The sequence below is a fragment of the Acetobacter zythi genome (assembly GCF_963921165.1).
In the GTDB taxonomy this organism is placed as follows: domain Bacteria; phylum Pseudomonadota; class Alphaproteobacteria; order Acetobacterales; family Acetobacteraceae; genus Acetobacter.
Genome location: NZ_CAWUEO010000048.1, coordinates 1 through 57,671, shown reverse-complemented (window position 1 = coordinate 57,671; position 57,671 = coordinate 1). Strand labels below are relative to the sequence as shown.

The following is a 57,671-nucleotide window of genomic DNA, read 5'->3' as shown; positions in this document are numbered from 1 at the left end:
ACTGCGTCGTCGGCAAGGCATAAAGTAATCCCACCATGCAGACAGGGATCGACGTGTCTTCGATACACTCGATCATGCCTGAAGCAACGCTGCCTTTTTCGCTGTCGAAGCCCACAATGAAACCAGCATTTACGAAAATTCCAGCAGCATGGATGGTCTCGATGCTTTGTTGCAGACTCCGGCGGGTATTCTGCTTTTTCTGCGTCATGACCAGCGTGTCGGTATCCGGGCTTTCAATCCCCACAAACACGGCGAAGAAATTGCTATCGGCAAGATCCTTCAGCAACTCGGCGTCATCGGCAAGGTTGATCGATGCTTCGGTCGAAAACTCGAACGGAAAGCGTTTCTCATCTTGCCACCGCTTAAGGTCAGGCAGGAATTTCCTGAGCGCTTTTTTGTTGCCGATTAGGTTATCATCAACAAAATCGACATGCCCGCGATAACCAAGGGCATAAAGCGCATCCAGTTCCGCCATGACCTGTTCGGTCGTCTTGGTGCGCGGCACACGGCCATACAGCTCAATGATGTCACAGAATTCGCAACTGAACGGACATCCGCGTGAAAACTGAATCCCGACATGCAGATACTGGTCCAGCTTCAGCAGATCAAAACGCGGCAGAGGGCTTTTTGTGACGTCCGTCTTGCCCATGGGCGCTTCAAACACGCCCTCTCTGGCTCCGTTTCGCCATGCCGAGATAAAGTTGACCATGATCTCTTCAGCTTCCCCGAGGACCTGAAAATTTGCGGCCTTATAGGCAGGCGGGCTGGAGGTGACGTCCGGTCCACCAACCACCACGGGTTTACCCTTGGCCCGGCATATGTCGATGATATGCAGGGCATCATTCCTCTGTGGAAGCATTCCCCCGGTCATCACCATATCGGCCCACTCGAAATCTTCTTCCGTCAGAAGTTCCGTGTTGCGATTGATCAGCCTGACGTCCCAGTTCTCCGGAAGCATTGCTGCCACGGTGATCAGGCCAAGAGGTGCAGCCGGATAACGTGCCCCCGTCAGTTCACAGGCTTCCTTGTAGTTCCAGAACGAACCTGAGTTAAAAAGCGGAAAGATCATAAGGACCTTGCAGCTGTCGGTCATCAAGGATGGAGTCCTCAGATAAAACAGCTGATGTCGATCAAAGCAGGGAAGTGCCTGCTTTCTCGAAAGCGCGCCGGACCACGTACTGGCCTAATTCAGTTTTAGGGGAGCTTTGCACAAGAGATATCTTACTCTTGCTGGCATCGGGCGAGGGGGATCCAAATGGCAATATCCCGACGAAGGTTGTCACATACCCTAGGTAAAAGGGAATAACCATTTATAACCCTAATATCCAAGGATAGCGATAGCACAGCGTCTATTCGCATCATGATGCTGAATTTCTACAGTGGGTTCCGAATCTCACGACAGAGAGAACAAATTTCCTTGGCGAGGACGACCTTTCGCAGACAAATAGGATGGTGCGGCCACAGTAAGAACACGCTGAGTGCCCGGCCCGATGGGGACAGCGATCATGTCCTGTTCCAAGCGTCCTTCATAACGGATGCCTGCCTCCGCACCAGAGGCGAGAATATCGATAAAACTGTCTTCGACCGTTACCTCCACGCGGATTTGTGGATAAGCAGTCAGGAACCTTCGTCGAGAAGCGTTTAGTGTGTGGTATTTGCATTTCGCCGCATAGCCTGAGGTGGCTGCTGAAACTCTCGCAGGAAGGCACGCCGCATCCGCTCGGGATCGTGGAAGCCGGTCATGCTAGCGATAGCTTCGATGGGGAGCGTTGATCCTTCAACACGCTCCCGTGCGGCCTCAAGGCGCAGCCGTTCCAGCGCTCTGGCGGGGCTCATTCCGACGGAGGCCCGGAAACTGCGTGAAAAGTTTCGGGGGCTCATACCGACTTGGCTGGCGAGGACATCCACGGTCAGATGCTGTGTCAGATTGGACCGGATCCATCCCAGAAGATCGGCAAAGCGCTCCTGAGTGCTCCCCATCTCAAGAAGTGCCGAAAACTGGGACTGTCCTCCGGGGCGGTGATAGAAAACCACCATCTGCTGCGCCGTGCGGCGTCCGATATCGGCCCCGAGATCTTCAGTCACCAACGCCAGAGCCATGTCAATTCCTGCGCTAATGCCGGCAGACGTCCAGACCGGGCCGTCATGGATATGAATGGCTTCTGCCGAGACCCTGACTTCTGGAAACTGTGCCGCCATGGCGTCGGCCTGTTGCCAGTGCGTCGTCACACGACGTCCATCGAGCACACCAGAAGCTGCCAGCAGAAAAGCCCCGGTACACACACTGCATATCCGCCGTGCCATGCCCGCCTGATATCGTATGAAAGCCTGCAATTCCGGGCAGGCCATGGCCTGTTTGTGACCATGGCCTCCGACAATGACAAGCGTATCAAAGGACCCGGCCGCTGCGAGAGGGACGGTGTCGACCGCCATTCCCGAAGAAGAGCGAACCAGACCGCCATGCTGAGACAGAGGCGTAATCTCATACGGAGCGCCCCCAAACTCACCGGCGATCTCGAAGGTTGTCGTCACTCCGGCCGCGTCAAGTAACTGGAAATCAGGATAGAGAAGAATACCGATCTGTCTGGGCATGTCCTAAAATGAGGGATCATTGTCCTTTCGTCAAATAGTCTTTCGGAAAATACTGACAGATATCGGATCAGTCTGTGATCCATCGCCGCACCAGAGACGGAGTCCTTAATGTCCCGCCCCCCATTTCCTCCCTTTAATGCCAACACCGCAATTCAGAAGGTCCGTCTCGCGGAAGACGCCTGGAATGGTCAGGATCCTGAAAAAGTGGCGCAGGCCTACACACCCGATAGCCAGTGGCGCAATCGCTCAGAATTCATTCGCGGGCGAGAAGAGATTGTGACTTTCCTGACGCGAAAATGGGAGCGCGAGCAGGAGTATCGGCTCATCAAGGAGCTCTGGGCTTTTCAGGATAACCGGATCGCGGTCCGCTTCGCCTATGAGTGGCGGGATCAGTCTGGCCAGTGGTTTAGGTCCCACGGGAACGAAAACTGGGCATTCGATGAAGAAGGGTTGATGCGTTACCGTGCCGCGTCAATCAACGATCAACCCATTTCAGCCACCGACCGTTTATTCCACTGGGCGGCAGGGCGACGTCCGGACAGTCATCCCGGCCTTTCGGCGCTCGGACTGTGACTGTCCGGAAGTGCTTCCCTACGGCGTTGACCCTCTTTGCAGGACCGCAAGCTCCGGCGTTTAGGCCGGAGATAGGGCCGTTCCGGCGTTTCAATCTGGCGTTCTCTGCTGCTCGATATACTGCCAGATGATGGACAGGTGCGCACCGCCACATGAGGCTGCTAAATAGCTGGGCGACCAGAGCACGCCGCGCCAGTAACGCTGTTGGCAGCCTGTGCACGCCATGCACATCTTTGATTTTTTCATATATAGAACGCCTGTGTTTGACAGACATTCTTTGTCCAAGCGTAATGGATTTTATATAATTTATTAGAATATCATGTACGTATATATCATGCTGTCGGCTATCCTCCCCAATGTTTTTGCAAGCCGTGAGGCGCTTCGTAATGCGCACTTCATCTTCGTAACTCCAACAGTTATCCTTATGTATAAAATTCAGAAATTGGGATAAGTTCTCCAGACTTGTAATAATTTTCTGATCTAATTGGTCTTTTCTGACGATATTCCATATTGATTTTATTATAGAAAAACGGATGATCGCCATCAAATCTAATTATGGCACCAGAATAGCTATCTGAATAATGCGACCACATTAAATGAGAATTATATCTTTTAGAAAGGCATAAAATCCCGATTATTTTATTTAGATTTTTAACTATATCCCTATTAAATCCATCATTTATTTCACAATCTTCAGGAAATTCGCTTAGCATATCGGAATGATTGGACCGACGCTTTGCGTTTAAATCTATCCTTAATTCAATTTCGCCACGCTTTACTCCTTTATATTTTTTTGGGACAGTTATAGCCGGAAGCAATTCGAAAGGATCATTAAATGCACTTGGTTGCGTGAAGCGTATAGTACCGTCCACTACATGACATAGGGTTTCGTACGTTACATACTTATACAAAGCGTTTAATGGATCAATTTTTTCTATACTATTCATTTTAGATATCCTAAATAAATATTCTTATTAAAATTTAAGTACACTTGGTATAAAATAGCCAATTCTAAAAACGTATGACTGCTTTTCACGGTCTCAACATAGACCGAACGTCCGACAAGAGGAAACTACCGCCTGTCTGCTTTGTTTCTGTTGAGCTGATAGGCGGTTTTGGGGGGAGAGCAGAAGGCCTAGTTTGGATAAGATTTTCTGTAAAAGCGGACAAAACAATGTGATTAATATATTTATGAAGTATTTCGAATATACAAAGGTGAATCAAATTCTCGGCAGAAATATCCATGCGTTTTTGTCCTGTTTTGGAAATATATTCCGTACAAACAGAATTAATATTTTTATCTCTAATTTTTAAGAAACATAAAGATGTTTTCTAGTAATTTTTCCGGATGTGTTTGTGGGTAACTGCCGAACAAAACGAATTTCTTTTATCCCCACCCATCGGCCGAGTGTCTGATGAACCTTCCTGAGAATGTCTTCAGCAGAAGGTGGGGCGAGATCACAGGCAGCCACGACGTAAGCCAACGGCCGCTGTCCCCTTAATGTGTCGGGGATTGCCACCACAGCGCAAGCATGAACCCCAGGATGAGTGGCGATGATTTTTTCTATTTGTACGCCCGAAATCCGTCGACCTGCGACTTTTATGACATCGTCGGACCGTCCGAGCATGTGAACGGCACCTGACTCTTCAATCATGCCTTCGTCGAATGTGCGGTAAAATCTGCCTGTACCATCAAGATAAATTGTAGGCACATGGATTTCTCTGTCTTTCCATACACCGGCCAGACAGCCAGGTGGCAACGGCAAGGAGAGGACAATCTCGCCGCACGATTCACCCGGTATGGCAGGGACGATGGTCGGGCGGAACCCCGGTGCGGGTCGCCCTATGTCGTTCAGGAGCGTTATGGGCTCGCGTTCCGGCAGGCCGAAAAAATGGGCTGTGATGCTCCACCCGGTTTCAGTCTGCCACCAGTGGTTGACCACGGGTTTTTGAAAATATGCGCGTGCCCAGTCCAGCAATGTTGGGTCGGCATATTCCCCCGCCACAAAAACACGGGCCAGTGCTGTCGGGGGGTGTGCGGGCAGGTTACGGTTTTCCTGCCGCAGGAGCCGCATCTGTGTCGGGGTCGTGAACAGGCATGTCACGGCGTGTTCGTGGCAAAGCGTGCGCAGTGCAGCAGAGGTTGTAGCACCTTCCACAATTACACTGGTGCAACCGTTGATCAATGGCGCGTAAACACCGTAAGAATGGCCAACCACCCACCCCAGATCAGACGTTGTAAAAAACGTATCTTCGCTCCTGCAACCATAGATCAGCTCCATGGACAGGGCGAGGGCTACGGCATGCCCGCCATTGTCCCGCACAATGCCCTTCGATGTTCCCGTTGTGCCTGATGTATGCAGGATATAGAGCGGGTCTTCAGAACGCAGTATGACGGGTGCCACAGGTGGCGAGTGTTCCAGGGTGTGGAAGTCATGGTCCCGCGCGGGCATAAGTGGTGCGGGGCAGGCGTTGCGCTGCACGATAATACATGCCTGCGGCTCGTGCGTGGCCTGCGTGAGTGCAACGTTAAGGGCCGGGGCGGACGGAATGGCGGTTTGCCCCTGAAAGCTGCAACTGGCGATAATCACGACCTTGGGGGCTACATCGTCAATCCGGCGGGCCAGTTCGGGGCCTGCGTAACCGGCAAATACCACAACATGCACGGCGCCTATGCGTGCACAGGCCAGCATGGCTATGGCTGTTTCAATCATGGTTGGCATGGCGATCAGGACACGGTCGCCTTTTTCCACCCCTAATGAGCGCAGGCCGCCAGAAAACCCGGCTACCCTGCCGAGCAATTCCTTATATGTAATGGTTTGCCGTTCTTTTGTGGCGCAGGAGTACCAGACCAAGGCTGCCTGCGCGCCGTGGCCCTGCTCCACGTGCCTGTCCACGGCATTGTAACAGGTATTGAGCGTGGCGCCGGGGAACCAGTCATGCCAGCCATCCGCCCGTGCCCGGCAAGCCATGCCGGGCTGTTGCTGCCATGTAATGCGTTGAGCTGCTTCCAGCCAGAATGCTTCTGGCTGGTTCTGGGCCGCATCATACATTGCCTCATAAGTGGTCCATGGCAGCATGGGGCTTTTCCTTTCCTCAGGCTACAGGCACGTCTTTGCCGGTAATCTGGCTGGCCAGCCACGCCGCATCGCGCGAGATACCGGAAAACCGGCCGGAGCCCCATGTATGCAGCCACGGCAGCCCAAGGAAGTAGAAGCCGGGCGCATCTGTTACCCCCCGATGCCAGAGCGGCTTGTTGGCACCATTAAACACGGGCACGTCGATCCAGCGATAGTTCGGGCGAAAACCAATGCACCAGATGATTGAGGTAATGCCCGCGGCCTTCAGGTCCAGTGGCGTATTGCTGTCATCGGGTTCCCAGACTGGCACGTAAGGTGCTTCGGTTGGGGCGGTAATACCTTCACGGGCAATGTAGGCATCAATGGATTTTTTGATGTCGGCATTGGTCTTGTCTGCATCATCCAGATTGTCCCGCAGGTCCGGTGCAAAATGGGCCACCTCGTCCCGAATGGTTTCCAGCGTGCCGTGCAGGCCCACACCGTCTTTGGCAAAAAGCCGCAGGTCAAGGTCATGGCCACCATTCCGGCCGGTGACATAATGGTTGGTTTTGTCACGCGCACCATCACGCAGCGGATGGTTGTCTACTGTCAGGTCGTAAAACTGCATGTCTGCAAGCCAGTCCACAACATCCCGCCCACGATAAAAGCGTGAGACACGCGGGGCAGAACCGACACACAGATGAATTTTGCGGTTTTCAATAAACAGGTCTTCTACAATCTGTGCGCCGGACTGGCCACTCCCCACCACCAGCACGGCACCATCAGGCAGTTGGGCCGCGTTGCGATAATCCTGAGAGTGAACCTGATAAATGGAAGGATCAATGGCGCTGGCGTAACCGGGAATAACGGCGTCATGGTACGCGCCCGAGGCTATGACCACGTGCCGGGCGTGCCAGGTCTCGCCCCCCGTTACAACCCGATAGCCACCGGCTTCATGGCGCGTAATGGAGGTTACTGGTGTCTGCTCGCGCAGGGGGGGGCTGAATGAGTCCACAAAACCTTTGACGTAATCGATAATTTCCTGCTTCACCATAAAGCCGTGCGGGTCGGGCCCCTTATAGGGGTGTCCCGGGAGTTCGCACTGCCAGTTGGGTGTCACCAGACAGAAGTTGTCCCAGCGCTCATCATCCCACGAATGGCAGGCGGTTTTGGCCTCGAATACCACGTGGTCCACGTTCTCACGGCAGAGATACCAGCTCATGGACAGGCCAGCCTGACCACCACCCACGATAATGACGGGGATGCTTTTTTCATTCTGTGTCATGGTCGTTCTTTCGTTTCAGAGGCTGAAAGACAGGATACGCACCTGCGCATCAGGTTGATTGAGGAAGGGCGTGCAGGTCTGTCGGATCGCCTGGAGCTGGCCAAGGGCACGGCTACAGGCAAAGCCGTAGCGTGCACGCACCCGCTCGCTGGCCTGTGTCAGGGCTGTGTCGGCCTGTTCCAGAAAAGTGCGAACCGGGTAATCCTCACCCGGTGTAAAGTGGTCCTTGATGACCAGCGATGGAGAGTAGCAATCGCTCTCTTGCCCATCGGGCCAACGCACACGAAAAATCATTTCGGGCATGATGACAAAGCTCCAGAAGCCGGAGTGCCAGCGTGCGACAGGGCCGCCAGCCGCCGGTATGCGGGGAGGTGCCGACTGGCAACGCCGTGCCAATCGAAACGACGGGCCGTTGCGGGGCCGCTGAGCCGGAAGTGCTCGCGGTTTTTGGCGCTAAGGGCGTCACGCAAGGCTAAAAACAGGGTGTCGGGGTGCTCGGGGTTGCACCAGAGCACGTCTGACGCCTGAAGGTGCTCGGTAAAAGGGGCTACCTTCGGCACAATGGCTGGCGTGCCGCAGGAGAGGGATTCCAGCGGGCACAGACCAAACCCCTCGGTTACGGACGGGTAGGCCAGCGCGGCTGCCTGCCGGTAAAATGCAGGCATATCTTCATCCGCTACCGCTCCGGTGAGGGTGACATGCTCGGCTGCACCGCTCTGGCGCAACCGCATATCAAACAGCGCGCGGTAGGCCGAATGATCCAGCAATGAAGCCCCGCCCACCACAACCAGATGCACATCGGACTGGTCACGGCGCAGCGCCAGAAAAGCTTCCAGCAGGTGCAGCGTATTCTTGCGGCGCTCGACCCCGCCGACCGCCAGAATCAGGCGGCGGCCAACCGGCAGGTGGTAACGCGCCCGCAGTGAGCTGTCCTGCGGGCCCGGTGCGGGTGAAAAATGTTCAGGATCAACGCCGTTGCCAACAACAGGTGCTTCACAGCCATGCTCGCCGCGCAGGATGCCCTCCCACATGGTGCTGACAGTGAACAGCTCGGCTGCGGCCATGAACCCGCGTTCCTGCCGCATTGCAAGGCCGGGGTGAGCAAAGCGGTCGAGGTGGTGAACCGTGCGGGCAAAGCCCGGTATCCGGCCTTGCGCCACCAGTTCAGCCAGCGCGTTAGCACTTATGGGGTCTTGCGCATGAAGAACGTCAAATGGTGCCTCATCCCTGAGCGCGTCCGTGATCTCGCATATACGGCGTTCCACCAGAGCAGGCAGGTTCTGCTCCGCTCGGGCTGCAATGTAACGCGTAGCGCAGCGGGGTTGGCGGAAAAAGCCTGCACCTGTCACATCCGGGGCGATCAGGGTTGCTTTATGCCCTGCGTCACACAACGCCTCTGCCAGCGCCATGCCATGCACCACGCCACCGCGTGGAAGGGTCGAGTGCGTTAGAATGCCAATGGACAGGCTCATGGCACAAACCCCATGAGCGGCGTTTGTGCAAGATCCCAGAAAGTGTCTGTCTCGCCTCCCCAGGTAACATCCAGCCTGCGGGTATTGTTGCACTGGCCGATAACGGCCGCAGCAATGTCCCGCCCATGAAAGCGCGCCATAACGGCTTGTGCATCCTCTGGCCGGGCGCTCAGCAAATAGCCATAGCTGGGGAAAGCTGCCAGCCAGCGGGCCATGGGGGCGTGTTCTGGGCGTGGAATATCATCCAGCGTGATGTGCATGCCCACGCCAGAACACTCGGCCAGCATAAGGGCTGTACCCAGCACGCCAGCCATGCTGATGTCCTTGGCTGCACGGCTCAGCCCGTCCTCGGCTATTTGTGGCAGAAGGTCCATGTCGGCCTGTAACCGGGTAATCGCATCGGTGCCGCACAGCGCGGAACTACTGTCCCAGAACGGGTGTGGGTCATGCCAGCGGCCGCGCAGATCAATGGCGGCAATCAGCACCTCGCCGGGGCGGGCGTCAAAACTGGTGAGCAGATGGCGTGCCCGCCCCAGAATTGCGACCGAAAGCGAGTTGTGAGTGCTGCGCATGTTGGTATGCCCGCCAGCAACGGGCACGCCATAGGTCAGTGCTCCATCCTGCAAACCTTGCAGGACAGATGCTGCGGATTCAGAGGTATCGCTCCATAAGGCATTGACCACCGCAACGGGGCGGCCACCCATTGCCGCAATATCGCTGATATTGACCATGACGCCGCAGTAACCGGCAAACCACGGCATGGCGCGTACAAAACTGTCCTGAAAACCCTCACTGGCCAGCAGGAGGTAACCATCTCCATCCCGTATGGCGGCACAGTCATCACCAAGGCGGATGGCGCTGGGGTCGGTGGGTTTAAGGATTGCCGCTGCTTCGGCAATATCCTGCTTGCATGCGAGGGCGTGGCTGTGGCGCAGCGTGGCAAGCAGTGTGGCGAGGTCGTGCGCCATTACGCCACCTGCCGGGTGCGGGGCTGCGGGCGCAGCAGCCATGTCTGGTCCTGCCCATGTGCCGGATAGCGCGCGAGATCGGCCTGCATGTCATGATGCGGCAGCCCATGCAGGGTGATGGCGCCAAGGCTTTTCCAGTGCAGGCGGCGGAAGAACAGTACATTCTGCTCCTGCACTTGAGCCAGAAAGCGCTTGGCCCCAAGCCCGTGCGCTGTGCTGACAGCCATGCGGATCAGTTCCGCCCCGATCCGCCCCAGCTTGCGATGGTCTTCATGCACAGCCAGACGGGAACCACGCCAGACATGGGGTTCGGCTTCATGGATGCGTACGGCCCCTACAATCCGGTCCGGCATGCCTGCCATACAGCAGGCTGCAATAATGGGGATGGCTACGTCATCAATGCCGTCCCGATCATCCTCGGCGAAGACCTGCTGTTCGGTGCAGAACACGTTGCGGCGGAGCGCATGATAACCAGCGCGTTCCCATGGTGTACGGGCAAGGCGCACGACATATTCCGTCGGGATGAACGGGCGGTGTTCCACGCCTTCGAGTAGAGCACTCATTGTTCATAGGCCGAGAGGGAGGAGCACGCACCACACCGGCCACATCCGGCCCGGATGTCGGTGGATTTCATGTTGGCATCGCGTAGCATCTGCCCAAGTGGTGCCAGAACCGACTTCATGAAATCAGCGGTAGGCGGTGCATGGTTTTCCAATGGTGTGCCAGAAATAGGTACGAACGGCACTACGAAGGGATAAACACCCAATGCAACAAGACGCTCGGCCAAACCAAGAATATCTTCGGCACTATCGCCAAGACCTGCCAGAATGTAGGTGTTGACCTGCCCGCGCCCGAAAATGGGCACGGCGCTGGCAAAAGCATCCATGTAACGATCGACGCTGACAGTAGCCTTGCCCGGCATGATCTTTTCACGTACGGCCTGTGTCGCGGCTTCGAGATGCATACCCAGACTGTCGGCCCCTGCATCGCGCAGGCGCTGGAACCAGCCATGATCGTGCGGCGGCTCACACTGGACCTGAAGCGGCAGGTTTACGGCTGCCTTGATGGCGCGGGCGGACGCAGCCAGAACTGCCGCCCCCCGGTCGATGACGTTGGGCGTGCCGGTTGTCAGGACCATATCCCGCACGCCATCCAGTTCCACGGCGGCTTTGGCGACCTCGGCCAGTTGCGCGGGCGTTTTGTAGGCAATGGTACGCTCGGCCTCCAGCGACTGGCCAATAGCGCAGAACTGGCAGGACGTACGCCGGTCGGCATAGCGGATGCAGGTCTGGTGCACCGTGGTTGCCAAGGTGTCGCGCCCGTGGAGCAGGGCGATCTTCCAGTAGGGAATACCGTTTGCCGTGCTTAGCCCATAAAAGCGTGGAGCCGCGGGAAAGTGGATTGTACCCAGGGTCCGCCCGTCACGCAGCAGCGTGCTGGCGCCACTCTGGTCGGGCGGGCTGGCCTGAAACGGAGAGCGTTGTGCTCCAGACGTATAGACCGGGACCATGACGGTCTGCCCCGCGATGGTGATGGTCTTGTGGTCTGAAGGGCCGGCCCCGCCCTTGCGGGCGATGCCGCCATGATCGCCGCCGATCTGAAGCCCGAAGGATTGCAGGTCGGTGACAAGCTTGCGCCCCGAAAGCGTGCCAAGTGTTGGTACGGTCATGGCGCGACCTCATCCGTATGCAACAAAGACGGATCGGCTTCACCCGCGTAATGCACTGGGCACGCGGGCCGTCGGTCATGCAGCAGGCTCAGCAGTTCGGGGCGGGCGTAGTGACCTACGGAATCCATCATCCGCTTGCGTTTGGTAATCAGCCCGAAATCGAGATCGGCAATGACCATGCCTTCGCCCTCGACCAGCGGCGTGCCCAGCAGCCTGCCTTCGGGCGAGACGATGGCGGTAAAGCATCCGCCCCGCAGCGGTCCTTCCAGTGCGGGGTCGCGTGCTATCTCCTTGATCTGATCTTCCGTGAGCCAGCCTGTGGCGTTCACGACAAAGCAGCCTGATTCCAGCGCATGATGGCGGATGGTGACTTCCATCTGGTCGGCAAAGATCTGGCCCACCAGTGAGCCGGGAAACTGCGCGCAGTGGATTTCCTCGTGCTGGGTCATCAACGCGTAGCGGGCCAAGGGATTGTAATGCTCCCAGCAGGCAAGTGCGCCGATGCGGCCGGCCGCGCTTTCAACAACTTTCAGACCGGAGCCATCGCCCTGTCCCCAGACCATGCGTTCATGATAGGTGGGCGTAATCTTGCGGCGTTTGAGCAGGATATCTCCTGTCGCGTCGAAGATGATCTGCGTGTTGTAAAGCGTGCCGAAATCGCGCTCATTCACGCCCAGAACCACGACCATGCCGGTGTCACGCGTGGCTTCGGCCACCATGTCGGTCACCGGACCGGGGATGACGACGGCGCGCTCATAAAGCTCAAGATGCTCGCCGCCGAAGCGGAAAGCCGGCTGGATGAATGAGAAATACGGATAATACGGCACAAAGGTTTCAGGAAAGACCGCCAGCTTCACACCTTTTTCGGCGGCATCGCGGATGGCCTGACAGACTTTCCGGGCTGTACCCAGACCATCGTCTCCAAGGACTGGGCTGATCTGGATGGCAGCAGCGCGAACGATACGGGACATGGCGGCGGTCCTCCCTTCGGCCTTCAGAGAGTCCAGGTGTTGAGGATGAAAGCGTTGTCGCGACGGGCCAGCAGGATGATGTCGAGCACGTCCTGCGGATTGATCGGCGTAATGCCGGGGATCAGGTTGTGCTCGCCGTATCCGTAAAGGGCTTGAAGGGCGAAACGGCAGGCGTAGACTTTGCCGCCTTCTTCAAGGATTTTGGCGATCTGCTTGTTGCAGTTCATGTGCCCCGGAAAGGCTTCATCACCCAGGCGGGGAAAACCGCGCTGCACGCCAAGGGTAACACCCGGGCCGTACAGCAGCACCGACGTCTCGAACCCCTTGCGGATCAGGCGTGTGGCCTGAAGCAGGTTTACAAAACCGACCGATCCTTCATTGGCCACGGTATGAAAGGTGATAAGGGCTTTTTCTCCGGGCTGGGCTTTGACGTCCTCGAAAACCTTGTTTTCATAATTGACGAAGCAGTCACCGTCTTTATGAGGAGCGTGTTCGACTTGCGGCATGGTATCTCTCCCGTGTGCTGCGATCTCCGGCGAAAGGCCGGTGCTGACCGCTGTTGTCGGGACAGACATGGCACGGGATGGCCCCGAGGCAAAATATTGTATGTCTCAGTATTGGGGTACAAAAAAAACAATGCAGCTTATATATTTCTCTCGTGCGAGGGCATTGTCATGCAAATTGAACCGGAATGCCATACAATGGAGGGATTGCCCGTTAACGCTTTGTTTTGTTGTTCTTTTTGAATCACGCATTCGTGAATATGGCGTCGTCTTGTTTCTTTCCCGCGCAGGCGAAAACCCCGCAAGGAGGTGATACGCGCGAGTCCTGCCCCCGCGATCGGATCACACAATATCTGCAAAACCGGGGGAACGCTTGTGTTGCAAGACCGAGAGAACACCATGCAGGGATTCCTCAAGGCTTGCCGCATCCGGTGCGCTGCCCAATGCGATACGCGCGCGCTGCGGCGGCTCACCACTGATCGTGAAAACGGTGCTTGGCACCAGCGCCAGACCACGCCTGCGGGCATATGCCACAAAATCCGCGCTGCCCCACCAGTCCGGCAGTTTCAGCCAGACATGCGGTCCATCGGGCTTCATGCAATGGCCCTCTCCCAGAACCTTGCGGGCGATCGATTGCCGCAGACGAAGTTCCCTTCGGATGGCGTCCATGATTGTCTGTGCCTGCCCGTTCAACATCCACCGGGCTGTCAGCGTGCTGAGAAGGCCCGCATTGGTCAGCGCGATTGCGCGGATTGCGGCTGTCACCCGTCTGGTCATGTCCGCGCTGGGGAGTGCGACATAGGCCGTACGCAGTCCTGGACTCAGTGTTTTAGCGAGTGTCGCAATGTAGCTGACACGACTATGGTCAAGGGTGACAAGTGCAGGAGGTGGTGCATCCATCAGCAGGCTGTAGGGATCATCTTCGACAATATGCAGGTGGTGGCGTTGCGCGACGTTCAGGATATCCTTGCGTCGCTGGAGTGACATCGTGGCCGTTGTAGGGTTGTGAATGGTCGGAATGCAGTAGAGTAGGCGAGGGTGATGTTCGGCGCAGACCCTGTCAAGCTGATCCGGCATCATGCCTTCGACATCACTGTCGACGCCCACCAGGATAAGGTCGAACTGTGCGGCGATTGTCCGGATTCCCGGGTAGGCAATGCGGTCGGTGACAATGACGTCGCCTGGCTGGGTGTATGTACTGACAATGGCGGCCAGCGCGCTCTGGGCACCCGGTGACACAAGGATTTCCTCCGTGCGGCGCTGGCCTATGACCGGGGCAATCCATTTTGCGCCAAGCTGACGTTCCTCAAGCGTGCCGCCCGTAACACGGTAGGACATCAGGCTGTTCAGATCCTGCTGTTTGAGAATGGCCGTAATATCGTTCTGGATGATACGTTGCAGCGGCGGGTCCTGCGGAATGGGCGGCAGGTTCATGGTCAGGTCAACCACCGCCGGTCCTGTATGGCGCCAGTGGCTTTCCCCCGCACCCACACGCACAAAGGTGCCGCGCCCGACTGTCGCGTCAATCAGCCCACGCCGTCTGGCCTCGGTCAATGCGCGGGTCACGGTCGTGAGATTGGCGCCAAGGTAGTCCGCAATCATCCGCTGGGGAGGCAGCCTGTCCCCTTCCCGCAGGTCGCCCTTGCGGATGGAAAGCGCCAGCGCGTCCGCCAGTGTCAGGTAGATGGCGTTCGGGCTTCGGCCGATTTCCTCTTTCCACTGAGCGAGATAGGGGGGCACGGACATGGAGCAACACTTCCATACAATTAAGAGGTTTTTACTTCAACATATATGGTACAATAAATGCAATCACCTATCATCCTAAATGATGATAGCCAGTTTTATGATGAACTGTCTGTATAATAAAAGATTCGATTAAGCGAGGAAATAGATCTAACATAAAGTGTAAAACAGAAAATAATTGCAATATAATTGATTATATAACTTAAACCAAAAAATAATAAGACTGTATTTTTCTCCACATGAATAATATTTATTTAATGGAATAGTGATCCATTTTTTTGTATCCCGAAAGGAATGAGATGTGTTCATGCGCTATCAGGAGTGGTTCAAACGGGTCACGATGATGCAGAGATAAAGACATCAGGATATGCAGGTGTTCGGGTTGTGTCTGTAGGAGAGAAAAACCTTCCGCAGGAATGACTGCCAGAATATCGTTCATATTTGCATCCAGTTTTCCGATACGGATTTCAATCGCAGTCTCACATAATGAGCCGTTATTCATTAATCTGCGCTCGCGCAGCGGCCTGGACATATTGGCGATACACATACCCGCTTCGCGTCACCGGCTTGAGATAGGCCAACCAATTCACATCGCCACGCGAATCTCGCGAAATGCTTCACTATACCACGAAAAAGCAGGTTCTACCGTATGCTACCACTATCATTCCATGCATCGGCTGGAAAATGATTCTGAACAACCCGTTTTTGTTGGCATAAGATATATTACGCGATCAGTTTGTGTAAGCATAGGATAGAAGTGTCCGCCTCCTGCAAAGCAGAGATGTTTACTCAAGCGTTTTCCCCTGATGCAATGAACTGCTGGAGCTAAGCCATGGAAGGAATTATGATGGACAAGAACGATTTTCGTCAGATGCATGTGCTTTCGGTCGTGTTGGCGGGTTCGGAACAATCTATCAGATCGCCGATCACTTCGTGGTCTATGGGCAGCTAGTGTTGCTACGGCTAGATGTGTGAAAGCCCGCCCCGAAACTTATTCTCAACGAGCGATGTGAACTGCACCAGTATCGGATGAGAATGACCGACGAAGCGCGAGATGATCGTTGGCATCGACAATACGGTCTGAGACAACTACGGTGCTCGTAGCATGTAGCGGTCGATCGTGACTGCCGCCTCGTCGGCCGTTACCTCAAGCACCTGATTCACAAGATTGTCGCCAAGCGCAGCAATCTCGTCAAGTGCCAGATCGAACAACTCCACTTGCAATGCAAGGTTCATCCCGGGTGGCCCATTCAGGCAAACAAACCCAGCATGGATTGCCTGCGTTGCGTGGAGGCCCGGCGTTCTAGGCGCATGCCTGGCTATCCGTATCCCTCCAAGCCGCCTGCGTTCTTCTGGACCGGTCTTTGGACCGTGGACTGGTCATCGATCTCACGCACCGGCGCCGCGTCTCTTTGCCCTGAAGGAGCGTCTCAGCCGGTGCCGCGTTGGAAGCCTGACTACACGGCGTTAGAAACGGCGATGGCGTTTGCCGATCATGTTATTTGTAGCGCAAAATGAGGAGAAAAGTTAGGATAGGGCGAAGATAGTTAATGCATGAACCAGTGGATGTACCGGTCGTCTGTTAGGCAGGCACGATGGATAAGGAGCTGGAATTTTTGCCGGAGTATCGGCGTAGCTACGAAGACGGAAAGGCAGAGCCCAGATACAATGAGCTCTGTTCCTTGCCGAAGAAAGAGCGCATAGCTGACCACCAATCGCCGTTCATTCAATCCTGTTGAAAGAGGAAATTTATAAGTGGATACACAACACATCATCCAACTTCGTAACGACGCATGTCAAAAGATAAAAAATTACGTTGTTGGGTGTTTCGGTGAAAACGATTGCGAGCTAAGGCTGCTGCCACAAAGCGGTCCGCACGAGATGAAGCGAATAGCTGACGCAAATGGTATCAATGAAGCGGAAATGGAAACGCTCATTACGAAACGGCTTTCAGAATACCTAACTAATGAATTTAAGGCGGTCGGTTCGGAGATAGTAGGCTGGATGCCCGCTAATGAACGTTGGCTGCAGGTAAACGAAATGACCACATCGTTGATGCAAGCGATTTATGGCGATCGTCGTTGAATTGCGAATTTGGCTACATTACATCGCTGGGGAAATGGTTGGACCTCAGCGGCCACGATCTTTTCGATGTTTAATAGTATCATGCCTGTCTAGGTCAAATGAAAACCGACGGCTACGGGAACCTGGATATACGCTTCGCTTGGGGTAGAAGACCTTTGAAGCGTGTAAGCAGAAGCCGCATAAATGCATCACTGAACTGTCCGAGGAGTGGACTTCCGTGCAAGTAGTATGAAGTAGCTATCGGGTCGAGATTGTACTCATCAAGTAAGATCCACTGCTGTCGGCTCTGATCAAGGCCGGCCCGCCGTTTCTCCGTTGCTGGAACCTCAACCGCTGTACGGTCAGGAATTGGTAAGCGAGTTGTCACGGGAAGAAGGAGCAGGTAGTGCCGATTGTCTCGTGCGACAAAAGCGGCAGCGACAGTCGTGGGGCGATCCTTACGCCCTTCGCTTTCCCCACGCGCGTCCTGCCAGTGCCACAGATAGGGGTATCGTAAGACCATTCCAGGCCGAAATTCGGTACTCATGGCTGATGAGTAATGTCCTGCAAGTAACTGTCAATTGCTTTCCCAATATCTTGGACCAGATCAGCAGGCATGTCCGCTGTCGCGCCGACTACACGTCTGTCGGTATCACGAGCTGTCAGTGCCTCATATTGTTCAACACTAAGCATGATCAATCGCGGTTTACCGCGCTGGCTGATTGAAACAGGGCCTTGCAAGGCACTGGCGATGATGTCACCTGATTTACGAGACAGGTCACTGGTTGAAAATGTGCGCATAATCACCTCCTTCAGTGCAGTGTATTAATACAGCAAATACAGCAATAATGTAAACTATGTAGATTGTCCCGAGGTGTGGTGCGGCATTGTACTGCTTATGCCGTAATGATCCTTGATTGAGCATCTGCGCGCTCACAAAGCCCAAAAAATAGCGGTCATGCCAAGGATGGTGAAAATACCGACATTCTGTCAGGCCCGGCCGAGATGTCCGTTCTAAAGCAGATCAACTGCATGGAGACTGAAGGATGATATCCATATGTTCCATATAAGATTGCCCTTGCAGGCTCCCCTGAGGCCCGTGCTCCCTTCCGTGGAGCGTTAGCGCGTTCGTGGCAGCAGGAAGGAGTCAAAACTCAGCGTTAATACACGTATTGATTCTTCCTCGACAGGATAAGCTTACTAAAGTGGCTACAACAACAGATGTACAATTCTGAATATTTACCACCAGTGCCAGATTGCCGCACAAAATATAATAGTTCCCAGTAAGAACTTAAAATGTTTCTCCCAGATGGTCTTTGCGGCAAACCAGATGATATGGTCATATGCGTGAGATATATTTGAATTTAAGCGCTCATTTAGTTTTTGTTGATTTTCCAGATCGTTCTTTGTCTTAGACAAACATTTCTCCTGCTCATCCAAGAACTCGTCCAGACTTATCACGCTGAGGTTTTTCGGCAGTTGTTTCAATGGCGTCAGGGAACGTGCTTGCATCGGACGTGCAGTACCTTCGGTGTGAGTACTGTCCGTGTAATCGAACTTGATTCCGAACTGTTCATAAAATCGGTTACGTCGTAGTTTGTTCTCGTCGTGTCCCTGTAGGGCAAAAAGCTCGATCTGATTGATGTTGGCATCTGGCCAATTGATTGCCCATTCAACTATTTTATTCATAATGAAAGACCCGACTCTATTCCCTCTGAGACTGCACGGATCTAGAAAGATGGCACCTCGGTAAAGGCTGGGTCCGGAAAGGCATATACTGCTATTCTTTTTGTAATCTCGGAAGTAGCATGCAGAGAATTCGTATCTGAATCCTTCCACCCCTATAACGCGGTAGAAAATGCGTATGATAGCTTCATTGACTTCTCCGTCTGGGCCATATTCTTGGCTTTCTTCATGGTCTATCAGAAGTTTGTGGACTACTTTTCCAGATGGATCGTTCCGCGGGCGCACAATGAGAATATATGGTTTCATGACATTAAACTACGCACTTATGGGTGGTGATAAAGAACGATAACGGCTAAATTGGTCATCTGATTGTCGACAATTGGCTAACCCAGTCCTGAGAATCCTGCGTAGTCAGTTCTGTCCGCGATGTGCTGGCATAAGTCCCGCACGGCTCCGATAGCGCTTTCGACATCAAAGCACCCATCAAGCCATCCAGATTGATAATTCGCAGACACGAAGGACCAGACCTGAAAAGAAGCGTCTAATTCGAGACTAAGCCCAATTTTCAGTAGTCCGTCTCGCACAATTGCGGACGTGGCAATTTCGTCGTCTGAAGCGAACGAAAGCTCGTTTGATGAACGGGCATACTCTACCGCTCTGGCCGCAAGGGAGTTTAGCGCCGGCAATAAGGAAGCAGGAAAATTTGCCTCGGCCACCTGATTGTCAGTCATGCCTCTGCCTTTCGATCAAAACGCGGTATCTCGTTCTTTGTTGATGATTTCTCTAAGTGCCGACACCTCGCACCGCACGAGGCCGCGCCCAATAGCGGAAACTTTCTGAGTGTATGCCTGCGCCGTTACGCATGCCGTCCAAGCATTGGGGTCAGCTGGCATGATTTCGTCAAAGGGATTTCCCTCACCCCAACCGTTCTTTGCTAGCTTATAGCCCGTATAAAGAAGATCGAGTCCGAAAGGCAGAAGCAAAAAAGTGCTCGTGCTGATTGAATCAGTCCCTAAAATATGATCGTCAGACCATTTTCGCCGTAAGTTTTCGATATAATCTGCATCTGGTGGGAATTTGGTTAAATCAATGCTCGGCCAGATCGCCTGCTTGTCATTCATTTTGTTAATTCCATTCTGCATGATGCAAATATTTCGAAAATAGGCCCAATAACGCTCCCGCTAGAACCATCAACATACCGCAAACAGAACTAGCCTTGAGTAACGGAGAAAACATTAGTAATCCGGCACCGAGAAGCAGTGATATTCCTGCAACCAACGCACTATAGAATCGCAAAAAATCTTGCACAGTCAATTAGACATTTCCTCTATTGATCTCCGTCCCATCGACAAAGTTCCAATATCAGTATGCAAGGCTCACTTGTGAATGGACGAAAACCCTATTCTGCTCGACCTGACGATAAGGCTTTTTTCCACGCACTGAGCATGACAACCTTTTGCTCCGACAGGCCTCTTTTAACCGCGTGAGGAGAATTTTCGACATTCCTATGGGTTTCTATGGCTTCCTTCCGCCATTTATCCAGAGCACGCGTACAAGCACCCCATGCACCAACAACCCACTGTCCTGCAGACCAGGACTGGTTGAGCAAATGCCCAGCGGCCTGACGCCTCTCCCTGAAAATCTTATCCTCAAGACGCTGTTCGATACTGGTCTGGAGCATGATCTGCTCAATCTGGAACACCTCATCACGGCCGGCGATCATAATTTCAAGCGCCTTGTCGACAATTTCCTGCAAATCCGAGCGTAACCAGATCTCCAGTTCCTCAATATCAACATCGGATGGCCCGGTGAGGTCATAGTCTTCAATTACTGCCTGAAAGGCCAGTCTTCCCTCTTTTTGTATCCCGGCCGCACGACGTGGTGCGCTGAGACCGGCTTCCTTCAAAAAAGCCGCGACTGTGGCATAGGTCGGTGCAAGCTCAATGACAGCTTCAACAGTTTTCTCCTGCTGGCGCTCCCGTCCCAGACGTCGAACAGATGTTTCAAGTGTAGGGACAGTTTCTATCATGAACTTTCTTTCAGTGCCTTCGGTTCAAGGTTAGATCTCTCGCGCAATCTGTTCCAGTTTCTTCGTCGCGGACCCGGCATTCGCAGATTACCTGCCACAAACTCATGTGTGAATCCCCCAACGGCCTTTGGATTTGGCGGCAGGCAGTCTTGAAGATGGTGGCGCCATATCTACACGCTCAACCTTGTGGATATCACGTAGCGCATACAGGCTCCGGTCAAGAAAGAGAGTGTTGCGCGCCCCACGATCAACAAGTGAGCGGAAATACGCGTCAGGGTGACGAATGCTTTCCCCATGATCCCGTCTCGTCGCCATGACGATCACAGCGACCGCGGCTTCAAACTTTCCGAGAATGCCACATCCCATGCGCCATGACTGATAACTGATCCCGATCTGCCCGGAGAGCTGCTCGGCCGCATCGGCGAGTTCATCCCTATCTGGAGTGGAGGTTGAACACAGATCACGCAGATCCGGACAGACCGAAAGATAGAACATCGCGGTTCCTCGAAATCCACGCAGCGCCGATCTCTCACGCCCCTCCCCTAGTTCGGATTGATCCGCCTGCCCCGCACACCGCATTGTTTTAATGCGATTGCGCCCATTGGGCGCTACTACAACAACCTCTTTAGTTTGATTGTTTTTTCTTTCTGTATAGTGGGTGCCGATTTCGGCATCCATGGGTGCCAGTTCTGGGTTACATTCGGCGTTGTTTTGAACAAGAAGGTCCCTATTTTCAGGTGACTTATCCACAGGATTAGGTTGCATCTGAAGGGCAACAAGTAACGCCTTCATGCCCTCATAATAAGCTGACAGAGTTTCAGTCTGCTCGGTGCTCCGACGTAGACGCATAATCCTGGCCGCCTCCATAGCTGCCGCCTGATTCCCTAACGTTTCGGCTGCCCTGCGAACATTCTCGTTGAGATCGGCAATAGCGTCCCGCAAGAAGGCGACCTGAGAACGGCGGCGCTTTTCTTCCTCAAGCTTACCCAGTAATTCTGGCCAGCGATGACGGAGCGAACTGAGGTTGAAACCGACCTGTATCTCCCCTTCCGCCCCCTGCCAGCGTTTTCCCCTCTGACCATTCCGGCCGTCACAGGGCACCAGCATTTTCGCATCAGCAAGATCTCGTACAGCCCGTCGCAAAGCCGTGAGAGAAAGTCCCGTCCAGGACATCAGCGTGCTGTTATGTGCGTAGATGAACGGTGTCTTGAGCATTTCCCAGCTCTCAACTGGCGTCTTCTCTACCATGCGCAAGAGCAGAAGATAGGCATTGCGGCTCACGCCAAGAGCACGCGGCAGGGCACGTAGCACATTGAGTAGCGCATACTTCTCCGGGCAGTCCGGTGGGGACTGCATCAGCTCATCGCGCGCCTCAAGCATGGCAGGCGTCAGAGTACGCTTACCGCGCCTGCGCAACACGCAGGGGGCGTCATTCTGTAGTGGAAGCACGAGGCGTGGCTCCAGCAATGGGGGTTAGATCAACACCTCATGCCGATGACACCAGACAAACCTTCCCCGTTCGCAATTTGCTTGCGCTCAAAAACGGGTGGCGTTATAAGGGAAAGTAATTGGTTTTTCCCCTCATAACTGAGTTTCTTTGGTGCCCTGGCTTTTCCGGTTTGCAGACCGGGAGAGGCAGGGTTTCCTTTTTGGTGCTTACGTCATCTGAACGGCGGTCCTCTGTTATGCCTGTGGGACTCTGACTCCGAGCCCGCGCAGACCAATAGACACTCATGACCTAAATTATTGATAATGCACAGACTTGACCGGGTTGATTCGGCAAAATACTTCGCGGAGTCTGTGCGTCTTATGAAGATGAATGTGTCTGTCATCAGGAGATCACCGCTTCCGAAGCACCAGACCCCATGCGCTGGGAAACGGTTGAGTAATACTGACCTACGGTCCAGTTGCTCATATTGTTGGCCGCCAGTGTCTTCGTTGAGACAAAATCACTGAGTGGCCGGGACGTATTGGATTCAGCAGCCATTTGAGAGCCTGCCGTTGTACCAAACATATACGCCCCATAAGCCTGCGCTCCCGTCACTGTCCCATGGGTGCTGCTCGCAACGGATGTCGCATAGTCGCTGATAATGGCACTGGCGACTTTTGCCTGTACGGCTGGATCACTCCGATCCCCGTCACTCACTCCGGCCTTGGCCGCATATTCATTCCATGTGCCATCAGTGATCTGCCAGACACCCTGAGCAGAGGAAGTCGAATTGCCGGTATTCTGATAATGGCTCTCGATCTGACCAAAAGCTGCCAGCGTGTCCGGATTGATCCCGGCCGCTTTCGCTGCTGCAACAGCGTCCGAACCATAGGTCTGATTGAGCAGGGTCGCCATCGCATCCGTGTTGCCCCACTCACCGGAATAACTGGAGGCCTGTCCACTGGAGCCTGTTGACTGCGATGCACCACTACTCCCGGCGTAGACAAAGGTCGGGGCTCCCGTTTCATGAATGCTGGGGACAATCTGTTCCGACGTGCTCGCCTTGACGGTTTGCGGCGCACCACAAACCGTCAGGAGCATTACGAGGCGTAAGGCTCGCATGAGGAAACGCTACTGTTCTGGATGAGTGAACAGAACGGTTCCATCCGCCCGCTCTCCAGTAACAATACAGCCGACAGGGTGTTCCGGATTGAGTGGCTTATACGGACCGATGAGGTTGGCCTGAATCCATGCCGTATGCGTGCCATTAAGCAGAACCTGCCGCCAACCATTCATTTCCATGCTGGTCACGGCAAGCTGGGAGCCCGCACGTCCCACCTTTGTCGCATTGAAGTTGGGGGCCGAATACAAGGGCGTTGTTTCATCCTGCGGGCTCATGCAGGAGACCGGCATGGGTAAGACTTTCTCAGTATTCGCTGTGGCAGGTGGGTTTACCGGAGTGCCCCAGTCCCGTGGGCCAATATCTTGCATGCGTTCTTGCGACAGTCGATCCAGCTCGGCCGGTGTGGCGTGCTGGGCAAAAGCAGGTGGGGTTATTCCCATAAGGGTTATTGCTGCCGCCACCTTGGAGAATCTGCTCATAAGCAATGTCCTTCTTGTCTTCGGTTTCTAGTGTCATCATCGCATGAGAGGTTGTGAATAAAGCCGTTCGTGCTTTGTTCTTTACGCATTCACATCTCTCTTTGACACAATGGTCTCAAAGGAGACCGTCATGCGACACATTCTGTTAGCCACGTCAGTGGTTCTATTTCCTCAGTTGGCAAGCGCTGGACAATGCCAGACACCGCCCCCTATGGAACCTCCCGCGCCGCCGGTTAAGATCGTTGCCACGAGTGAAGGGACGACGATCCCACGTTTATTGAAGACTGAAGAGATCAATCAAAGCCCCGCTTTGCGTCGTATCGCCAGCCATGGAGCAACGATCTGGGAGATCGGTGACAGTATGTCCAATCATGGTCTGCGTGGCATCTTTGCCAGAAATGGGCAGACCTTCAGGACTTTCTACCTCACGCCAGATCTGCAGGCAGAGGTTGGTGGCGTCATGTGGGATGCACAGGGCCATAATATTACCCGCGATACAGTTTCCATGATTCCGGGCGTTATCCCAACGGTAAAATGGAACGCCGGGCAGCCCTCTCAGCCAAAAGTCGTGAGTGGACAACCGCCGGCCGAGGGCACGCACGCTGATGTCGCAAAGGTCATGGCTTCAGCCAGTTTTGGTCTTTATGGACATGCTGGTGCACCCCGACTGTATATGATTGTCGACCCACTTTGCCCCTGGTCAATCAGGGCGCTCCAAAGCCTCCAGTCATATGTCGACAACGGAAAGCTGGAGCTGGCGATCGTCCCGATTGCCATCAATGATTACGAAAACAACCACACCAGCACTCCGGCAGCGCAGGCCATGTTAAGCGTTGGACAAAGGCAAATGATTGGTGTCTGGCGGCAGATCATCGCACTGGACCATGCTCCAGAAGATGTCTCGTTGACTGAAACATCTGGTGCAAGCCTTCAGCTAAACCTTCAGAAAGCCCATACAGTTGGCCTGAGGGGGACCCCGACCATTGTCTGGCTGGACAAGTCGGGTGTCTCACACACCCAGTCAGGACTTCCTGATGATCTGAACGCGTTGATCGCGAGCATGACGCCATGAAAACCAGAAAAGGACTCAAGCGTCTTGGACGCGTTTCCCTGTGGTTGGCTTATCCACTTTATGGGCCTTTCACGAAAGGCATGTCACTTCTACGCACGGGCTCACATCTGGTGCGTAATCTGCCGGAGATGACTACAGAGGGGGTAACAGAAACAGTAGAAGAGATAACCGCTGACACACACGAAAGAACAAGAATACGGGTTAGAACCCGTAATTACGGTCTGTTCTGTGGGGTGTTATTGATGCTGATGAGTATGATGTGGCTCTACGATGTTTTCTGGGAAAACCAGTTCATCTTTGGCCCTGCCAGCATCGAACTGGCAGCCGTCATCATTATGCTGTCTGGGCAGTTTCTTTCTTTTAGTTTTTCCAACTGGACAATCCGACGTGGCCAGTCAGGAAGCTTTGCGGAATTTATGTCCAACGGCCGAAATCTCTGGCCCAGATAAGAGCATCAACGTCTCGGGCCAGTTTCGACTTTTATGCTGCGGGTGTGGCAGACTTTTTGAGCATCCATAATGACAAGTACCAAAAGTTGCCAACGCCTCAAGCCCGCATCATGCCCTCGGACTTGGGGTCACGCGTATATTCCTTGGCAATATTACCCTTGGCATCAACAATCCCCATGCGTTGAAGTGCCGCACGAGCAGCTGTTTTGCTTTTGGTATTGGCTTCGGTCTGCTTCTTGATTGCTTCAAGAATTGCCTGACGGGTATCAATTTTCATAGGGAGAGGATAAACGCAAACGACCGGCGGGTCATTATGAATCGCCTGTGTTTCAAAAAGTCCCAGCGTGATCACTCGCCTGATTTACGCTCCACTTTGCGTGTTCGTAATCTGGGCGACCTGACTGATCGACGGGATCGTTCGGTTTTACGATTGAACCATCATACGAGCCAACTGACGGAGACCAGTTGGCCGGGGCTGAGCCATAAGGGGCATAGGGGTCGTAAAGAGCCTGGGCCACTTTGGGTGGCTTGAGAGGACGGCTTGAGCCGGTGTGGAGATTTCCCTCAGCACAGGCGGAAAGGGACAGAAGAGCAAGCGCAGAAACAATAAAGCGAACTTTCATGCTCCTTGAGCCTTGGCTAGTTTGTTATATTTTTCAAGTAACGCATTATACTTACGGATAATTATGTTTTTCTCAGAAACCTTTTGATTAAAATCATCGATTACTTCATTTTTCTCAGCATTTTCTTTATTAAACTTGTCGGATAATTTGTTGTAGTCAGCAATAAGCTTGCCGTAATGGGCCTTCCAAGCTTTTTCGCGGGCTTCTTTTTCAGCTTCAAGCTCTGCAATCCGCGCTTTAGCCGCAGTCAGCTTATCGTTTACTCTATAGGAGAATTTTTTGAACTCATCCCGGTTAATGGTCAGGATTGTGCAGTTTTGCTCTAAAAAAGATATCTTTTCCATTGCCTCACGGTAGTCAGCCGCAGGCACGGAGCCTCTGGAAAGAGTCCGGTTAATACGTTGCAGCTGGTCTAACGCAAAGATGTCACCCATAGTAAAACTCCTTAAACGCTAGACCTCAATAGGTACTTCATCCATTTGCGCTTTAGTGTTTGAATCCATTTTAGGCGTTCCGTTCTCATTCTGTTTACCACCTCCACCCGAGCCTTGTGAAGAGTTATCTGACGTGTTTTTCACAACAGATTTGGTGGCCTCAGAGGCAGTATCAACACCTTTCTTAACCGGGTCCTGACTATTCTGAACAAATGCATCGGCATCGACCCGGCCGATAGAGTGAAATCCGACCATATCTGGCAGGTGATGCGGCAAGGTTGAGATGAGGCGGAAAGACAATGTGGCCGTTGTCATCTCAAGGGTGACATAAAGCCCCATTAACACGAGGATACCGATGAAATTATCAACCAGATAGCCGTTATCAAAAACGAATCCACAGGCAATCACGAAACTCTTCATGATAATCCAGGACATGCCAGAGAAAATGGTATAGCTGCAAATCATGCCAACAACCATCATGGATGGTCTGAACAGAATGGTGAAGAGAATTTCATAGCCTCTAATTCCTTTCCCATGGATACCATCCCCGGCGAAGGTCATATGGGCCAGAAACCATAGAGGGGCGGCGGCCATGGCCTCCACGACCAGTACCAGCCACCCGGCCACCCCCGCATACCAGAACAGGCAAGGTGTCATGGGAAGGATGTAGGCCAGTGTTACCCCTGGAGCCATCAGCATAAAAGCCGCTGTAAACAGCGGCACCAGCAAGGCCGTAACAACGCCTGTAAAGGTGGCCGCCGCTGCGGCCGCTGCTGCTGCACCAAAATTACCGGTCGCAAGACTGACAACGCCAGCGGCCGCTGATGCCGAGCTGCTCGACGCAATGGCCGATGCACCAATGATGGTCAGAGCCAGCATAATAAGAAAATGGCCCAGACCAAGCATATTGCTCAGCGGATCAGTCCATCCGGTGCCCGCACTTGGAATAACCAGATAGTTCATGATCGTTACAAAAGTCTTTTCGGAAAGACCGGTGTAGCGGAGAACTTTATCTAAAACACCCGGGACATCCTGACTGACAACAGAATTCGCAAACAACTGGGGAGAAGCAGACGGCGCATAGGACTGATCGGTCGTGACCAGCATTTCGTCCTGTTTTGCCATATACCCCATGATGGATAGGAGGAAGGGGGCAAGATCGGAGGATAGATATCCCCCAACACCTGCCCATGACGGTTTCTGGACTGACGGCGTGATGGCTGAGATAGCCTGCACCTCGGCATTTAAGCGCGATATTTCCAGATAATATGCCCCCAACCCCGTCCAGCCGAGATTCTTCATGAAAACTATGCCTGAATCTTCGCTCCCATTGTCACTCCCCGCAGCCCGGATTTTTGCAATCGCAGAGGACGATATGGCGGTCAATCGCCCTGAGAAATATTGGCTCTGGCTTGTAAAAACAGAATTGAGCGTGTTGAGGACTTTTACATCTCGCGTCTCCCAAAGAGCTTTGGCAATCCTCTCGGTGTTAGGGCGTATGTTCGATATGAGCTGTTTTAGGGCTGCAACACGCATGTTCCCTTCGGCACTGAAATCAATCGTGCTCAAACTCTTCTGAGTAGTCGCCAAACTCAACTGGGCTGAGACCTGCCCTGTCGCGGCCATGGAAATCTTGCCGCAGGCAGGGATAGCCTGTGCGTCACCCTGAGCCATGTCATATGAAACAGTCACCCTGAACGCTTCTTTGGTACCGATCGATACCTCTGGAGCAGGAACCAGATTGCTGTTGTTTCCAGCGATATTGATCAAACTTCGGCAGAGTTCGCTATTGATGACACCCTGCACAATCTGCCGTGAGCCCGGAATGATTGGAGCGGAGAGTGGGAGTGCTTTTGGCCCCACGCTGTCAATCACAATATCCTTGAGTGTCCTCCCCATGCCAATACTGACCTTGGCGGTCTTCATGATCAGATCCTGCCCAAGGGAATACCCGCCGTTAGTGGATACCGGGGCCATCATGATGATAGCCCCAATAACTCTGATGGGAACCCAGCCGGAAAAACTGGCGGATAATATTTTCCCACTCTCCGCCGTTTTATGAATCTGAATAATGGTCGAATAAAACAGCCAGACTGCTGCAATGATTCCTACATATGCGGAAAACCATTCCAGCATAAGGCCAGTTGTTGTCTGTGTGGCACCATCCATAGGGAAGAGGCTGTCAAGAATCTGGCTGGTAAAATCATTACCTGCATCCAAAGCCGCCCATGACACGCTCGAAGGCGTAACATCAGCATAGGCCGGATGTGCCATGAGAGGTAGGAGCGCCAAAGACATGAGAATGCCCGACGCTATGCCTTTTAGAATGGTGCCACGCATTATTCAGGCTCCCATGGAAGGGCCACTATCCCGCCCTTGCTCCTGCTGATGATTTAAGCCCAAAAAATCGCGGGTTTTCTCCACAAGCTTCTCAACGATATGGCCAATGGTCTGAACAAGATTTTTCCCCGGCTCAACGCCTGGAACATTTTCCATTTCCAGGCCGGCCTCTCCAACACGCTGCTCCGCCATTTTCACGGCAGGATCGTCGGTAGCCCCCCGTTCGGCAGCTTCAGCCTGCATCGACAGAACATTGCGTCTCATGTTCGTCATGGAGCCAACAAGCTTTTCAAAAGAGTTTTTGACATCAGGATTATTCTGGCGCTCCTGCATGAATTCCTGACCAAGAGCCTGGTGTTGCCCCCCAGGACCCATTTCCGACAGAATTTTAGGAATGGTCTTGCCTTCCTGACTGGCGGTTGCTTCCAGTTTTTTGAAAAATGGCGCGGCCGCATTCTTCAAGGCCTGATAATTTTTACGGCTTTGTTCAATATCCGTGTCAACACTCTGGATAAGCTTGTTGATACGCCGCGTATCAGTTTCCGCCTGATGGGTAGCCCCCCATGAAGCGAACCGACTGGCGGCACGAGACATAATACTGCCCGCGGCCGGCGCTACCGCAGGGGCTGCCTGCACGGCTTTGACTGTTGAGGGTTCAGCAACAGTTTCAGCCTTTGGCTCCGGCCGTGCCTGCTGGGAAGGGGTTCGGGTGTTACGCTGTGTCTGCTGGTCAGGCTTTCCCGTCTGGGATGCGTCCTGCTGCTGGCTATCCGGGGCAGGCGTGTCGATATCGGGTTCCTGTTCTTCTCGACTAGCGTTGTTTTCCTTATTGTTTTTTCTGATGGCCTTATCATCTTCCTCGGTTAAACCTCCAGAAGGCTGCGGCTCTTCAGAAGGCTGGGGTTCATGTTCATGGGCTGGTTGACTAGTCTGATCTGGCGCGAATGGCTCAGAGACCAGTTCTGGTTCATCCAATTCAGGCGCAGGAAAAACCTCGGCCGTGGCCGGCATAACCGGCTCGGGCTGTGCGACCTCTGGAGCCGGAACCTGCCCTGTAGCGTCCATCACCCTATCGCTGAGATGCTGTGTCGCCATTGCGATCATCATAGCCGTCTGTCGTTCGGGCGCTATCTCGGCCACTTCCATGGCCGTTGAGCGGATCATGGAAACCAGCTGCTGGTCAGCAAGCTCCAGTGTATTGCCGAGCATACGGTTAAGATCCGGGTTGGTCAGGCCAGGATACTGCCCGGCCATCTGGGTCAGGCCCGCCTGAAATATTGGAGAAAGAGCTGGCTGCTGATTTGTCCCACTGAATTTCGACCAATCCTGCACAAGCCATGCGACCTGTGTCAGATATTTTGGATCATTCTCAAGGGACGGGTCTTTCTCAAGCCTTTCACGCAGATCAGCCAATTCTTTAGCAAGTCCGCGTTGATCTTCAGGAATGCTGTTCTGCTGATTTTGAAGGGTGTCCAACAGGTTGGTCAAGGTTGTGGCGGGACTGGCCGCAAGTGTTTCAGACACAATGCTTTCCAATACTTACTGGGGATTAGGAACAGGGAGGGGAGAGAAGCGGCTAAGGTTTTTGTCCGCCTCTATTGCGAGCCGCTTGGCTGTAGCCAGCGCGGTCTTCTGCTGGAGTTTGAGTTGCTGCCAAAGCAGCCAGTTGCGTTGCGCATCCAGCAGAGCAATCTGTATGAGAACTGATTTTTCACTCGGCATGGCCTGAAGATCGGCCTGCCAGTCAGTACCAGAATAGCGCCGGTTCACTTCGAGATCAGTGGCCTCCCACAAACTGCCAACGTCAGTCTGGGTAATCCCTTCTCTTTTGGCTTCGGCTTTTTGGCTGGCCGTCAGTGTTACTGTGCCTGCACGCCAGCTCAGAACATCATGCCCAATATTATGTGCAAGGGAGATTGCCGCATTATAGGACCGACGCCCGGGCATCGCCTGTTGGCCATCTGGAGTTGTTATGGCGTTGCCGCGCATTGCGGCCGGGACAACCGGCTGAATGAGAGTGGTTTCATAATCATTGGCCCGATCGATAGCTTTCTGATCGGCGTATACTGGTGGGGTCAGCAGACTTGACGCGTTCTGATCCGCACCTTTCATGGGGTCTTCAGTGAGTGAACACAGGCCCGCTTCTGCCTCGGCATCATCACAATATTTAGAGAAATGTAGAGTGTTATTAGCCTGTGAAGCTTGCCCGGCTCCCACCCATGACGGAGTGTTACGCGAGGCCCTCGTCCGGCTATTTTTAGTCACGTCCAGTGCCAGAGCGACATCACCGGCCTGTCTGGCTGCAACCACCGTAGCCTGACCGCCTTCCAGGTTGAGGCAATCCTGACGGTTGACTGCATGCTCGTCCATAATGTGGGCGTTAATAACGTCACGGCTCAGGCGAGCATTAACCATATTGTTTGCATCGGAAAGCTGTTCCTGCGCGCCAACCTGAGCTTTGGTGTAATTGGTAAGCTGCTGAAACCCTTTCACCATGGCATTATTCCCATCGACAACGGATCCATTGAGGATCTTATGGGTCGACTGGACGACGGAATTCATTGCACTTTGCAGGGCTGTTATCGCAGCAATAATGGGACCGGCATCACCAAGGGCACTGGCCGGTTTGCTTGGCATAAAAGTGCCAAGAGTAAAGACAGCCAGGATTACGAGCGTTTGGAGCAGCTTCACAGCGAACCTCCCGACAGCCCGAAAGCCTGAGACGCATCGCCAAGGGAATACCCATCTGGAAGCTGAAGACTCCCGTTGACATCATAGGAGTTTCTGCCGTCCGAATAGCTACTCGTGCCACTGGAGTTGATTCCGGTGTTGATGAGTTCATCACCGCCACCGCCAAAATTCAGTGTTGGACATATTGATCCAGCACCAAGGCCAAGGTTGAAATTGTCATCAAAATTCGACACGTTCAGGCCACATTGCGCCGCACTCTCCATTGTGTCCCACACGTTGGATAGTTCGTCGCAAATCTTGCCCATCGCAGATTGCGCTATAGAGGCGATGTCCAATCCGTTTGTAAGAACGTCCAGACCCAGACCGTTAAAAAAGTTTCCAAGACAGGTAAACTTGGTCACTGATTCCGGCTGCTGGATCATGGCGTCATCAGTTTTGATCTGGGCAGCTTTTCCAGTTGCCGCGGCCTGCACTAAAGCCTTGCACCCAGAGGTATCTGCCCGGGAGAGAGATGGCACGACAAGTACCATCCCTATCATCGCCCCATAGATACACAGCTTTTGGGGCCACATCATTCTCCTTCCTCCTGGTCAGAAGAAGGATGCTGGCGCGCATTGGCAGGTTCACCGGGAAGAACAATCGTTAGCAGCAGATCCTGAGCATAATCCCGCGACAACCATGTATTGGGGTCGCGTGCAGATTTGGACACTTTTGACGTTTCAGGCATCTGACAGAACTCATCTCTATGATCGGTTCTGTCAGAATACGGGGTTCAGTTGTGAATACAGACACGACACACTGCCAAAATAGTTTTTAGAGAGTTTGCGCGGCACGAATTTGAGTAAATTGGCTATGCGCGGAGTACATGGCGAACATGCAGGAAAGTGAACCGAAGCAAAAAATGGTAATATATCTACAATTTCCCAAACAGGATATTTATGGTTCGGTTTCGCGCGATGGCAAAAATATGATGCTTTATTCCAGACACCTATGATACGGGAATAAAGATATTCCAGATGCGCAGAGCAGGAGCCAATCATGTTCAAAGCTGCCAGAGCAGCCATCAGGGGGAAATTTTCGGCCCCCAGGCAAAAAGCGCTTCAAGCTTTTGCGTTTCTTGAGAACAACACTGGCGGGTCCGACAAACGGCCACGCTGGAGCCGCGATGAAGAGAGCTATCTTTCGCGCTCTTACCCCAAAGGGACGGATGTCGGGTTTATTGCAGGTTTGATCGGGCGCCCGATATCTGCCGTGCGGCGCAAAGCCCTTCGTTTGGGTGTACATCGACCGCGTAGCGGTCGGGCGGCAAATGCCGCCAATCCAATGAACGCCCCCCCCCCCCGCACATTTCTGAACTAGATTCAACCCTACATCGCGGATTTCTTTACTTTTTTGCCCCTCACTCGAGGTCAAACAAAGGTCGCGTTATCTGGACCAACGAGGCAATCGCCACGCTGGCGGCCCTTTGGAAACGTCTATATTCCCCCACATGCATCGCTCAGTTTTTCGGACTGAAAACAACGGCAGTTGCCGAGGCCGCCAGACGCGCAGGCCTTCCTGACCGGCGGGGTCTGCCGATCCTTAGCACTTGCAAGCATAGAGACCCTTTCGCAGAACCTGAAAATCAGACGCTCGTCAGTATGATGGTGCAAAAATTTTGTCGCCTGACGGGGAAGCTATTTTTTGTACGTCCGCGTGACAGAAAAACAGTTCATTTCAGCTTGCAAGGCAAACTAGCACTCAACCGCAGGCAAGCTGAGGTAGACGCATGGGAAATTGATTTTCCTGTTAACACCACAACAGGCGATTACGCACATCAGTCTCAGCTAAGCTTCGCCTGAATGAAAAACACGTACGAAGCGGTTACCCGCAGATTGAATGATCCGTCATTTTCTAAACAGGTCATCAAGTGTGTTCTTCTGGGATTTGCATGCTCACTGGTCACAAATACTCTGACTGGCAGTGCTTTAATTTATGAAATAACGCACAGACCTCTGGTTAAATACATATATCATGACTCGTTTGGTAAGCCGCGCGAATTGATCGTGACGGACCATGCGTATTTCTCGGATGCCGAGATTACCAATTGGACCACTAACAAAGTAACTGAACTCTACACAATGAATTGGCTCGACTATGCGCCACATCTTGATGCATCCAGCAAGGATTTTACTGTTGATGCATGGAATACATGGGGACAGGCTTTCAAAGGGCCTGGGAACATAGAATTCATTAAAACCAAACAGATCATCATGACCGCTTCCTTAAAAAGTGCAGCCATAGTCGTAGATGAAGGGAAAAATAGGCAGGGAGATTACGAGTGGCACGTCGCATTTCCTATGTATCTGCGATGGATAAACGCCGCAGGCGAAAAAACCGATGTTCTGTCGGTCAATGTCACAGTTACCCGTACGAATGATCCTCTACATCCCGATGGCCGGGTCATCTCTGAACTCAATGCCCCTCGCGCGACAAATGGCGGTGAATAAATGCTTCGTCATGTCCCTATGGCCGCGTTTATCGCTGGAATTGCGCTGAGTGTACCGCTCTGCGCCCTTGCCCAACATGACACAGCCAATGAGCATAATCAGGTTGATCCCATTTATTCCCTGCCACCACCACCTAATGTCGTAAACAGCCTCTATGAGCGTTTCGACGCAGGACAAAGAGCACTAGACGGCACAGATGACCCTCATCGGCTTGTCAGCCCTGCGTCCCGGTCGGTGTCCATATCCTTTACGTCCGGTTCTCAAATCAACATCATCCGGATCGCACAGGACTACCCATCGTCGATTTCATTTGTCGACATTACGGGACAACCATGGCCAATCGCATGGGACATCACCACTAAAAAGAATGGTGGTTGCGACGAAAAAGGCGATGGACATAACGCATCAGTCCGAGCGGTCGGCATAAGCGCCTGCGTTCCTGAGGCCGGATCCAATGTCCTCCAGCTCACCCCCATTTCCAGATATGCCCACGGTGGCATCCTGGTCAGTCTCAAAGATGCTCCTAAGCCAGTCAGTTTCCTGATCGTGGCGGGAACTGGAGCGTATGATGCGGACATGACGGCACGGGTCAATAAGCGTGGGCCTAATGCCAAAGATATTGTCAGCACAGACCCTGAAGCACCGTCCACGGGTTCTTCCCTGATGCACGATATTCTTGACGGGACACCCCCGGCAGAAGCCGTGCCTATGCTGGTATCCGGGGTAAACCCGGATGATCTCAGGGCATGGAAAATCGCAAACAAGATTTATCTCAGGACAACCTATCAACTGACATCGCCCGCATTTAGCGATCACCAGAGTCTCTACGATACCACCGCTTACGAAGTGCCCAACACGTCACGGTTGTTGGTTTCGTCAGCAACGAAGCAGGGAATACCTGTGTCATTAAGGGAAGATAGCCATGAGTGACGCTGAGGAAGTGGATGCAAAATCTCCGCTACGAGCCAGCTTTGAAAGCTCACGCTCACTCTTAAAATCTCTCATTGCTTTAGCCATTTTCGGTGTGGTGGTTTTTTATTACTTTAGTCACCGCATAGTGGGAAAACCGCACTCAGCGGAGCTGCCTGCTCCTGCGATGGTTAGCCCGGCAGGGGGGAACACCCAGATTAAAAAACTGGATCAGCTTGCCTCTCAACAGGATCAGCAGGCCTCCCTTGAAGCTCAGAAATCTGGGAAATCCTACACAGCATCCCTTACTGGAAAAGAGCTCCCCTCTCCCGCGATTATTCCTGAACTTGGTGCTGGCACAACAAAACCACATAAAACAGAACCATCTGTTGCCCAGACAGATAAGCCTGCTCAACCGGCATCATCCAATCCGTTCATTGATCCTGTAGGCCCCAGAAACATAACGCCCCGTAATGAACGGTCTGGCACAACAGCCACGCAGCATCTGTCTACTCAGGCAGAAGTCGAATTGCTTGAGGCATGGGCGGGTCGGCCGGCATCAATCGAACGTGTCAGCACCAATTACAAAAGCCCGGTAAACCGCTTTGTTGGTAGCGACAAGGATGTATCCACGCATACGGTGACTGCGACATCCGTGGGAAATGTGAGCGCCGACAGTGGAAAATCAAAAACCCACGCCACATTGCTTTTAGCCGGGGGAAGAGGCGTTTATGGCCATTCCGTCCTAACGTCGAATAGTGACCTCGGCCACGAAGTGCTCGTCGAAGTTGATACCGGACCATTCAGAAAGGCCCGGATCAGCGGCACGTTCTCAATGCAGAATGATAAACTGATCATCAAATTCAACACCCTGATGATAGGTGATAACGACCCAATATCCGTCTCTGCATATGCTGTATCGCCGGAAACGGCCGAGACGGGTGTCGCCTCTGAAGTCAATGAACATCTGGCTACCAGAATAATACTTCCTGCCGCCTCAGCTTTTGTTCAGGGGCTTGGGAACGCCATGATGAGCGCCAACACATCGAGCTATACTGGTGGGTATGGCATGACCTCCTTCACGCATCTCAATATTGCCCAGCAAATGGGTGCGGCAGCCGGAAACCTCGGACAGGAGATGGGACAACTGCTGCAAAAGCAGACCCCGCAGACGGCCACCGTCAAGCTGGATAAGGGCGATACGGTCGGAATCCTGTTCGATCAGCCCGTTTACGGTCCCTGACCGTATTCACAACTGAACAAGCGATAATGAAAAAAAAGGAGTTTCCCCCCATGCGAGGTAACGTCATGACGCTTCAGCCTGAAAATTCTTCCGTGACTATGTTGCGCACAAATACCAAAGAAAATCCCAGCCCTGATTCTCCACAGGGCAAGTCACAGGCAGAGGACACAAACTCTACCCCTCCTTCTTCAAGGGAAGATGGCGGCCCTGAGCTTTCCTCCAGCAAACAGACGGACACGGACGCCGTAAAGTCCGCAAGCACTTTCAATCTGGCCAGGCTTAAAAACCCAGCCTGTCTTCTTGTCGCATCAGCTGCTGCGATTTTCATTGGAACAAAGGCAACAGGGATTCAACTTCCTTTCCTGGGGCAAAATTCCACGAAGGCTGTTGTCGCCATCCAGCCAGTCCAGCGGAATATGTCGGATATAACGCCCCCGGATATGGCGCTGACACCTGTCCCCCCTGCTGCGCAGAAAACTTTACTGCCACCGCCAGCCCCTCACATTGAAACGGTGCAGGCACAGAGCAAAACTCCCCTTCAACCTTTGCTCGTACCTCCCTCCCCTGCCATGGCGGATGCAGCTGCTCTGGTAGCTCCCTCTGAGGCAGACCATGTGGCCACAGGAAAAACCACTCCTGATGTTCACGCCGTTTCTGATACCCATTTTGAAAACCGTATGGATACCGCCACGGCCCTGAATCACCCGAACGATGTCCAACCGCAAAATCAGGACAGTGCCAGTGACCGTCTCTTCATTGAGATGCATCGGCAATTGACCGATATGTCCAATCAGATGAAAGAGCTTCAGGCCAAGCTGGATACAACGCAGCAGGCTCTTAATGACCGCATTTCAACTGGCCTTGGTAAAATAGATGGCCGTCTGGATGAATTGCAGCACCGCGAAGATCTGATCGAAAGTCAGAAACGTCCAGAACCCACTTCGTCTTCACAGGGAACCACACCCAAAGCTGCGCCGACTGATACCAGGGCAAACCCTGTGTCCACAGCACTCAGTGACCATCACACTGTCAAAAAAATCACCAAGGACCCCACACCAGCCCCGCTTCCCCATTACAGCGTACAGGCCGGAGCACCAGATATTGCCATCCTGATGGACAGTTCCGGAACCCCCTTACGTGTGCAGCCGGGGAGCAACATTGATGGATGGGGAAATGTTCTTGCTGTGATGCCTGCGGGCAATGGATGGGTCGTCAAAACTGAACATGGCATCATTCGATAAGGAGAGAGAGAGGAAGATGGAAGCCCTATTTTCCTTCGCACAGGAAATTGGTAACTCTCTGGCCTATCTGTTGCCAACACTGTGTTACGTCACGGGCTCATCTTTCCTGTTAGGCAGCGTCTACGGCATTTACAGTCGCGGCAAAGGAGAGAACGGCCCAGCCAGCAACCTTTTTGTTTGCGCGGCTCTGTTTACCGTTGGTGCGTCGTTCCTGTCATTCCCTGACTTTCTGAACATGGGAAATAAATCACTGGGTTTCACCACCACCGCCAGTATGTCTGGAAGTGATGCGACACCTATGAAGTTTTCCGCACAGGATATTCAAACAGGAATTAACAAAGGCCCCACAGCTTTGCTGGTCGCCTTTTTGCATCTCTTCCGGATGTATTTCGCCTGCTACGGCGCTCTGTTGGTTTACTGGGGCATGATCCGGCAGGTCGGTCGGATGAAAGGACAAAACAACACGTCTACATCAGTGAACTTACTGATCATTGTCGGTTCGTTCATTCTGATGAACGCAGATACGGTTGCCGCTGCAACATGTAAAAAACTTGGATACCTCACCTGAGCCAGTCGCCAAACTCTTCAGAGGAAAATATGCGTAAATTGATTACAAAGAAAAATATATACCTCCTGTTGTTTGTCTCGGTCGTCATGGTGTCAATACTACCTGAGTATGCCCATGCTCAGGCTATTGATGAAATGGCCGCACGAGCAACAGAACACGCCAATAATGCCTTCGGTTACATCTTGAACTCATTTTGTTTCATCGTTGGCGGAAGTCTACTCGCGGCAGGAATACTATCGCTTTATCAGAAACATAGGAACAATAACGCTGGAACCAGCATGTCCTATATTGCCGGTGCATTCCTGTGTGGTGGTTTCCTGATCGGATTTCCATTTGTGGTCAGGACGGCAAGCTTCACTTTCTGGGATGCCACAACAGTAGTTACTGGCGAACAGCATAAGATGCAGTTTGATCAATAACATGACGGACTTTATACACCACTGTCTTGCCCCACGTGGATCTCTGACTCTGTCCTCAGAGACCTTCAGCCCACAAACACAATGCTCCTGTTGTGGTGAAATGGGTACCAGTGTTTCTGCCTCTGGTGCAAAACTCTGTATCGTCTGTGCCCCAGCGTTCTGTGTCGACGAACCTGACACTGATAAGGTCAGCACTCTGATCTGGCTCCCACAAATTGATCAGGGCTTTGTGAGCCGCCTGCTACGATCGGCATATCAGGCTCGATATGTGCCGGCGTCCTCGCCTCCCGCAGCCGTTGAGCGCGCCTCAAGAGCTTATGACATACTGACGGAACTCGAGAACCTCAGATCTGTAGCAAAACAGATAATTGGTACAGACCGGATTAGTGTCCTGCGCAAACTGATCCCTGAAATCCCGCAGTATAATCTCTTTTTGCGTAGCAAACGCGTCTCGGGTCTACGTGTCCTGCCGCTCGCACCATGGTTCGACTTCCATGGAGAGGATTTCAGGGCACTCTCTACTTCCCGGAAGTGACCTATGTTCAAATCCTCCTCCAAAAAGAAAAATAAGCCTGTAACCTCCTTCAAGGAAGTCACATCGTCAGGCTTCAAACCATTTGAATCTTTCCTGCGTACCTGCGCCTGGATATCTGCGCTAACGGGTAAAGATCTCGCATCCTTTTGTGATCTTGCTACCACTGATGAAAAGTCTCTCATTACCTTCAAAGGGGATTTTGTTACCCTGCTCAAAGTTGGTGGCCTGCAACGCCTTGCGAGCAAGGGTGAAGTTGAAGCCGCGGCCGAGCAGCTTCGCATTGATCTGGCCGGAGTATTCAAAGAGACCGGTCATGCCATGCAATTCAGTTACATCTCTGATCCAGATGCTTCTGAATACATCCGGGACAACATCAACGAACGCCGCACTATCGCCAATGCACTTGAGGCGGACTTCGAAGACATTTTCACTGAGCGTGAAAGGGTACTTACCCCTTACATGCGACAGGAACGCATCTGGCTTGTCCTATGGAGTAGAAAAGGCTGTCTTTCAAAAGCCGAACTTTCCATTGCCCACAAACGTCTGAAAAAAGCACGGCTTAACCTGCCTAACTTCGGAGACGCCCAAAATCCATTACTGGGATCTCCTGAACTCGCAACGGTCCATAATGCTTTTGTCGAACATGTAATGAAGGTCTTCTCCAGTAGAGGTGTGCTTCTCAATGCATTACCACCAAAAGCTGCATTGAAGGTTATTCGGAAAGAAATCTATCCCGAAACAGCAGGTGAGGACTGGTCCCCCATCACCCCCTCTGATCTTCCTCCTGACATTATTCCTGAAACTGACCGGCCTGCCGATGTCAGTGCTGCACTCTGGCCACCATTACGTGAGCAGATATTCAAAGAGGATGCCTACACCCCTGACTTTCAGACCATCCGGCTAGGGTGTTCCGACTGGACGCCAGTGGACATGACAATGGTTTCTGAGGAAGTGCGGCCATTCACCGAGTTGACTTCCCATCTTGCCCACTACCGCCTTCCATGGCGCGTTACCATGCATGTTGAAGGCGTCAGGCCTTCTTATATGGTTTGGAAAGAGCATGTCTCAACCCTGCTCCGTTTTGGCAAGAACCGGGCTGTCTATGATGCACTGCAGGATATTGCTCAAAGACGGGCCCGTAGAGAAGCCGTTGTCAAACTCCGGGTATCCTTTGCGACATCTGCTACCGCAGGAGACGCTGACACATTGCGCACGCGCGCATCAAGACTAGAACAGGGGATCAACGGCTGGGGCGGCGCTCAGGCGACACGTCAGTGTGGCGACCCCCTCGAAGGGACAATGTCTTCCGTGCCCGGTATTGCGCTGGCGTCAACAGCGCCGCCTACAGCCGCACCATTGGACAAAACTCTTACCATGGCGCCATGGGCCCGACCGGCAAGACCATGGGAACATGGCGCCACCTTATTAAGAGCTGCTGATGGACGGATCGTCCCCTTTGATCCAGCTGGGAACGGACGTGACGCCGTTCTCGACCTCTTTGTCGCACCGTCTCGGCGCGGTAAATCCATGCTGGCCAACACGCTGCTTCTCGCTACTGTCCTCAGTACGGCCACACTGACCGATACAGGTGTCCAACTTCCCCTGATCGGGAAGTTGGACATTGGTGATGCGACAAGTGGTTTCATCGACCTTATTGTCCATGGCCTGCCGCCAGAACATGCCCATCGGGCCATCTACATCCCGTTCGAGCTCAAACCCGAACATGCCTATAATATCTTTGATACCGAGGCATGCTATCGCAGACCCCTGACATATCACCTCGGGTTTCTCAAAAATTTCCTCTCGTTAATCTGCATGCCCGTGGATAAAATTCCCTTTGAAGGCATGGACCAGATTATCCACGCTGCCATTGAAACAGTTTACGACCTTTATTCCGATGGTCCATCCGGGCGCCCCAAACCCTATCGTCAGACAGAAAACAGGCTGTTGGATGAGGAACTGGACAAACTGGGCTACCCTTTTGACCGCTCCACCACATGGTGGGATATCGCTGATTTTTTCGGCAAGCGAGGCGACATCCGCCTTGCCCGTATGGCGACACAGCATGCTGTGCCCGTGATTGAAGATCTTCTTGAGGCCATTCAGGAAGATAGGGTTTGGAGTAATTATGGCTCCAACACCCCCACGGCCGGACAGGAGAAAGGGCTGGAAATTTTCCGCCGCTACATAATATCATTCATTGGACAATACCCGACACTCAACAGAACCACCCAGCTTGATCTGGGTGATGCACGAATTGTCGCATTGGACATCCACCGTGTAGCCCCCGAAGGGGCCGCGAACGAACGTCAGACAGAACTCATGTATCTCATGGGTTTTCAGATTATCTCCCGCAACTTCTTTCTTGACCCGGAAGATGCCGAGCATGCTCCGGAATTCGTACGCGACATCCATCGCAAGCGCTTCAGGGAGTTTCGTGAAAGTTTCAAACGACTTGAATGTGATGAGTTCCAACGCACAATCAAAGCACCGTTTATTCGACAACAGTTTGAAGAAGCCGCGCGCCGTGCCGCGAAGCTTAACGTTAAAATTGGCCTTACAAGCCAGAAAATCACAGATTTTGGTGAATACCTGACCCAACATTCAACCGGGCGTTTCATCCTTGGGGTCGCCAACCCCGAAGAAGCTACTGAAGTGTCCACTCTTCTGGGTTTAAGCGAAGCGGCCACAGCTATTGTCCATCACGGTCTTAAAGGACCCAACAAAAACGGTACTGGCTCTCCGCTCATTCTTCAGATCCTGGTGAATAACCAGATGTATGAAATGTACCTTCTAAACATGCTTGGTCCTATCGAATTATGGGCTTTGTCCACTCATCCGGAAGATGTCGCACTCCGCAAGCGCGTCTATGCCGCCCTCGGTTCTGGTGAAGCTCGCCGCAGGTTGGCTCGTGTGTTTCCCAGAGGATCAGCATCTGACGAAATTGGTCGCCGCCGCAATGAGATGATCCGGCAGGGAACAGATTCTGCGCAGGCTCTGGGGGGTGTGATCACACAGATCAGTAAAGAAATCTGTGACGCAATCGGAATTGGCGCGCTCCTCAGGGAAGCGGCATAGGCCCGTGCGCGTATTCACAACCTGATGTCGGATACTGGGTATATGAAACGATGCTCAGTAGTCCTCATGGTGGTCATGCCACTCTTCGGATGCGGGTCGGCTGAAAACGCCGCTCCCGTAACCGTTGCAACACCGGGTCTTCCATCACCCGAACACGCATTACAGGATAGCCTGGATCGTGTGCATGCTTTCATGGCGAGCCTGAATGAGCGCCTTGATAAACCTGCGCTCGTAACTGGGTCATTCCCCCACCCTGCCGATGTCGCTCCAGTCAGCACATCAGCCGGTGCGACAAAAACAATTATCCAACTTACGCCCCCTCACCTTTCGGCCATACCTCTCGTTGGGAAGGGAGGGATCACATGGTTCGCGTTTGGCGATGGGACGCCAACCATAACCTGTCGTTATCCGGATATCTGCATTGTTCGCCTAGATCGTGGTGAAACTGCGACCCAGACAGATCTGAGCGTCGATGACGCGACAAACTGGCATGCCGATCTGGTGAGAGGAAGTAAAGGCATTCATGAGGGTTGGGCCATAGCCCTCTCGCCTGGTGTCAACGCTACACAGACCCCCCTAACCCTTAAAGCCAGTGAACATACCTACAGAATACTTCTGAGTGCTCAAAGTCCGAGCATGAAAACTGTCGCTTTCACCCATTCGCCGGGTGAAGCCCTAAGTCAACCCGAGATCACACTCAAAACAGGTCTGACCGGTACTCCTGACTTTGCCTATCACATGAGCGGATCTGCCCCATGGAAACCCATGCGGGTCTACCGCGAAGCTGGACACACATACATCCAGTTCCCCCCTGGCGGAATTACTGCCGCACCACGCCTGATCGTGCTCTCACCCAAAGCTAAAAACACTCAGGACTACACAATCGTTGGAGACTCTTACGTCATTCCAAGAGCAGTCGATGACGCCCTGCTCATTGGGAATGGGCCAGAAGCTCCGCAAATCCACATAACCCATGGAGGTACGGAGTGAACCGCCTCGCCCGTCATATTACAACAGGTGCCCTGTTAGTTATGGTCTCAGGATGTGGGGAAATGCCCCCATCAACGTCATCGCATGTCGCAGGAGCAACCTTCCGCGACGCATCTGCCCTAACCGTTTTTATCGCGGATATCCTCGCCAACAGCATGGACGGACCAAACAGCATCATTCGGCTCGCACCCTATGATGGTCCAGACCCCAATCATACTGAAGTGCTCCTCATGGATACCTTGCGCGAACGTGGTTTCGCTTTGTCTCCTGATGGGATGTCCTACCCCGGCGCACATACCGTGCGCTACGCGGTCAGCCCGGTTGGACAAAACCTCCTGCTAGAGCTGGACGCCGATGATGCGGAAGCAACATGCCTCTATGGACATAACGCCGATGGCGCACTCGAGCGCGCAGGCAGTTGCACAATCCATAATGGACAACATCTGATTCTGAAAATTCCCAACACGGACCAGACCCGCCCCATTCCGCTTAAACCTACCAACACTCAACCCGCTCTTGCTCAGGCCAAGGTGCCATCTGAAGAGTGGACACTGGTGGAAGGACAACCCATTCGCGAACAGATGGTCGCATGGGGAGATCGTGCAGGGTGGAAAGTTTTCTGGCCACATGATCTGAACTGGATGGTTCCGGCAATGACCTCCTTCAACGGGGATTACCAGAAGGTCATGACGGATATCATCCACACGATCTCGGACGAAGGAAAGTCCATCCACGCGGATTTCCATACACCCAATCATACTCTGGTCGTGACCAGCCCAGGGGGGCGCAGCGAATGAAGTACCTCCCGCTACTCTTCACCACAGCATCATGTGTGACATTGCTGGCCGGTTGTGCCGACTTCAAAGCAGCCCGTCAGGCCGAGCATGAGGCCGAAACGGTCGATAGGAATTATAAAATACCACAAAACCCTGTCGTAACCGTATCGGACAGGCCGTGGCTTCTGGGGGAAAGCGTCCACGAGGCTGAGAGGGTTCCTGAGATCCTCCTTCACTCCGCGGGGATTACACTTGCCCGACCGGTCTCATTAAGAGATGCAGCCATCATCGCCAGCCGCGTGACGCACATTCCTGTCAGTGTCACGTCTGATGCCGAACAGGACTTCTCCTCGGCTGGGGGGAGCTATAGTGCTTCCGATCTTCCCCCGCCCCCAGCGGCATCGGGAGGACAATCGCGCTCTGATAATGATTCCTCGCAAAACCGGTCAGTTTCGCGTTCAGAAACCAGAATTTCCAACTCCAGCAATGAAACATGGTCTGGCGTAGGAAATTGGCTTCAGTATCAAGGGACCCGTGAGGGTTTATTCCAGACTCTCGCAACACGTTTTGGCGTCTGGCAGCGCTGGACAAATGGGCAGATCGAATTTTATCGCACTCTGACCAAAACGTGGCCGATCCCCGCTTTCTCCGGTGACACAACCTCTGACGCCTCGATCGTCGCCTACACAGGCGGTGGTAGCGGCTCGTCTGGCATGGGTATGGGCATGGGAGGTGGCTCCATGATGTCTGGCGGGACATCAGGGGGCGGCATGAGTGGAAGCGGTGAGTCCTCAGGCCAGTCATCCGGTATGGCGTCCATCATAGCCCACAGCAAAACCAACAGGTGGCAAACTATCCAAAAGACAGCGGCCGTGATCGCCGGTGACGCCCATGTTGTCGCGGATGAAGGTCTGGGAACGGTGTCAGTAACTGGCACTCCTGACCAAATTGCCCGCGTTGAAGAATGGGTTCAGGGACTGCGTGATGACATGCTCAAACAGGTCGCTGTTGAAGTGCATGTTTATACTGTCAAGATTAGCCACGAAAGCAACTACGGTTTCAGCCCGACACTCTCCTTTGCCTCGCACGGCGGCATGCTCGGACTGACTTCGACCCCGGCCGCAATCCCACAACTCCAAACCTCTGACACACCATTCTCCTTCGGCGCGTCCATTCTGGATACGGGCAAAGGCACTGGCGGCCTTTTTTCAGGGTCGAAAGTTGTTGTGCAGGCACTCCAGCAGCTTGGGAATGTAACCGAACAGTATGACCGGTCAGTCGTAACAACCAATAACCAGACAGCACCATTCCAGAACGGCATCAACACGACCTATCTGGCCAACAGTTCTTCGGTTCTGGCGACAAATTCGGGAAGCTCTAATTCACTCTCCCCTGGAGTTGTCATGTCTGGGTTCATGGGCTCGGTCACACCCAAAATTGTTGATAGCCGGATACTCCTCCATCTCAATTTCCTGCTCCAGACATTGCAGACCATCACCACCATCTCAAGTGGTGGCTCCTCTATTCAGGCTCCCAAAACATCCAGCACATCGTTGGACGATACCGTCGCATTGCAAAACAACAGCACGCTTGTGCTCAGCGGCTACGTCGATGATGCGACATCTCGCAAACGCAATGGCGTTGGCTCTGCTTTGGACTGGGTCCTCGGGGGCGGGGGCGATGCCACTCTTGAGAAAACCCATGTTGTCGTAACCGTGGAGGCACACACACTGTGAAAAAAATTATTCTTGCGTCTATGGCGACGGCACTGGCCTTACCCATGCCATCATGGGCAACACCGCCAGAATGTGCACAGCACCTTCAGGAACCTGGGATCGGCGGAAGACTGTCTCAGGAACAGATTGATGCAAACAATGCCTGTCTGAGCATTGTTGATACACAGAAAAAAATTTCGGAAGGGCTGGCAACAATTGCCGACAATGAAAGGCGCTCGAAGGGGGGGGCGGCGTTCACCACATCAGTCGGTCGGAATGACCTGACCACAATGCGCGTGCCTTTCCCCCAGCAGCCGGGAACACAGTTTCATACACCCCAGTCGAACCCGCTACCAGAGCAGGAAAAACCTGATGATACTGCGCCCACGGCCACCGTGGACGGCGTCCTTTGGGAAGGTGGGACTGTCATCACGGGCATCATTCATCTCCAGGATGGGCAGTCTTCCCTGCCAGCCATTCGGCAGGAAGCCCTTGCAATGGGCATGACGAATTATGTGCGGCCAAAACAGATACCAAATCGGATTGGCTATCTGAAAATGGTCGCCGAGAGAACTGGTGAAAAAACAACTGGAAAATCTAAAATAGAAAGCCTGCTTCTGGCCGTTCTAGCCCAGAGCGGACCGTTAACCTACGTCGAGTGCGACTTTGGGCCATCGGGCATTTGGGTCATGGCCACAGATGAAAATTCATTGCCCCTGCCCGGTTCAGATGACTTTTTCTCTGAAGAAGACCTCGAAGGCTACCGGTCCTCACTGGTGGGATTCAATTTCACACAAAGATTGCTTATCGAGGCACATAAAGTCGATGAGTTCATGGCGGCTCTTCCGCCAACGCCAGTTATTATCCGCTCTGTCTCATTCAGACCTTACTACATTGCCGCCAGTATTTTCGCGGTATGTGGTCTTGTCGTGCTGCAAAGCCTTCATGTCCTCCACGAACGAAATCTGGCCCATTTGCGCGATGAAGCACGCAGAAACCTACTTCTGGAGCAGCAGAAAGCTCAGGCCGCCACCCATGAGGGGCCCTCGGCCGCTGAATGGGTCAAAATCTGCATGCACAATGCCTACGCACTTCCTCCTTTCAAAAATGGATGGACGCTCAACAACTGGGAATGTGCAGGAAGAACATTAAGTGCCCTATGGGTTCGTACAGGCGGCACTCTTGCGGATGCGCCGGTTGGCTTAATGCTTAACAATGGGAACTCGGTCAGATCCCATTATCCACTTTTACCTTATGAGAAAATTCATGGTGCGCCGTCTGATGCAGCAGGTGATGCAAAAACCTTCATAGCCCTCGTGCAGCAATCAGAGGCCAATCTGTCGGTTAAAATTGCCGATCTGGCCCATGACGATCGCTCGAAGGCACAGAGCGCTTATATGATCACATTCCCATGGCAAGGAGACCCACGGGAAATACCATGGGATTTTTTTCGAGACATCAGTGTCGAACGTCTGGGTCGTGAGATCAATGCCGATGCACACGGCACCCTTCAGAACACTGATTACCAGATCCATGTTGCCATCAAAGATGCTTCAGCAGCGGCGGTCTCTACGGAAAGTGGAGGGCATTGAACCATGGGTAATATCTGGTCACGGCTGTTTGGTACCCCCGCTCAGGGGGCGGCGGATAAAATGACGGCGTCGCAGAACCAAATCGTCATCGACATCCCTAGAAGTCTTGAAGGACAGATTTTTATTGAAGCCAATGGCGATGACCGAACCGTATTCGCCAGCAGGCAGCTTCAGGATCGGCTTCATTTCCTGCAATGGCTTGATACCTTACGTTACGTTGAAGGTTTCCGCGGGGTCAAAGTCAAATATGTTCCCCTCAGTGCCGTCACGGAGCGAATGGAACATGCTCACCAAAACTCCGCGATTATGGAAACACCCAAAGAAGATGTCGAAGTAAGGGATCGCGCACTGGCCCTTCTGACCGAGATCGGCGGCTATAATTCATCAGACATCCGGATCAGACGGCTATCCAGGCATACCGAAATCGCCTGCCGTATCAACGGGCGATATATGGTTGCCCACGAATGGGAAAATGCTTTTGCAGATCGTCTGATGCGCGCGATGTATCGGCTGGGTTCTTCACAGGCCGCATCTGTCACCGACAGTCAGTTTCAGGACGGCGGCATCTCGGGAGATATCCTCAAAGGCACCGGACTAGATAACGTCCGTATTGTCCGAGGTCCCTGCGTTCCTCTCGCAGAAGGGGGATGGTTCATGATTTTACGCCTGCAATCCATTAAACGTGGAGTCAACAGGCGCGTCAGAGGAAACTACAGCACCCTACACCCACTCCAAGGACCTCCTGGGCACCTTCGGTTAAAAGATTATGGTTTCAGCCAACGACAGATAGACCGTCTGATGGGGATCGCGATGTCTCCTTCAGGGGCTATAATCTTCACAGCTCCGACTGGTCATGGGAAGACCACAACGCTTTATGAAATCTGGGCGGAAAAAGCACGTATTCAGCCCGGCCGCAACATCGTCACTATCGAACAGCCAGTCGAACTGAGTATGCCATGGGCTATCCAATTGGATATTCCCAACACAGACAACGAAGACGAAAACGGACGCGCATTGCGCGAGCGTCAACGTGCCACCCTGCGTATGGATCCAGACGACATTGGTTTGGGAGAAATGCGCGATGTCGATGGTGCGATAACCTGCTTCACCGCAGTTCAAACCGGCCATTTTGTTGCGTCAACCTGTCACGTTGATGATCCATTTGACCTTCCTTTTCGCCTCCAGATTATGGATTTTACCCGTCTGAACTTTGCGACAACCTGTAATGCATCCCTTATTCGCGGCATCGTATCGCAAAGACTAGTGCCCGTAATCTGTCCTCACTGTGCAGTCCCATGGACTAAAGACGATAAGCGACTGGCTACAGTTATTAATGAATCTGTTCCCACGTGGTGCCCTGACCCAGCTCTGATCCGCCGTATCGGTCCCGGATGCGAGCATTGTTATGGCACTGGGATCGCCGGGCGCACATGCGTTGCTGAGGTGATTGAAACAGATGAAGAACTCATGAGCGACTTTGTCACGCATGGGGTTAATGTCGCTCGGCATAGGTATCGCTCTCGTCCTGATGCCGATCCTTCATTGCTCGAAACCGCTATGAAGCTCGTTGCCGAGGGCAAGCTTGATCCGTTCGATGTCAACACCACAGTCGACCGTATCCGCCCCCGCGAGAAGGTTCTCAAAGAACGCCGTGACGGCGCATCACGGGGGGCTCAATAATGTTAATCCGCTATACTGACGTTGACTATGAACAGCAGCACCGCAGAAATTCCCTGTGGTTCAGGTTTAACGCTCTGATCTTTTTCAACTGGACTGCACGCTCTACACTATACCAGATGCTGGCCGTCCGGTTGCGGATCCACATCCCTGAAACAACTATTTTACGGATGTTTGCAACGCAGGCCGCGCGAAAAAAACAGAAAGTTATTCCGCAGATTATCGACGACATCATCTATCATCTGAACCATGGCGAGAAGCTCGTTGACGCTTTTCGACCCTATGTTCCAGATGATGAATACATGCTGATGTATGCCGGCGCCAAGGCCGGGACGCTTCCAGATGCCCTGCAATTGCTCTGTGAAGCTAAAGGGCGATCCAGCGCTATGGTTCAGGCATCCATGAAAGCCGTCAGTCAGCCTCTGATGTACCTCGGAATTATCTACGTGTTTCTGAGAATATTGGGCACTCAAATTCTACCAGGCCTTGTTTCTGGCCCTATGGCGCCCAAACATCCCAGTTCGAGTCAACAGATCCTCATATTCGCCTCCAATCTCGCATCGGGGTGGTACGCACCAATTACTTTGGGTCTTATGCTTCTTCTGGCATTCGCAACCTGGTTCAGCCTTAGACGCGTTACCGGACATATCCGCGTAATTCTCGAGCGGTTCCCGCCATGGTCCATCTACAGAGATGTTCAGGGATACGTCTGGATCACAGCATTCCTATCACTTGTGCTTGCACAGGTTCCCGATAAAGAGGCCCTGCGGATTCAGGCGTCAGCTGCATCTCCATGGCTAAAAGAGCGGCTTGAGGCGATCCTGACAAACCTTACCATCAATGGTCTGACATTTCCCGATGCACTCTTATCAACGGGGTTCGAATTTCCCTCGCCACGCATCATTGATGACGTCGAAGCCAACTGGGTGAGCAAGGAAGGCTACATCAGACTTCATGATACGGCGACGGTCTGGGTCGCTGCGACAGAGAAACGCACCATCGCATTCGCGAACAAGGCTGAAAACGCGTTCATCCTGATCATGGTTGGTCTTGTGGTCATACTTGGTGCCGCCTGTGACAATCTGGGCGCAGACCTTTCCCACACAATGGCCTCCTAATCCTATAATTATTGACCATAAGGAATTTCCATCATGGATCTTATCGTTGCCATTCTCTCCAAACACGGCCTTGAAATAATGGCTCTCGTTCTTGTCATGGCGGGGGTTTATGAAATATTCCACAAATCGAATGCACAGACTGCATCGGGTTGGGAAAGTGAAATGGTCACAAATGTTGACGGTTTCTTCCAAGGAGGCCTGACGGCCAGAAACTTCAGTGGTCTTAATAACTCGGTCGCCATCAAGGCCAATCTTGTCCCCAAAGGGATGCTGAATGGCGATGGAAGCACGATCAAAGGCCCATGGGCAAACTCATATGTTACCCTGAGTTCAACAAGTAATGGGATGGGTTTTACTGCCAGTTGGGTTGAAGTCCCGAGTGATGACTGCGCTACCTTTGCCCGTTCACAAAGCGCCAATATGATTAGCATTAACTCTACGTCGATTGATCCCACAAACAGCGCTGCTGCATCCAGCATCGCAATGGCCTGCAATGCAGGCGCATCCTCTTCAACAGCAACAATTACCTTCGAGCATGACAGCTAACGGCCATGGCCTATATCATTCTCGCTTTTGCCCTCATCCTTGGGGCCTTTGCTGACACTCAAGGGCTAGCCACTCTGGCCCTTCAGCAAGACATCTACATTGAGCCCAGTAATGCGGCTCAAAGATGGTTAGCTTACAGAAGTGCCGTGCAATTTTATGTTGAACGTCACCCAGACTTCTCTGGAAGTCTGAATCTGTCGGATATCGGCATGGGGAATGAAAAACAGTTTCTGCCAAACGCCGGGAATGATGTTTTCAAAAATAGCAATGGGACAACCATCGTAACCTGGATGCCTCTTGCTCCAAATATTGTTGCCGACACCATCAGACTAGCCGATGGCGACCGAAGCATCGGGATCGCACACGATACGAGCTGGTCCTCTCCTTTTTTTGGCAACATGGGAAACCTGCCTGTTTCTGTCCCGGAAGGGGACATCATCTCTGTTGTCACATTTACAGGTCCGAGGTTCTAGATGCCCTCCATCATCGCCGTACTTGCAGCCATTCTTGTGTCCTTATGGCCTACTGCCCGCTATTTCAACATGACACAGGACGCGAACAACCGTTCCGTGATTGCTGTCGCTGGAGGACAGTTCGATATTCTTCTCGCCGGAATTAAGAAATACATCCGGGCACATAGCGATGAACTGATCGAAAGCATCCCGGTCGGCAGTTCTACCGCTGTTTCTCTGGCCACGCTAATCAAGGAACGTGATCTTCCAATAGGGTTTACCAGCACCAATCCCTACAGACAGACATGGGTTGTCTACGTCACACAATCTGACAGTGGTGTGCTTGACGGCCGCGTCATATCATACGGGGGCCTTACGCTCTCGCCCAAGGATGCCGTTGCCATAGCCCTGAAAGCCGGGGCACAAGGAGGGTATATTCCTCCAAACGGTCTGATCAGTGGCTTAAATTCCAACATGGCCGTTGGCGCGAGTGGAACATGGTCCCAGACTATTTCCGGTTTTCCTAACCCCGGGGCGGGGCATCTGGTCGGACTGGTTGCATCCGCAGATGACGCCAACAATAACCCGAACTATCTCTACCGGGATGCTATCGCAGGCCATCCAGAGCTCAATTCCATGGAAACGCCCCTAAATATGACAGGGAATGATATCAATAGCGCCGGTGACGTGCATGCTTACGGTACAGTCAGCACGGGCAATGACGACGATAATAAAGGCGTCAATGCATACATGAGTGAAGACGGTAGGGTTAACGCTACGAAAGATATCCGAGGACAGGTCTTTCGACCTAACTTCATCGCACAAAATGGCAGTCCGTGTGATGGGGTTGCGATCAATACAGGCGTTATGGACGGTGTTGAATCCAATAACAGTCAGGATACTTTCACAACCCAAATTGGGGACATCGCGCGAGATGAGCGGGGGAACACGCTAAATTGTGTAAATGGAACATGGAGAGTTATTGGCCTGTCATTTGCCACCCTTATCAAAGCGTCCTGTGGTGGATGGAACTTGAACAATTTGAATTCGTCGGACTTGCCCATCCTTGTGGAAGCAATCATTTACGCCGGACATAAAGGTGCTACTGCTGACGCTTATGTTAATCGTCAATCGGTTTCTCATATCGAATGGAGCGGTGACAATTCACGCGTTGACCAGAGTATGACATTCGTCGTCCCTCCCGGTCAGGCATGGTTTATTAGCCCAGAACACCGGGTAAGCGGCGTTTGTTATCATGTCTATCAATAACAGGTTCGCTCCCTCACCAGCCAGTCAAACCAGATAATTGCCTCAGTATTCGCGCACTCAAAATCCCAATGTTTTACTTAATGAGTGCGCGGAATACATTGGCTCTCCTACGTCGAGACCAGCCATGATCATACCGCCATGTGTTGACCAGATTGCTGAATATTATCATGTCCAGCAATCATCCATCGTGCAGATCATTCAAAAAAAACATGATGGTCTGATTGGGCCAATGGGTATCCAGCCAGGCTGGATACCCATTCTTGAAAAGGCCGGTTTTTCTCCTGAAGCCATAAAGACTAATGTCTGTACAAATATCGCTGCCGGTGCGTGGATACTGGCCTATGCTGTCAGCAATAAGACGAAAGAAACTCCCAAAATAATACCAACGTTCACAGTGCCATCATCCCAGACAACGGCCTTACCGGGAAATTTACGGACATGCGCGGTGGATGCCGCCGGTCAGTACCGGATTTCGGTACCACTCTTTCTGGGCCTTCTTGCAACTGAAGGTGGGCATGTTGGGCAGATCGTAAGCAACAAGAATGGGACATATGATATGGGTCCCGCCCAAATCAATTCGTCCCATCTCGTCGAACTCGCCGCAAAAGGGATAACGCGCGAACAGATCATCAATGACGGATGCCTCAATATTCACATTGGCGCATGGATACTGGCCCGGGAACTCGGAGGCGAGACCCCTCAGCATCCCAAAGAATTCTGGCAACGTGTCGGAAACTACAACTCGCACACCCCCATCCATAATCAGGCATACCAGCTCAAAGTCTGGAGCCATGTTGTCGGCATCTCGCATTCACAACCACATGGGTGATCATGGGGTATGACAATACCACCATGCACATCTGCCCCCCTGCTGATCAGCCTCCTTTTGGTGGGAGCCTGCCAGCACCAGACAAAACCCCCTGCCCGCCATCAGGCCATATCGCTTGAAATGTCCACGCTCCTCGGGCGCATGGACACAATGGGGCAGGTTCGATTTCCAATGTTACGTCCGGGCTCGGTCCTCCCTGCGGAAATGAACCGGCCTATGCGCTGGAACTGGACGGGTTCACTCGACGCCGGGGTCCGAGAGATTGCCAGGATGGTGGGATACAAGGTCCTCTCACCCCCCATAGACCATGGTCCAATTGTCAGCATCCATCAGGCACATGCCACGGCGGGAGAGCTCATCAACGAGCTCGCAGCAGCCGGTAATCCTGAACTGGATGTCGATGTCGACATTCTTCATCATACCATTCGGATTAATCAGCATGCGTAAACGCACCCTCATCCTGGGGTTAATCGTGTTGTCCAATCCTGCCGGGACACTATATGCCCAGCCCAACACACCGACCCCCCTCCCTGTTCCGGCCGAACCGCAAACAGCCATGGCGGCCGCCAATCCACTCGACACACCTCTGAGCGGTGCGGCCGAACAGCCGGTCCTGACAGACACGACACGCCCCCCCTCTCTGGAAGCTCTTATGGCTGTTCGACCCGGCTACTCACCACGAACGGAAAGTAGCAATGGCCGGGATGAAGCGCTCAAACAGGCCGCATGGGCTTACGGTGCGCAAGGCGGGCTGGCGGCAAGATCATTTGCGATCAACGACATGCTTCGCCGTTATGAACCCGTGCTTGATCGTGAGTTTGATTTTCGTAATCTTGTCCTGCCAGCCGGGAATGGACAGACCCTTATTCGTCCTCCCGTCGTCACAGAAGCACAAATGGCCTTCGCACTGGACGATAGTGGACAAACGGCTCGTGAGACACGGCAGGTCTACCGTATTACCCGCCATGCGCAGCTTGTTTCCCTACCACCTCAGTGGCGAACGTGGCTTGTCAGAAATGTCGCATCTCCAGATACACCTATTGATGCCCAACGCCCCCGCACCCGCCACGAGGTTGATGTCTGGCGAGAAGCCGTTGCTCGCGGATGGGCCGCAGGCGAACGACAGGCTGTAGAAGTCTTTCTTGATGATCTGGGGCGGCTGCAGCGCGACATAATAGGCATGGCTCGGTACCGGGTGTTGTTAAAGGCTGGCAAAGTCGAACCACCAGAGGTCGCTTTCCTCCATCGTGACACACAGGGAGGCCACGATCAGCTGCGGGTCGATGACACGGAAATCCGGATCCGCTCTCAACCTGGCCTTGATGCCAACCGGGCACATTGGCACGCAGGGGAAACAAACCCATGACGATGCCACAACAGCCCATCGGCACAGGACGGGATGTCGATCCGGAAAATATGATTCTAACGGCTCTTGCGATTATCGTTGTCGCAACGTGTCTCGCCCTGCTGCTCTGGTATGAGTTTCACACACAGATTGCCGAACTTGTCCTGTATTGCGCCGGTGCAGAACTGCGCATGATCTCTCTTTTTACCCACCAATATGATCAGATTCTGGTCAACCTGGCCCATGCCCAGCCCGAAAAGGTGTCCGGTCAGACGTTGTGGGCACTCTGCACTCTGACTGGTCAGGCTATCCTGCTGCCGTCACTTGGGCTTTTTGTCGTGCTTGGTATTCTTTGTGGAATACAGGCACCCCGAGCCATCTACCGGCACCGCTTTGGTCTTGAAGGAATGACCCGCATGCTGGCTAAAATCCATCCGATTGGACAAGCGTGGGTCGGGGGGGCCGCCAAACTGACGCCTCCAGCGCCTGCGGGAAAGCCGTTGCGTCCTATGGACCCGGTCCTCACCCCGGATGAATGGCTCAGGCGGTATGCTCCAGGATCAACATCGGATGCTGAGACCGTCCACCAGTGTCATGATGCGCTGGTGCGTCAGTTAGGGAACCCATGGAGCAGTCCAGCAGAGCTTTCCGCCGTAGAACTCTGCCTTTTTATGGTGTTCAGCCTTTATTACACCCGGCAGAAAGATCAGGCTCAGGCGATGCTGGAATCTCTCTCTGCTGCTCTCTCCGGTCGGTGGAATAAAGGAGAGATCAAGCGGTTTGTCCAATTGGACAAAACCTTCACCCAGAAGATGAAGAAGACCTACGCAGCGAGCAATTGGACAAGCGGAATCGAAATCGCGTCCAGACACGCCTATGTCCGCCCTGCCCTGATGTCACTTCTTCAGGAAGCCCGGCGGAAGTCAGGTGTTGTCAATCCCAGCCTGTTCTCAATTGTCCAACTGGTTGACCGGGATCTCTGGCTCATTCTGTGTGGTCTTTCGTATCCAATGCCTGGCCGCCCGCTGCACGCCATTGTCACAACAACCTGCACGGAAGCGGCCGGAGCTGTGGAACACTGGCGGGCGGAGTGTCTTCAAGGAACACCACTTCCAGACCCCCAGCTTGCGCTGACCTTAACCGCCCTGATGACTCCCGAGGTGACACCGCATTATGCCAACTGATGAACAGACACTCTGTGTCTATTTCCTTGCGGCCAGAAGTGCTGCCAGTGACCTGCGCATCTGGGTCCTGAAACGCTATTTCCTGCGCGAAAGCCAACTCGACAGCAGTATGACAACCACTTTGCGTCAACTGGACCACGTCACACGTTCAGAAACATTCTACGGATACAGCATTTCTCAGGCTCCGGCCTCACTGCGCAGTCCCATCCAGCATTATATCCGCAAGCTCTGGGACGGCCAGAAGGCAGACTCAGGTCTAGCATTTCCAAAGCGCATACTGGATCAGCACAAACGCATTATCCAGATCACCGAAGCTGCCCACCAGCACAATAGGGGAGCATTCGATGCGTGATCTTCCTCTCGATGTCGACCTGAATACCTTACTGGTCCATTGCGCCGAAATGGGTGCATCCCGCATCCAGATCCAGACGGACCAACCCGTGGAAATCCGTGTCCATGGTAAAAATTCCCAATTAGGGAAAGATCGTTGGAACCCGCGCCGCGTACAGGAGGCTATACGCTTCATGTACGGCAGTGAGGTTGCTACAAGTGTCCTGACCCAAGCCGAAACCATAGACATATCACACACAGTCTGGCCTGGCCGGAAAGGTCCGCGCCATTCGTTCCGTGTCAATGCGGTTTGCGCATCTGTCGGTGCAGAGAAAGGCATCACCATCACTATTCGGCCACTGGTGGACCTCCCCAGAACTTTGGACGAACAGAATGTTGAACCTCGCCTTAGAGATGCTCTCGAAGGTGACAATGGAGGTTTTTGGATATGCGGCGCCACCGGGAGCGGCAAGACAACCCTTATCGGCGGAATAACGCGAGCCCGTCTCGAGGACCCGGATTGTCATTGCAATATCGTGGAAGGCTCAGCACCTCTCGAACTGCTTTATGATCTGGTCGATAGGAAAAATGCAACCATTAGTCAAAGCGAGATTCCACGCCAGATTAAGAGCTTCCCCGAGTTCATTCGAGCTGCGATGCGACAGGAACCCACCGATATCATCGTTGGGGAATGTCGAGAGCCCGAAACGATAGAAGCCGCCATTCAGGCCATGATTTCCGGACATCGTCTGTTATCTTCGGTCCATACATTCGACCCTGCTTCAACGATCCGCAGAATTGAAGCCTTATGTCCACCTGATCAGCGCGATAGCCTGACAATCTCGTTTGTCGAAAATCTTCGGCTAATCGTCAATCAACGCCTTCTTCCATCGACTGATGGCACACGCACACCCATCAGGGAATTTCTACCAGTTACACGGGCCTTTCGTAACAAACTGCTCGATGCGCCACGCGATAGATGGCCTTCCCTTACGCATGAAGCGGTTGAACAGACTGGACAAACCTATGTCCAGTCCATCGCGCAGGCTCTGGCTGAAAAGCGCATTACAGATGACGTGGCTGCAAAAGCCCGTGACGCGGAGATGTAATCATGTGGCGTTACTCTTCTGAACCGGTCCACCTGTTTATACTGGACTGCCGCTCTCTCGTGCCAATGGTGCTCTGGTTTGCCCACATGCGTGAGTGGGTATTCATCCTCGCCGTGATCAGCACCCTGATATTCGGCATCATGGCATGGTTGGGCCTTACTCTTCCCGTGGCATACCGCATGGTGCGCGTCCTGTGTGTCGGCTCACGCAGGCCACGCCTACCAACATGGAAAAAGAGAAAATTCGCATGATCGACATTGAACGTCTGATTGATGCTCTCTGCGCACTATTTGAGCTGCGTTCCTATCGCATTATAGTCGGACAGCAACAAAAGGAATGGACGCCACGCCGTCTGCTCGCTCCAGATGCTCTTTTGCCCGTCATCATCCGTCTGGCGGAAGATCAATGGACCCCGACACACGGACAGGCCAGCTTTGGTCTGGGTATTGACCATAATGAGAATGCTTTGTGCGGCCACGTCCTGAACGCTGTCCACTACGCTCCCATCAGTGTCATCGTTCTTTGTGTCGATCACATGCTCCAGCAACTGGTCGACAGTAAAGGTCAGATCACCATTGAAGCCATGGAGGAGTATGCTCAGGAACTGTGCTCCGATGCGCATTCACAACCTGTTCGCGCAAAATGAACCATCATCATAGCAGGAGCCAGTCATGGTCATTATTATTCCCGAACAGGGTCAATCCATCACCATCCATCCCGGACAGCAGGATGTTGTGATCCTCTCCCCGAAACAATCATCTGAAGCAGCTGCACCGGCCCCTTTCCCTTGGCATGACACCACCACAACCTTAAAAAAACAGGGAACACAGGCACCAGGTCTCGCAAAGCGCATCATGCCGGTTGTCATACTTTCCGCTGTCGCATTCTGGGGCGGACGATACCTATTTCCTGCTTATACGTAACCATCCGGCGAGAGACGCGGGCGTATTCAGGCGGCGATGGTATTGTGGACCTGCTGGTGGGCTTTCCAGTGCCAGGGCAG

General features: G+C 53.1%; 58 protein-coding genes and 1 pseudogene (1 of these 59 running past the window's edge). 29 read left to right on the top strand and 30 right to left on the bottom strand.

Annotated elements, in window-relative coordinates:
• From AABE20_RS14055 to AABE20_RS14045, 3 genes are all read right to left on the bottom strand, one after another.
• Positions 1–1,093, bottom strand: partial view of a B12-binding domain-containing radical SAM protein gene (locus tag AABE20_RS14055; RefSeq protein ID WP_338333670.1) — the 5' portion only. The gene continues 509 nt to the left of window position 1, outside the view; the window shows 1,093 of its 1,602 coding nt (coding positions 1–1,093); it begins with the start codon at positions 1,091–1,093; its stop codon lies beyond the left edge, outside the window.
• A gap of 300 nt (positions 1,094–1,393) precedes the next feature.
• A complete protein-coding gene (locus tag AABE20_RS14050) occupies positions 1,394–1,621 on the bottom strand; it encodes a type 2 periplasmic-binding domain-containing protein (RefSeq protein ID WP_408741016.1) in 228 nt (75 codons plus the stop codon).
• 20 nt (positions 1,622–1,641) lie between these two features.
• Positions 1,642–2,592 carry a GlxA family transcriptional regulator gene (locus AABE20_RS14045; protein WP_338333669.1) on the bottom strand — a complete coding sequence of 317 codons (951 nt, stop codon included), beginning with the start codon at positions 2,590–2,592 and terminating at the stop codon, positions 1,642–1,644.
• Between the two features lie 108 nt (positions 2,593–2,700).
• Here AABE20_RS14045 and AABE20_RS14040 point away from each other — a divergent pair, with 108 nt between their 5' ends.
• Complete coding sequence (locus AABE20_RS14040; protein WP_338333668.1) at positions 2,701–3,165, top strand: nuclear transport factor 2 family protein; 465 nt, start codon at positions 2,701–2,703, stop codon at positions 3,163–3,165.
• 90 nt (positions 3,166–3,255) lie between these two features.
• On the opposite strand, the pseudogene AABE20_RS14035 reads toward AABE20_RS14040, so the two are convergent.
• From AABE20_RS14035 to AABE20_RS13970, 14 genes and pseudogenes are all read right to left on the bottom strand, one after another.
• Positions 3,256–3,372: pseudogene (locus AABE20_RS14035) on the bottom strand (transposase); the annotation flags it as partial.
• 215 nt (positions 3,373–3,587) lie between these two features.
• Positions 3,588–4,112, bottom strand: coding sequence for a hypothetical protein (locus tag AABE20_RS14030; RefSeq protein ID WP_338333667.1), 525 nt, complete (start codon positions 4,110–4,112; stop codon positions 3,588–3,590).
• Between the two features lie 363 nt (positions 4,113–4,475).
• Positions 4,476–6,245 (bottom strand): AMP-binding protein, encoded by a 1,770-nt coding sequence (locus AABE20_RS14025; RefSeq protein WP_338333666.1) that lies wholly within the window; start codon positions 6,243–6,245, stop codon positions 4,476–4,478.
• Positions 6,246–6,261: 16 nt separating this feature from the next.
• Positions 6,262–7,509, bottom strand: coding sequence for an MSMEG_0569 family flavin-dependent oxidoreductase (locus AABE20_RS14020; RefSeq protein WP_338333665.1), 1,248 nt, complete (start codon positions 7,507–7,509; stop codon positions 6,262–6,264).
• Positions 7,510–7,524: 15 nt separating this feature from the next.
• A complete protein-coding gene (locus tag AABE20_RS14015) occupies positions 7,525–7,812 on the bottom strand; it encodes an MSMEG_0570 family nitrogen starvation response protein (protein ID WP_095350444.1) in 288 nt (95 codons plus the stop codon).
• Entirely contained in the window at positions 7,800–8,981 is a 1,182-nt protein-coding gene (locus tag AABE20_RS14010; RefSeq protein ID WP_338333664.1) for an MSMEG_0565 family glycosyltransferase, read from the bottom strand. The genes AABE20_RS14015 and AABE20_RS14010 overlap by 13 nt, the downstream gene beginning before the upstream one ends.
• Entirely contained in the window at positions 8,978–9,949 is a 972-nt protein-coding gene (locus tag AABE20_RS14005; protein WP_338333724.1) for a sll0787 family AIR synthase-like protein, read from the bottom strand. Before AABE20_RS14005 ends, AABE20_RS14010 begins: the two co-directional genes overlap by 4 nt.
• A complete protein-coding gene (locus tag AABE20_RS14000) occupies positions 9,949–10,512 on the bottom strand; it encodes an MSMEG_0567/Sll0786 family nitrogen starvation N-acetyltransferase (protein WP_338333663.1) in 564 nt (187 codons plus the stop codon). The genes AABE20_RS14005 and AABE20_RS14000 overlap by 1 nt, the downstream gene beginning before the upstream one ends.
• Positions 10,509–11,618, bottom strand: a complete 1,110-nt coding sequence (locus AABE20_RS13995; RefSeq protein WP_338333662.1) for an MSMEG_0568 family radical SAM protein — start codon at positions 11,616–11,618, stop codon at positions 10,509–10,511. The genes AABE20_RS14000 and AABE20_RS13995 overlap by 4 nt, the downstream gene beginning before the upstream one ends.
• Complete coding sequence (locus tag AABE20_RS13990; protein ID WP_338333661.1) at positions 11,615–12,589, bottom strand: Nit6803 family nitrilase; 975 nt, start codon at positions 12,587–12,589, stop codon at positions 11,615–11,617. Before AABE20_RS13990 ends, AABE20_RS13995 begins: the two co-directional genes overlap by 4 nt.
• A 23-nt stretch (positions 12,590–12,612) precedes the next feature.
• Positions 12,613–13,095, bottom strand: a complete 483-nt coding sequence (locus AABE20_RS13985; protein ID WP_338333723.1) for an MSMEG_0572/Sll0783 family nitrogen starvation response protein — start codon at positions 13,093–13,095, stop codon at positions 12,613–12,615.
• 339 nt (positions 13,096–13,434) lie between these two features.
• Positions 13,435–14,838 carry an aminotransferase-like domain-containing protein gene (locus AABE20_RS13980; protein ID WP_338333660.1) on the bottom strand — a complete coding sequence of 468 codons (1,404 nt, stop codon included), beginning with the start codon at positions 14,836–14,838 and terminating at the stop codon, positions 13,435–13,437.
• A gap of 247 nt (positions 14,839–15,085) precedes the next feature.
• Positions 15,086–15,382: a hypothetical protein gene (locus AABE20_RS13975; protein ID WP_338333659.1), complete on the bottom strand. Its 297-nt coding sequence runs from the start codon at positions 15,380–15,382 to the stop codon at positions 15,086–15,088.
• 542 nt (positions 15,383–15,924) lie between these two features.
• The gene (locus AABE20_RS13970) at positions 15,925–16,071 is read right to left on the bottom strand and encodes a hypothetical protein (RefSeq protein ID WP_338333658.1); all 147 of its coding nucleotides are present in this window, start codon (positions 16,069–16,071) and stop codon (positions 15,925–15,927) included.
• A 519-nt stretch (positions 16,072–16,590) separates the two neighbouring features.
• Here AABE20_RS13970 and AABE20_RS13965 point away from each other — a divergent pair.
• On the top strand, positions 16,591–16,920 hold the full coding sequence (locus AABE20_RS13965) for a hypothetical protein (RefSeq protein ID WP_338333657.1): 330 nt from the start codon (positions 16,591–16,593) through the stop codon (positions 16,918–16,920).
• A 522-nt stretch (positions 16,921–17,442) separates the two neighbouring features.
• Here the strand turns inward: AABE20_RS13965 and AABE20_RS13960 are convergent.
• The 7 genes from AABE20_RS13960 to AABE20_RS13930 form a co-directional block, all read right to left on the bottom strand.
• Positions 17,443–17,700 (bottom strand): type II toxin-antitoxin system prevent-host-death family antitoxin, encoded by a 258-nt coding sequence (locus tag AABE20_RS13960; RefSeq protein WP_338333656.1) that lies wholly within the window; start codon positions 17,698–17,700, stop codon positions 17,443–17,445.
• Between the two features lie 438 nt (positions 17,701–18,138).
• Positions 18,139–18,588, bottom strand: coding sequence for a hypothetical protein (locus AABE20_RS13955; protein WP_338333655.1), 450 nt, complete (start codon positions 18,586–18,588; stop codon positions 18,139–18,141).
• 743 nt (positions 18,589–19,331) lie between these two features.
• Positions 19,332–19,706 (bottom strand): hypothetical protein, encoded by a 375-nt coding sequence (locus AABE20_RS13950; RefSeq protein ID WP_338333654.1) that lies wholly within the window; start codon positions 19,704–19,706, stop codon positions 19,332–19,334.
• A gap of 278 nt (positions 19,707–19,984) precedes the next feature.
• Entirely contained in the window at positions 19,985–20,614 is a 630-nt protein-coding gene (locus AABE20_RS13945) for a hypothetical protein (protein ID WP_338333653.1), read from the bottom strand.
• 102 nt (positions 20,615–20,716) lie between these two features.
• Positions 20,717–22,033 (bottom strand): replication initiation protein RepC, encoded by a 1,317-nt coding sequence (gene repC, locus AABE20_RS13940; RefSeq protein ID WP_338333652.1) that lies wholly within the window; start codon positions 22,031–22,033, stop codon positions 20,717–20,719.
• A gap of 412 nt (positions 22,034–22,445) precedes the next feature.
• Positions 22,446–23,144, bottom strand: coding sequence for a transglycosylase SLT domain-containing protein (locus tag AABE20_RS13935; RefSeq protein ID WP_338333651.1), 699 nt, complete (start codon positions 23,142–23,144; stop codon positions 22,446–22,448).
• Positions 23,145–23,174: 30 nt separating this feature from the next.
• The gene (locus AABE20_RS13930) at positions 23,175–23,645 is read right to left on the bottom strand and encodes an SH3 domain-containing protein (RefSeq protein WP_338333650.1); all 471 of its coding nucleotides are present in this window, start codon (positions 23,643–23,645) and stop codon (positions 23,175–23,177) included.
• Between the two features lie 130 nt (positions 23,646–23,775).
• Here AABE20_RS13930 and AABE20_RS13925 point away from each other — a divergent pair, with 130 nt between their 5' ends.
• Both AABE20_RS13925 and AABE20_RS13920 read left to right on the top strand, forming a co-directional pair.
• Entirely contained in the window at positions 23,776–24,717 is a 942-nt protein-coding gene (locus tag AABE20_RS13925; RefSeq protein WP_338333649.1) for a DsbC family protein, read from the top strand.
• On the top strand, positions 24,714–25,166 hold the full coding sequence (locus AABE20_RS13920; protein ID WP_338333648.1) for a hypothetical protein: 453 nt from the start codon (positions 24,714–24,716) through the stop codon (positions 25,164–25,166). Before AABE20_RS13925 ends, AABE20_RS13920 begins: the two co-directional genes overlap by 4 nt.
• A gap of 97 nt (positions 25,167–25,263) precedes the next feature.
• Here AABE20_RS13920 and AABE20_RS13915 read toward each other — a convergent pair whose 3' ends face one another.
• The 6 genes from AABE20_RS13915 to AABE20_RS13890 all read right to left on the bottom strand — a co-directional run bounded on the left by AABE20_RS13915 (position 25,264) and on the right by AABE20_RS13890 (position 31,829).
• Positions 25,264–25,518: a hypothetical protein gene (locus AABE20_RS13915; protein WP_338333647.1), complete on the bottom strand. Its 255-nt coding sequence runs from the start codon at positions 25,516–25,518 to the stop codon at positions 25,264–25,266.
• 267 nt (positions 25,519–25,785) lie between these two features.
• Positions 25,786–26,223, bottom strand: coding sequence for a hypothetical protein (locus tag AABE20_RS13910; protein WP_338333646.1), 438 nt, complete (start codon positions 26,221–26,223; stop codon positions 25,786–25,788).
• A gap of 18 nt (positions 26,224–26,241) precedes the next feature.
• Entirely contained in the window at positions 26,242–28,563 is a 2,322-nt protein-coding gene (locus AABE20_RS13905) for a DotA/TraY family protein (protein WP_338333645.1), read from the bottom strand.
• 3 nt (positions 28,564–28,566) lie between these two features.
• The gene (locus AABE20_RS13900) at positions 28,567–30,087 is read right to left on the bottom strand and encodes a hypothetical protein (RefSeq protein WP_338333644.1); all 1,521 of its coding nucleotides are present in this window, start codon (positions 30,085–30,087) and stop codon (positions 28,567–28,569) included.
• Between the two features lie 15 nt (positions 30,088–30,102).
• On the bottom strand, positions 30,103–31,254 hold the full coding sequence (locus AABE20_RS13895; RefSeq protein WP_338333643.1) for a hypothetical protein: 1,152 nt from the start codon (positions 31,252–31,254) through the stop codon (positions 30,103–30,105).
• A complete protein-coding gene (locus AABE20_RS13890; protein WP_338333642.1) occupies positions 31,251–31,829 on the bottom strand; it encodes a hypothetical protein in 579 nt (192 codons plus the stop codon). Before AABE20_RS13890 ends, AABE20_RS13895 begins: the two co-directional genes overlap by 4 nt.
• A gap of 1,266 nt (positions 31,830–33,095) precedes the next feature.
• On the opposite strand from AABE20_RS13890, the gene AABE20_RS13885 reads away from it, so the two are divergent.
• The 25 genes from AABE20_RS13885 (at position 33,096) to AABE20_RS13765 (ending at position 57,591) form a co-directional block, all read left to right on the top strand.
• Positions 33,096–33,743, top strand: a complete 648-nt coding sequence (locus AABE20_RS13885) for a DotI/IcmL/TraM family protein (RefSeq protein ID WP_338333641.1) — start codon at positions 33,096–33,098, stop codon at positions 33,741–33,743.
• Positions 33,744–34,673, top strand: coding sequence for a DotH/IcmK family type IV secretion protein (locus tag AABE20_RS13880; RefSeq protein ID WP_338333640.1), 930 nt, complete (start codon positions 33,744–33,746; stop codon positions 34,671–34,673).
• Positions 34,666–35,895: a DotG/IcmE/VirB10 family type IV secretion system protein gene (locus AABE20_RS13875; RefSeq protein WP_338333639.1), complete on the top strand. Its 1,230-nt coding sequence runs from the start codon at positions 34,666–34,668 to the stop codon at positions 35,893–35,895. Before AABE20_RS13880 ends, AABE20_RS13875 begins: the two co-directional genes overlap by 8 nt.
• A 50-nt stretch (positions 35,896–35,945) precedes the next feature.
• Complete coding sequence (locus AABE20_RS13870; protein ID WP_338333638.1) at positions 35,946–37,136, top strand: hypothetical protein; 1,191 nt, start codon at positions 35,946–35,948, stop codon at positions 37,134–37,136.
• A gap of 16 nt (positions 37,137–37,152) precedes the next feature.
• Entirely contained in the window at positions 37,153–37,704 is a 552-nt protein-coding gene (locus AABE20_RS13865) for a hypothetical protein (protein ID WP_338333637.1), read from the top strand.
• Between the two features lie 29 nt (positions 37,705–37,733).
• The gene (locus tag AABE20_RS13860) at positions 37,734–38,123 is read left to right on the top strand and encodes a hypothetical protein (protein WP_338333636.1); all 390 of its coding nucleotides are present in this window, start codon (positions 37,734–37,736) and stop codon (positions 38,121–38,123) included.
• Between the two features lie 538 nt (positions 38,124–38,661).
• Positions 38,662–41,736, top strand: a complete 3,075-nt coding sequence (locus AABE20_RS13855) for a type IV secretion protein DotO (RefSeq protein WP_338333635.1) — start codon at positions 38,662–38,664, stop codon at positions 41,734–41,736.
• 75 nt (positions 41,737–41,811) lie between these two features.
• Positions 41,812–42,726: a TrbG/VirB9 family P-type conjugative transfer protein gene (locus AABE20_RS13850; protein WP_338333634.1), complete on the top strand. Its 915-nt coding sequence runs from the start codon at positions 41,812–41,814 to the stop codon at positions 42,724–42,726.
• 62 nt (positions 42,727–42,788) lie between these two features.
• Positions 42,789–43,523 (top strand): toxin co-regulated pilus biosynthesis Q family protein, encoded by a 735-nt coding sequence (locus tag AABE20_RS13845; RefSeq protein WP_338333633.1) that lies wholly within the window; start codon positions 42,789–42,791, stop codon positions 43,521–43,523.
• Positions 43,520–45,238 carry a pilus assembly protein PilN gene (locus AABE20_RS13840; RefSeq protein ID WP_338333632.1) on the top strand — a complete coding sequence of 573 codons (1,719 nt, stop codon included), beginning with the start codon at positions 43,520–43,522 and terminating at the stop codon, positions 45,236–45,238. Before AABE20_RS13845 ends, AABE20_RS13840 begins: the two co-directional genes overlap by 4 nt.
• Positions 45,235–46,809, top strand: coding sequence for a hypothetical protein (locus tag AABE20_RS13835; protein ID WP_338333631.1), 1,575 nt, complete (start codon positions 45,235–45,237; stop codon positions 46,807–46,809). The genes AABE20_RS13840 and AABE20_RS13835 overlap by 4 nt, the downstream gene beginning before the upstream one ends.
• 3 nt (positions 46,810–46,812) lie before the next feature.
• Complete coding sequence (locus AABE20_RS13830) at positions 46,813–48,489, top strand: ATPase, T2SS/T4P/T4SS family (RefSeq protein ID WP_338333630.1); 1,677 nt, start codon at positions 46,813–46,815, stop codon at positions 48,487–48,489.
• Entirely contained in the window at positions 48,489–49,604 is a 1,116-nt protein-coding gene (locus AABE20_RS13825; protein WP_338333629.1) for a type II secretion system F family protein, read from the top strand. The genes AABE20_RS13830 and AABE20_RS13825 overlap by 1 nt, the downstream gene beginning before the upstream one ends.
• A gap of 33 nt (positions 49,605–49,637) precedes the next feature.
• Complete coding sequence (locus AABE20_RS13820; protein WP_338333628.1) at positions 49,638–50,150, top strand: type 4 pilus major pilin; 513 nt, start codon at positions 49,638–49,640, stop codon at positions 50,148–50,150.
• Positions 50,151–50,155: 5 nt separating this feature from the next.
• Positions 50,156–50,623, top strand: coding sequence for a type IV pilus biogenesis protein PilM (pilM, locus tag AABE20_RS13815; RefSeq protein WP_338333627.1), 468 nt, complete (start codon positions 50,156–50,158; stop codon positions 50,621–50,623).
• Positions 50,624–51,871 carry a shufflon system plasmid conjugative transfer pilus tip adhesin PilV gene (gene pilV, locus AABE20_RS13810; RefSeq protein ID WP_338333626.1) on the top strand — a complete coding sequence of 416 codons (1,248 nt, stop codon included), beginning with the start codon at positions 50,624–50,626 and terminating at the stop codon, positions 51,869–51,871.
• Positions 51,872–51,995: 124 nt separating this feature from the next.
• Complete coding sequence (locus tag AABE20_RS13805; protein WP_338333625.1) at positions 51,996–52,700, top strand: transglycosylase SLT domain-containing protein; 705 nt, start codon at positions 51,996–51,998, stop codon at positions 52,698–52,700.
• Between the two features lie 9 nt (positions 52,701–52,709).
• Positions 52,710–53,147: a DotD/TraH family lipoprotein gene (locus AABE20_RS13800; RefSeq protein ID WP_338333624.1), complete on the top strand. Its 438-nt coding sequence runs from the start codon at positions 52,710–52,712 to the stop codon at positions 53,145–53,147.
• Complete coding sequence (locus AABE20_RS13795; protein ID WP_338333623.1) at positions 53,140–54,066, top strand: type IV secretion system DotC family protein; 927 nt, start codon at positions 53,140–53,142, stop codon at positions 54,064–54,066. Before AABE20_RS13800 ends, AABE20_RS13795 begins: the two co-directional genes overlap by 8 nt.
• Positions 54,063–55,229, top strand: coding sequence for a secretion/conjugation apparatus DotM-related subunit (locus AABE20_RS13790; protein WP_338333622.1), 1,167 nt, complete (start codon positions 54,063–54,065; stop codon positions 55,227–55,229). The genes AABE20_RS13795 and AABE20_RS13790 overlap by 4 nt, the downstream gene beginning before the upstream one ends.
• Positions 55,219–55,581: a hypothetical protein gene (locus tag AABE20_RS13785; protein ID WP_338333621.1), complete on the top strand. Its 363-nt coding sequence runs from the start codon at positions 55,219–55,221 to the stop codon at positions 55,579–55,581. Before AABE20_RS13790 ends, AABE20_RS13785 begins: the two co-directional genes overlap by 11 nt.
• Positions 55,574–56,668, top strand: a complete 1,095-nt coding sequence (locus tag AABE20_RS13780) for a type IV pilus twitching motility protein PilT (protein WP_338333620.1) — start codon at positions 55,574–55,576, stop codon at positions 56,666–56,668. The genes AABE20_RS13785 and AABE20_RS13780 overlap by 8 nt, the downstream gene beginning before the upstream one ends.
• Positions 56,669–56,670: 2 nt before the next feature.
• The gene (gene icmT, locus AABE20_RS13775; protein ID WP_338333619.1) at positions 56,671–56,919 is read left to right on the top strand and encodes an IcmT/TraK family protein; all 249 of its coding nucleotides are present in this window, start codon (positions 56,671–56,673) and stop codon (positions 56,917–56,919) included.
• Positions 56,916–57,314, top strand: coding sequence for a hypothetical protein (locus AABE20_RS13770; protein ID WP_338333618.1), 399 nt, complete (start codon positions 56,916–56,918; stop codon positions 57,312–57,314). The genes icmT and AABE20_RS13770 overlap by 4 nt, the downstream gene beginning before the upstream one ends.
• Before the next feature lie 25 nt (positions 57,315–57,339).
• Positions 57,340–57,591: a hypothetical protein gene (locus AABE20_RS13765; RefSeq protein WP_338333617.1), complete on the top strand. Its 252-nt coding sequence runs from the start codon at positions 57,340–57,342 to the stop codon at positions 57,589–57,591.
• Positions 57,592–57,671 lie beyond the last annotated feature (80 nt).

Coding starts and splice junctions, on each gene's coding strand:
- AABE20_RS14045 (WP_338333669.1), bottom strand. CDS start 2,592: ATGCCCAGACAGATCGGTATTCTTCTCTATCCTGATTTCCAGTTACTT.
- AABE20_RS14040 (WP_338333668.1), top strand. CDS start 2,701: ATGTCCCGCCCCCCATTTCCTCCCTTTAATGCCAACACCGCAATTCAG.
- AABE20_RS14030 (WP_338333667.1), bottom strand. CDS start 4,112: ATGAATAGTATAGAAAAAATTGATCCATTAAACGCTTTGTATAAGTAT.
- AABE20_RS14025 (WP_338333666.1), bottom strand. CDS start 6,245: ATGCTGCCATGGACCACTTATGAGGCAATGTATGATGCGGCCCAGAAC.
- AABE20_RS14020 (WP_338333665.1), bottom strand. CDS start 7,509: ATGACACAGAATGAAAAAAGCATCCCCGTCATTATCGTGGGTGGTGGT.
- AABE20_RS14015 (WP_095350444.1), bottom strand. CDS start 7,812: ATGCCCGAAATGATTTTTCGTGTGCGTTGGCCCGATGGGCAAGAGAGC.
- AABE20_RS14010 (WP_338333664.1), bottom strand. CDS start 8,981: ATGAGCCTGTCCATTGGCATTCTAACGCACTCGACCCTTCCACGCGGT.
- AABE20_RS14005 (WP_338333724.1), bottom strand. CDS start 9,949: ATGGCGCACGACCTCGCCACACTGCTTGCCACGCTGCGCCACAGCCAC.
- AABE20_RS14000 (WP_338333663.1), bottom strand. CDS start 10,512: ATGAGTGCTCTACTCGAAGGCGTGGAACACCGCCCGTTCATCCCGACG.
- AABE20_RS13995 (WP_338333662.1), bottom strand. CDS start 11,618: ATGACCGTACCAACACTTGGCACGCTTTCGGGGCGCAAGCTTGTCACC.
- AABE20_RS13990 (WP_338333661.1), bottom strand. CDS start 12,589: ATGTCCCGTATCGTTCGCGCTGCTGCCATCCAGATCAGCCCAGTCCTT.
- AABE20_RS13985 (WP_338333723.1), bottom strand. CDS start 13,095: ATGCCGCAAGTCGAACACGCTCCTCATAAAGACGGTGACTGCTTCGTC.
- AABE20_RS13980 (WP_338333660.1), bottom strand. CDS start 14,838: ATGTCCGTGCCCCCCTATCTCGCTCAGTGGAAAGAGGAAATCGGCCGA.
- AABE20_RS13975 (WP_338333659.1), bottom strand. CDS start 15,382: ATGTGTATCGCCAATATGTCCAGGCCGCTGCGCGAGCGCAGATTAATG.
- AABE20_RS13970 (WP_338333658.1), bottom strand. CDS start 16,071: ATGAACCTTGCATTGCAAGTGGAGTTGTTCGATCTGGCACTTGACGAG.
- AABE20_RS13960 (WP_338333656.1), bottom strand. CDS start 17,700: ATGCGCACATTTTCAACCAGTGACCTGTCTCGTAAATCAGGTGACATC.
- AABE20_RS13955 (WP_338333655.1), bottom strand. CDS start 18,588: ATGAATAAAATAGTTGAATGGGCAATCAATTGGCCAGATGCCAACATC.
- AABE20_RS13950 (WP_338333654.1), bottom strand. CDS start 19,706: ATGAATGACAAGCAGGCGATCTGGCCGAGCATTGATTTAACCAAATTC.
- AABE20_RS13945 (WP_338333653.1), bottom strand. CDS start 20,614: ATGATAGAAACTGTCCCTACACTTGAAACATCTGTTCGACGTCTGGGA.
- AABE20_RS13935 (WP_338333651.1), bottom strand. CDS start 23,144: ATGCTCCTGACGGTTTGTGGTGCGCCGCAAACCGTCAAGGCGAGCACG.
- AABE20_RS13930 (WP_338333650.1), bottom strand. CDS start 23,645: ATGAGCAGATTCTCCAAGGTGGCGGCAGCAATAACCCTTATGGGAATA.
- AABE20_RS13925 (WP_338333649.1), top strand. CDS start 23,776: ATGCGACACATTCTGTTAGCCACGTCAGTGGTTCTATTTCCTCAGTTG.
- AABE20_RS13920 (WP_338333648.1), top strand. CDS start 24,714: ATGAAAACCAGAAAAGGACTCAAGCGTCTTGGACGCGTTTCCCTGTGG.
- AABE20_RS13910 (WP_338333646.1), bottom strand. CDS start 26,223: ATGGGTGACATCTTTGCGTTAGACCAGCTGCAACGTATTAACCGGACT.
- AABE20_RS13905 (WP_338333645.1), bottom strand. CDS start 28,563: ATGCGTGGCACCATTCTAAAAGGCATAGCGTCGGGCATTCTCATGTCT.
- AABE20_RS13890 (WP_338333642.1), bottom strand. CDS start 31,829: ATGATGTGGCCCCAAAAGCTGTGTATCTATGGGGCGATGATAGGGATG.
- AABE20_RS13885 (WP_338333641.1), top strand. CDS start 33,096: ATGAAAAACACGTACGAAGCGGTTACCCGCAGATTGAATGATCCGTCA.
- AABE20_RS13880 (WP_338333640.1), top strand. CDS start 33,744: ATGCTTCGTCATGTCCCTATGGCCGCGTTTATCGCTGGAATTGCGCTG.
- AABE20_RS13875 (WP_338333639.1), top strand. CDS start 34,666: ATGAGTGACGCTGAGGAAGTGGATGCAAAATCTCCGCTACGAGCCAGC.
- AABE20_RS13870 (WP_338333638.1), top strand. CDS start 35,946: ATGCGAGGTAACGTCATGACGCTTCAGCCTGAAAATTCTTCCGTGACT.
- AABE20_RS13865 (WP_338333637.1), top strand. CDS start 37,153: ATGGAAGCCCTATTTTCCTTCGCACAGGAAATTGGTAACTCTCTGGCC.
- AABE20_RS13860 (WP_338333636.1), top strand. CDS start 37,734: ATGCGTAAATTGATTACAAAGAAAAATATATACCTCCTGTTGTTTGTC.
- AABE20_RS13855 (WP_338333635.1), top strand. CDS start 38,662: ATGTTCAAATCCTCCTCCAAAAAGAAAAATAAGCCTGTAACCTCCTTC.
- AABE20_RS13850 (WP_338333634.1), top strand. CDS start 41,812: ATGCCACTCTTCGGATGCGGGTCGGCTGAAAACGCCGCTCCCGTAACC.
- AABE20_RS13845 (WP_338333633.1), top strand. CDS start 42,789: ATGCCCCCATCAACGTCATCGCATGTCGCAGGAGCAACCTTCCGCGAC.
- AABE20_RS13840 (WP_338333632.1), top strand. CDS start 43,520: ATGAAGTACCTCCCGCTACTCTTCACCACAGCATCATGTGTGACATTG.
- AABE20_RS13830 (WP_338333630.1), top strand. CDS start 46,813: ATGGGTAATATCTGGTCACGGCTGTTTGGTACCCCCGCTCAGGGGGCG.
- AABE20_RS13825 (WP_338333629.1), top strand. CDS start 48,489: ATGTTAATCCGCTATACTGACGTTGACTATGAACAGCAGCACCGCAGA.
- AABE20_RS13820 (WP_338333628.1), top strand. CDS start 49,638: ATGGATCTTATCGTTGCCATTCTCTCCAAACACGGCCTTGAAATAATG.
- pilM (WP_338333627.1), top strand. CDS start 50,156: ATGGCCTATATCATTCTCGCTTTTGCCCTCATCCTTGGGGCCTTTGCT.
- pilV (WP_338333626.1), top strand. CDS start 50,624: ATGCCCTCCATCATCGCCGTACTTGCAGCCATTCTTGTGTCCTTATGG.
- AABE20_RS13805 (WP_338333625.1), top strand. CDS start 51,996: ATGATCATACCGCCATGTGTTGACCAGATTGCTGAATATTATCATGTC.
- AABE20_RS13800 (WP_338333624.1), top strand. CDS start 52,710: ATGACAATACCACCATGCACATCTGCCCCCCTGCTGATCAGCCTCCTT.
- AABE20_RS13795 (WP_338333623.1), top strand. CDS start 53,140: ATGCGTAAACGCACCCTCATCCTGGGGTTAATCGTGTTGTCCAATCCT.
- AABE20_RS13790 (WP_338333622.1), top strand. CDS start 54,063: ATGACGATGCCACAACAGCCCATCGGCACAGGACGGGATGTCGATCCG.
- AABE20_RS13785 (WP_338333621.1), top strand. CDS start 55,219: ATGCCAACTGATGAACAGACACTCTGTGTCTATTTCCTTGCGGCCAGA.
- AABE20_RS13780 (WP_338333620.1), top strand. CDS start 55,574: ATGCGTGATCTTCCTCTCGATGTCGACCTGAATACCTTACTGGTCCAT.
- icmT (WP_338333619.1), top strand. CDS start 56,671: ATGTGGCGTTACTCTTCTGAACCGGTCCACCTGTTTATACTGGACTGC.
- AABE20_RS13770 (WP_338333618.1), top strand. CDS start 56,916: ATGATCGACATTGAACGTCTGATTGATGCTCTCTGCGCACTATTTGAG.
- AABE20_RS13765 (WP_338333617.1), top strand. CDS start 57,340: ATGGTCATTATTATTCCCGAACAGGGTCAATCCATCACCATCCATCCC.